This is a genomic window from Paenimyroides viscosum (genome assembly GCF_003858535.1).
Taxonomy (GTDB): Bacteria; Bacteroidota; Bacteroidia; order Flavobacteriales; family Flavobacteriaceae; genus Flavobacterium; species Flavobacterium viscosum.
The window spans coordinates 1-57,671 of the sequence record NZ_RQTJ01000011.1 but is presented as its reverse complement, the minus strand read 5'-3'; the positions used below and the strand labels follow the sequence as shown (position 1 = coordinate 57,671).

Sequence of the window (57,671 nt, the reverse complement as noted above, 5' to 3'; positions counted from 1 at the left end):
ACGAATTGTTCAACAACCATTTTCAATCGATAAATGCTGATTTTAAAGGATCTCGAATTGAAAAATTATTGATCGCTGCCCTTTCCCCTATTGTTGAAAAAAATCCGATTAAGCATGATTCAGTTTTAATTCTTTCAACAACCAAAGGAAACATCGCCGCATTAGCAAATAATGATTTAAACGGAGCTTTTATTGATCAATTGGCGAAAAATATCAACAATTATTTTGGCTTAAAAACCGAACCAATTGTCGTTTCAAATGCTTGTACATCGGGAGTTGTAGCGATTTCTTTAGCCAAACGATTCATAGAAATGGAACAATTTACCAATACGTATGTTGTAGCTGTTGATGAATTAACGCCGTTTGTAGTTTCGGGTTTTCAGTCGTTCCAGGCAATGAGCAACGAACCTTGCAAACCGTATGATGCTGATAGAACCGGAGTAAATCTGGGCGAAGCAACTGTTGCCGTTTTTGTATCGAACGAAAATCGAACGGAATCAATACAAATTTTGGGCGATGCCAATATCAACGATGCCAATCACATTTCAGGACCATCTCGTACTGGTGAAGGTTTGTTTTTAAGTATTGAAAAAGCACTAAACGAAGCCCAAATAGCATCAAACCAAATAGATTATATTTCGGCACACGGCACCGCTACCCTATTTAACGATGAAATGGAAGCTGTTGCTTTTAACCGATTAAACTTACAGAATGTTCCCACCAACAGCTTAAAAGGTTATTTTGGGCATACATTAGGAGCATCGGGTTTATTGGAAACCGTTATCACAATAGAAAGTTTAAAAAATAATGTGTTAATTCCTTCTTTTGGCTACCAACAGCAAGGAACAACGCAACAAATAAGCATCATTACCAAAAAAGAACAAAAAGCGCTTAAAACGGCTTTAAAAACAGCATCGGGTTTTGGCGGAAGTAATTCTGCAATGATTTTGGTTAAAAATTCAGTAGATGTACGCAATTAGTAAATTCATAAATATCAGTCAAGATGTTGTCAGTAAAAACGGCAAGCAGATCTTTTATAATCAGGAAGATACTTTTGCTGCGTTTATGAAAAACGTGTATAAAAGTTTGAACATATCGTACCCGAAATTTTATAAAATGGACGATTTGTGCAAACTGGCTTTTATTGCAAGTGAACTACTTTTGCAGAACGAAACAGAGAAAGACATCGCCTTGCTTTTCAGTAACAATGAAGCAAGTTTAGATACTGATTTAAAGCATCAGCAAAGTATCCAAAATCCGGAAGATTATTACCCAAGTCCGGCGGTTTTTGTGTACACGCTGCCAAATATTACCATTGGCGAAGTAAGTATTCGTCATCAGTTAAAAAGCGAAAGTGCGTTTTTTGTAGCAGAAAAGTATCAAACCGATTATCTGCACAAATACGCGGAATATCTCCTAAAAACCAATAAAGCGCAAAAGGTTTTGTGTGGTTGGATTCACTTTTTAAACGGAGATTACAAAGCCGATTTTTATCTGGTGGAAAAAATGGGTATTTTAGAGCATTCAAAAGAACAAATTAACGATATAACAAAATAAAATGGACGCATTAAAGCAAGAATTAAAAGAACGTATTATTAACGCATTGAATTTAGAAGACATTTCTATTGATGATATTCAGGACAACGATCCGCTTTTTGGCGACGGTTTAGGTTTAGATTCTATTGATGCATTGGAACTAATCGTGCTTTTAGACAAAGAATACGGTATAAAATTAGCCGATCCAAAGCAAGGAAAAGAAATTTTTCAGTCAGTTGAAACAATGGCTCAATTTGTAGCTGCAAACCGTACAAAATAATGCAGAAAAAAGTTGCAATTACAGGAATGGGCATTATATCTTCCATCGGTTTATCGGTCGAAGAAAATTTCCAGTCGTTAATTTCTAAAAAAAGCGGTATTTCAAATTTGGAGAATATCCAAACGCGTCATGCATCAGAAATTAAGGTCGGCGAAATTAAAATCACCAACCAAGAATTGCAACAATTATTGAATTTACCAGAGGAAAATACTTTTACACGTACTGGTTTACTTGGTGCGTATGCTGCCAAAAAATCGGTTGAAAGTGCTGGTATTACTAATATTAACGAGCTTCGAACGGGTTTGATTTCATCGACCAGTGTTGCCGGAATGGATTTTACCGAAAAGCATTATAAAAAGTACGAGGAACATCCGGAATATCAAAAGTATATTCAAAGTCACGATGCCGGCGATTCATCAAACAAAATCGCCCATTATTTAGGTTTAAAAGGATTTGTAACAACCATTTCAACCGCGTGTTCATCAGCTGCAAATGCCATAATGTTGGGTGCAAGCATGATTGAAAACGGATATTTAGACCGAGTAATTGTGGGTGGAACCGATGCTTTGAGCAAGTTTACCATTAATGGTTTTAAAACGTTGATGATTTTGTCTGATACCTACAACACGCCTTTTGACAATGACCGTAAAGGTTTGAATTTGGGCGAAGCTGCAGCTTATTTGGTGTTGGAATCTGATGAGGTTATTAAAAAGAGCAACAAAAAAGTTTTGGCTTACGTTACGGGTTATGGCAATGCAAATGATGCATTCCATCAAACAGCATCGTCAGAAAACGGTGAGGGAGCGTATTTGGCAATGAAACAAGCTTTTGAAAAGGCTTCTATCCTACCCGATCAAATCGATTACATCAACGTTCATGGAACCGCAACACCAAACAATGATTTATCTGAAGGTCGCGCAATGAGCAGAATTTTCAACAAAGTACCGAAATTTAGTTCAACCAAAGCATTTACAGGTCATACATTAGCTGCTGCTGCTGCAATTGAAGCAGTTTACAGCGTACTGGCGTTGCAAAACAACACCATCTTCCCTAACCTGAATTTTAAAACGCCTATGGAAGAATTAAATATTGTTCCAGAAACCGAAGTTGTTCAAACAGAAATTAATCATGTGCTTTCAAATTCTTTCGGATTTGGCGGAAATTGCTCTACTTTAATCTTTTCGAAATCATGAAAAACTGCTATATAAACGGTATCGGTAACGTAAGTATTCAATCGGTTGATTTTGATTTGTTCAAATCAGAAGCTGCTGGAATTCAGATATTAAACAAAGCGCAACAACCATCATACAAAGATTTAATTGCACCAGCAATGAGCCGACGAATGGCTAAAGGTGTAAAAATGGGAATTTACGCTGCGAATAACGCCTTGTTTAATGCAAAAATGGTTGATCCGCAAGCTGTGATTGTTGGAACTGGTTTGGGATGTATCGAAGATTCTGAAAAGTTTCTGGATGCCATTATAGAAAACGATGAGCAGTTTTTAACTCCAACCGCTTTTATACAGTCGACTCACAACACTGTTGCGGCACAAATTGCCTTGCATTTGCAATGTAAAGCCTACAATTTTACGTACGTTAACGGAGCAAATTCGTTTGAAAGTGCCTTATTTGATGCTTTTATGCAGTTAAAACATTTTAACAAGGAAAATATACTGATTGGTGGCGTTGATGAAATTGCACCGTACACTTTTTCTATGTACGAAATGATCGGAAAAGTGAAGCAAAGTGGGGAAGAAGTAAATTTTAAAAACCCACAAACAAAGGGAATTGCATTGGCAGAAGGAGCTACTTTTTTTGCTTTATCAAATAATAAAACTAACAATAGTTATGCTGAGGTTTTGGATGTGATGCTTTTTAATGCTTTTAAAGACGATGAAACTACCGAAATAAATACTTTTTTGAACAAAAATAATCTTTCTGTTACTGATTTAGATGTAGTGTTTTTTGGTGTAAATGCAGATGCTCATCAGCAAGAATTTTACAACAGAATAAATACTGTTTTCAATGAAATTCCACAGGGTTATTACCAGCATATTTCAGGGAGTTACGATACTGCATCGGCTTTCGGCTTAAAGGTTGCAGCAGAAATCATTCAAAAACAAGCGCTTCCAAAGTCTGTTCAATATAATAACATCGAACCAACTAAAATTGAAAAAGTGTTGATGATCAATCAATTCAATAATACCGATTTTAGTTTTGTTCTATTACAATCTTGTTGATGTTTGTCATTCCGACAGAGCAAGATCCCGATAGCTATCGGGAGAGCGACGAGGAATCTTTTGGAAAGATATTTCGACTACACTTCGTTTCGCTCAATATGACATAAAAAAATGATTTATGTATAAAACAGTTGGTACACATAATTATTATGTTTATATCTTAACTAATAAGAGTAAAACCGTTTTGTATATTGGTGTCACCAACAATTTAAAAGAGCGTCTGTATTGGCATAATAATCCCGAAGCGCATTCAAAAGCATTTACATCAAAATACAAATGTTTTTACTTAATTTATTATGAATGTTTTCAGAGTATAACAGATGCTATTGATAGAGAAAAGCAGTTAAAAGGTTGGAGAAGAGAAAAAAAAAGAAAAGCTAATAAGTACATTTAATTCTGCTTGGAAATTTTTAAATAACGAAGTATAATATAATTTTGAAAATGCTGTATGTTAAAGCATGCTTACATAAAATGGTTTTTTATTGTCCTTTTAATATTCTTGTGGTATGCTTATTTTTCGGGTAAACTGCCCTTGTTTTTAATTTTTATTGCGATAATTGCTTGGCTGGGAATCACAACTTGGGGATCGTTCGATATTAGATTAAATTACTTTATAAAAGCACATTCATCAAACAAAAAGATCAATCGAAATGTAGTTGCTTTAACGTTTGATGACGGTCCCACAGAAATTACGCCTGAAATTCTGAATCTGCTGGAAAAATACAATCAAAAAGCAACATTCTTCTGTATTGGAAAACAAATCGAAAAATATCCCGAAGCATCGAAAAGCATAGTAGAGCAGGGGCATATCATCGCAAATCATACCTATTCGCATACCAATAAAATGGGATTTCTATCGGAAAAGGAAGTTCATAACGAAATTGCTTCAACCGAAAAAATCATTCAGCAGATTACAGGGAAAATTCCTAATTTATTCAGACCGCCTTTCGGAGTCACAAACCCAAATATAGCGCGAGCTTGCAAAGAAAATAGGGTGGAGGTGATTGGTTGGAATGTTCGGTCGTTAGATACCGTAATTGAATCAGAAGATAAAATTTTAAGTCGAATTTTAGATCGATTTGAAAAAGGTTCTATAATTTTGCTTCACGATACATCAACCAAAACATTGAACGTATTGGAACGGTTGTTGATAATTATGGAAAAGAAACAAATACAATCGGTTACGGTTGACGAATTACTTAATATTAAAGCATACAAATAATGAAAAATATTTTTTTAGGAATTCTTTTTTTTACGTGTTCATTGGGGTTTTCGCAAACACAAATGACAGCGGGCGAAGTAACAACGTTTAAAAGAGAAATTGCAAATCAGGCGGATAAAACAACATCGATCACTGCCGATTTTGAAGAAACAAAACATGTTAGTGTATTGAAAAATGCATCGAAAGCATCTGGAATTTTCCGTTTTAAGGGCGAAAAATTGCTTTGGCAATACAATGCACCAAAAAAGAACGCGATGCTGTTTAACAAAGACAATTTAAAGATCAAAAACGAAAAAGGAAAAGTTACATCAATCGATCTAAATAAAAACAAGCGTTTTAAGCAGTTACAGCAATTAATGGTTGGCAGTTATACGGGAAATCTGTTTGATGAAAAATCGTTCAATATTACTTATTTTAAGAATGGAACTACCCGTTTTGCCGTGCTAAAACCAAAGAGTAAAGACATGAGCAAACATATTAAAGAGGTTACTTTAACGTTTTTAAACAATGAAGATACGGTTTCGGAAATTAAAATTGTAGAGAGCTCTAACGATTATTCGTTAATCAAACTTAAGAACAAAAAATTAAACACCGCATTAGGCGACAATGTTTTTCAATTATAACAAAAATCCGTTCAATTGAACGGATTTTTTTATGGGTTTGTCGAAAAAATTGAACCATTTGCAATTAAAGCTCTGCTTTTCATCTTCAAGATATCGCGTACCCATTCTGCAAAATCCTCAGGTTGTAACACACTGTCCGGATTTCCATCGGTTAAACCTCCGTCAATACTCATATCTGTAGCAATTGTACTTGGTGTCAGTGTAAATACGCGAATGTTGCTTTTGCGCCATTCAGCCATCATAGATTGCGATAAAGAAATGACCGCTGCTTTAGATGCCGCGTAGGCAGACATATTTGCACCACCTTTTAAACCAGCTGTAGAAGCCACATTAATTACATCGCCGCTGCCATTTTCCTTCATAAATGGGTAAACCGCCATAGCTGTGTAGTAAACCCCGAAAAGATTGGTTTGCATTACTTGTTCCCAATCTGTCGCAGGCATATCTTCTAATTTGCCAAACCAGCCAATTCCGGCATTATTTACCAAAATATCAACACCACCAAGAGTTGATACTAGATCTTTAATACCATTATCAACTTCCGTTTTATCAGCAACATTAAAAACTGAATATGCAGCTTTTACACCACTTTTTTGTAATTCGGCAACCGTATTTTTTAAATGGTCTTCGTTACGTCCGGTAATTCCTATGTTTACACCTTCTTGTGCAAGTAACAAGGCAACAGCTTTGCCCAAACCACGACCACCACCTGTAATTATTGCGTTTTTTCCTTTTAATGAACTCATATTTTTAAATCGAATTAAATTAATTAAGTACTACAAATTTCTGAAAATAATGTTTGAAATCATTTCTTTTAAAAGTTAAGAAAAACATATTGTTTGTAAGCCGCGTCTTTACCTTTTTTAAACAGATAAATAAAACAAGGGTTGGTAATACTTTAAAATAAATCCTTAATTTCGCTTTTTAAACAATTTGTATGTTAATACCTCATTTTTACAGCGTAAAAGAATTTAATTTTACAGACAACCAGTTAAAAGCGATTATTGAGTTAAATCCTGCACACGATGTGTTTAAAGGGCATTTTCCTAATAATCCGGTAACACCTGGTGTTTGTATGCTTCAAATTTTAAAGGAGTTGACACAACAGGCAACCAATACAAATTTGTTTATAAAAGAATGCAGCAACGTAAAATTTATGGCATTGATAAATCCTGAAGTGAATGCGGTTTTGGCAATTACAATTGACATCAATAAAGTAGAAGAAAACTTTAAAATAAAGGCTTCGGCTAGCTTTGATGAAACCGTTGCGCTTAAAGTAAATGCTTTGCTAACCCAGCAATTATAATGAATATCGTGCAAAATAATAAAACGTGGTGCGTAATTATTCCTACCTATAACAATGCAAAAACTTTAAAGCGTGTTGTAGACGGAGTTTTAAATTACACCAACCATATTTTTATTGTTAACGATGGAAGTACCGACGAAACTGCCGATATTCTAGAAAACTACAAGCAACTTTACATTTTAAATGTACCGCAAAACAAAGGCAAGGGAAACGCTTTGCAAATTGGGTTTAAAAAAGCATTGTCGTTAAATTACGATTATGCCCTAACGATTGATTCAGACGGACAACATTATCCTACGGATATTCCTGTTTTTTTAGAGGAATTAAATGCAACAACCGAACCGATTCTTTTGATTGGAAGCCGAAATATGACGCACGAAAGTGTCCCTAAAAAAAGTAGTTTTGGTAATCGATTTTCTAATTTTTGGTTTCAAATTGAAACAGGTATTAAGTTAACGGATACACAATCTGGTTATCGTTTGTATCCGTTGAAACATTTTCCAAAAAGATTTTTTACCAACAAATTCGAGTTTGAAATTGAAGTAATCGTGCGTACCGCATGGAAAAACATTTCTATAAAAAATGTGCCCATTCAGGTTCTGTACGATCCTAACGAGCGCATTTCACATTTTCGTCCGTTTCGCGATTTCACTCGCATAAGCATCCTAAATACGGTCTTGGTTTCTATTACGCTGTTGTACATTAAACCAAGAAACATCCTTTTAAAATTCAAAAAAAAAAGTTTTAAGACGTTTTTAAAAGAAGATATTTTACAGACAAATGCTTCAAACGAAGTAAAAGCACTATCGCTTGCATTGGGCGTTTTCATTGGAATTGTCCCTGTATGGGGATTTCAAACATTTTTGTCGATCTTTCTGGCAGCAATTTTCAAGTTAAACAAAACCATTTCGTTTGTAGGATCAAACATCAGTATTCCACCATTTATCCCGTTTATTGTGATTGCATCATTAAAAGTTGGCAGTTTTTTTGTTGGTGAAAGTGGCGAAATTCTGATAGATTTTGATAATATTTCGTTCCATTCCATAAAAAACCATTTATTGCAATATATTGTCGGAAGCACAATTTTGGCTACATTTATGGCTGTTTTATTAGGATTGATTTGTTACGTAACGCTTAATTTTTACAAAAGAAAAACGGCTGCATAATGTTTAACGGATTTTATTATTTGTTCCAAAAAATTCAGAAATATCCCAAAACAGCACTTTTAAGTTCGCTGTTATTTTTGGTATGTTCGGTTTTCATACTTCAAAAAATCACGTTTAACGAAGATATTACGCGGATTATTCCAAGTAATAAAACCAATAACAACACAGCACAGGTTATTAACGAAATGAATTTTACCGATAAAATTGCGGTAATATTTAAAAAGAAAAAAGGAGCAGGTAATGATGATTTAATTTCCGCTGCCGAAGCTTTTACTGATACGTTAACTGCTGTAAACGACTATTATTTGTCGGTTCAGGGAACGTTGAACGAAGATCTTTTTCAGGAATCATTTCGTTTTGTGTACGAAAATTTACCGATTTATCTGAACGAAGCCGATTATAAAACAATCGAATATAAACTGAATAACGACAGTCTTTCCAAGCAAATTCAACAGAATTACGAAACTTTATTAGGTGGAAATGCCTCGTTTATGAAGGATGTTGTGGTTGATGATCCTTTGCAATTATCGTTTTTGGCTTTAAAGAAACTACAGCAGTTTCAAGGAAACGGCGATTATAAGTTCCAAGACGGGTTTTTATTTACCCAAGACGAAGAAAAAATTGTGCTATTCATTAATCCGAAGTATGACGGAAGCGAAACGCAACACAATGCAGTTTTCGTAGAAAAGCTTAATGCTTTAAAAAAGCATATTGCAGATAAAAACCCAAGGGTTGAGGTACAATATTTTGGTTCTCCTTTTATTGCGGTTGCTAATGCGCAACAGATTAAAAGCGATATTTTAACAACTGTAGCCATCTCGGTTTCTGCTTTAATGTTGCTGCTAATTTTTTATTACAGAAACTGGTTAGTCCCAATAATTGTAATGGTTCCATCGGTTTTTGGCGGATTGTTCGGTTTGTTGTGCTTGTACTTTCTACGGACAGAAATTTCGGCGATTTCTTTATCTATCGCTGCTATTTTAATAGGAATTACCATTGATTATGCACTGCATTTTTTAACGCATTCCAAAAACACACAAAGCATGCAGGTGTTGTTTAAAGATGTTGCAAAACCTTTGTTAATGAGTAGTTCTACCACTGCGGTTGCTTTTTTATGTTTGCTTTTTGTACATTCTGATGCATTGATTGATCTGGGAATTTTCGCAAGTATATCTGTAGTTGCAACAGCCGTTTTTACATTGATTATTTTGCCGCATATTTATAAAGGCAAAACCTTAAAACACAGCCATGCGATTGATAAAATTGCGAAATATCCGTTCGAAAAAAACAAGGTTTTAATTGCTTTTACGTTGCTTTTGGTTTTAATGAGTGCATTTACATATCATAAAGTACAATTCGATGGCGATTTATCTAAAATTAATTTCATGCCTACGGAACAGGAACTGGCTGAAAAAGAATTGTATACAGATAATAAAATTGCCAAAAGTTTGTTTGTAGTTGCTTATAATGAAAACGAAGATAAAGTCTTAGAAGATAATCAACAGGTTTTCAATAAACTACAGTTAAATAATTATGTAAACAATGTGCAGTCGGTTAGTAGTTTGGTTCCATCGAAAACCGAACAATTAAAAGCTATTGATCGTTGGAAACAGTTTTGGAATCCTTCTAAAATCAATCAAACGGTACAACAAATCGAAACAAAAAGTGTAGCACAAGGTTTTAATGCACAAACACACGAAGCTTTTTATCAATTATTGAACAAAGACTTTTCGACGATAAATCTTGCATCGTTAAAGCAATTTAATCAACAACTGTACAACGAATTTGTTCATGGTAAAAATCGTTATTTATTATCAACCGTTGTAACAATCGATCCAAAAAACCGTGATGCATTTGTAAAGAATTTCGAAAAAGAAAATCAAGGTAAACAATTGCTTTTAATTGACCGACAAGCGTTAAACGAACAATATTTAGGTTTCTTGGTGAATGATTTTAATTCATTGGTTTCGTATTCGTTTATTGCGGTTTTTGTAATTCTGTTTGTATTCTATAGAAGAATCGAATTGGTCATAACAGCATCAATTCCCATTGCGTTGACAGGTTTCATCACCGCAGGTTTAATGGGGCTTTTAAACATTCCCTTTAATATTTTCAGCACCATAGTTTGTACGTTGGTTTTTGGTCACGGAATCGATTTTACCATTTTTATGACCAGTGCACTGCAAAAACAGTATACCGATGGTAAAGACGAAATGCCGTTATATCGAACGTCAATTATTCTGGCAGTTTTAACCACAATTCTGGCAATTGGGGCGTTAATATTTGCGCAACATCCTGCCTTAAAATCAATTGCATTAATTGCGTTAATCGGTGTAAGTGTGGCAGTTTTGGTAACATTTGTGTTGTATCCGCTGTTGTTTAAATTTCTGTTCTTCAATCGCGTTAAGAAAGGATTGTCTCCAACAACGTTTTTCCTTACCGTTCGATCTATTTTAATGTTTACCTATTATGTAATTGCCAGCTTAACCATATCGGTTTTCATGCGTGTATTTTTCTGGGTTTTGCCCATATCCAAAAACAAAAAATGGCACTTTTTCAGCAATGTAATGTCGGGTTACATGAAATCGGTTTTATACTTAAATCCTTACGTAAGCAAGAAAATATTCCATAAAGAACGTTTGCAAAAACAGTCGGTCATTATATCAAATCACACCTCGTTTTTAGATTCATTGACCATTGGAATGACGTATTCTAAAGTGGTTTACATTGTGAACGATTGGGTTTATAAATCGCCGGTTTTTGGCAGAGCGGTTAAGTTTTTAGGATTTTATCCGGCAACAAAAGGAGTAGAACAAGGATTGATTCCGTTGGAAGAGCGCATTGGAACCGACTTTTCTGTAATGGTTTTTCCGGAAGGAACACGCTCACGAACATCAGAAATTGGTCGTTTTCACAAAGGTGCTTTTTTTATGGCAGAAGAATTGAATTTGCCAATTCAACCGGTTTATATCCACGGAAATAACGATTTGTTGCCTAAAGGCGATTTTATTATTTATAAGGCGAATTGCCATGTGTATGTGGGCGATCCTATTGCGGTTAACGATGATTCTTTTGGAAAATCGTATGCAGATCGAACCAAGAAAATAAGCAGTTTCTTTAAGCAGGAATTCAATAAAATTCGATTGAATGCAGAAGATGCCGATTATTTTAAGCAGAAACTGTTCTTGAACTTTTTATATAAGGAACACGGAATTTTAAATACAGTTAAGAAAGATTTCAGTCAGAACAAATCAATCTATCATCAGTTGTTTTATTTAATTAGCGATAAAGCTGCGATTGCGCATGTTACCAACGATTTTGGTCAGCTTGATTTTCTTTTGGTGAACCAGTTTCCATCAAGAAAAGTGTATACTTATAATTTAAACCAAGAAAATAGATCAATTGCCAAAGCAAGTTACATCAACCAGAAATTTAAAATAAAATATGCCGACGATTTAGCGGAGATTTGGCAGAACAGCAACGTGTTGATTCTTTCTCATTTACAGCAATTTAACGATGATATTCCGCAGAACATTAAGCAAATTGTATTGGTTTGTTGTAAATTTAAACCAGATTTCAATGGTTTTACACAAACGCATGATGAATTAAAAATTCAAGTATTTCAACGTAATGAAACAAACTAAAACATACGATGTTGTTGTAATTGGCAGCGGTTTGGGCGGTCTGGTTTCGGCATTATTGCTGGCACAAGAAGGCAAAAAAGTCTGTGTTTTAGAAAAAAACAATCAGTACGGCGGCAATTTGCAGACGTTTGTGCGCGATAAAACTATTTTTGATACCGGCGTTCACTACATTGGCGCGTTGAAGAAAGACGAAAATTTAGGTCGATACTTTTCGTATCTGAATATTTTAAACGATTTAGATTTATCGCAATTAAATGAAAATCAGTTTGATGTTATTAGTTTTGGAAACGAAACCATTCAATATCCGCAGGCACAAGGTTATGATAATTTTGTAAAGCAATTACTGGTTTATTTTCCTAATGAAGAACAAGCACTAAAAAAGTATATTGAAACCATACAGTTTTATTGCGATCAGTTTCCTTTATACAACTTAAAAAGCGGAACGGGTTACAACGAAGAAATCATGCAGCATTCGGTTGAAATCGTAATGAATTCAATCACTTCAAACAAAAAATTGCAGGCAGTTTTATTGGGAAACAGTTTTTTGTACGCCATAAAATCAACCGAAACGCCATTTTACGTTCATGCCTTAACGGTAAATTCTTATATCCAAAGTTCGTGGCGATGTGTGAAAGGTGGCAGCCAAATTACAAAGGCGTTCATCAAACAATTGCGAAGTTTTAATGCCGACTTATTCAAACATCAAAAAGTAGAAAAGCTTAATTTTAAAGAGAATATTTTAGAAAGTTGTGAAACTGCTGATTGTATTTACACAGCCGATCAGTTTGTTTCTGATATCGATTTAAAGCAACTTTTTTCAATGTTTAACGAAGAAAATCAGCGAAAACCTTATATAAAACGAATCAATCAGTTAAAGAACGGACCATCGGTTTTTTCGGTTCATATCGTTTTAAAACCCAATGCCCTTCCTTATTTCAATCATAATATTTATCATTTTGAAAGTGAAGATAAAGTGTTTTCGTACGAAAATAATTGGATCGGAAACAAACCGCAATCTGCTGTAATTACTACCAATCTGCACAACAAAAACGAAGAATTTGCGCAAAGTATTTCGTTAATGACGTATATGGATTGTGCGCAGGTTGAAAAGTGGCAGCAGACAATTAATACGGTTAGAAACGAAAACGATCGTGGAAGAGATTACAATCAATTTAAAGATGAAATTGTAACCGAATTATTGCAGATTTTAGACAAATATTTTCCGAATATTTCGCAAAATATTGTTTCAACACACACGTCTTCACCACTTTCGTACCGTGATTATATCGGAACTTTAGACGGAACCATGTACGGTTTTGAAAAAGAAGCTTCACAACCTTTAAAAACCATGATTTCACCGAAAACGAAGATTGATAATTTGTTTTTAACCGGACAAAATGTGCGTTTGCACGGAATTTTAGGTGTAACTATTACTGGTTTTTTAACGGTTGCCGAAATGCTTGGGAAAGATTATTTTTTAGATAAAGTTTTTAAAAAAGTAGGGTATGAGTAAAAAGTTATTTTCGCTTGTGCTGCTGCTTTCTTTAATAAGTTGCGGAAGCATTAAAAATCTGAAAAAAGAATCTGATTTTTTTGAAACCGAATTTCAACAACAAAAGTTTTCAATAGAAAAAAGAGATGTTTTAAATAAATCGGTCAACGGAAACTGGCAATTAAGAATTTCAGGAAATCCGTATGAATTAGGTTATAAAAAAGGATTTTTAACGCAACAGTTGTATCAAAATCAAGAAAAAATATTCTTTGGAAAGGTTGCAGAAATGATTCCAAATCCATCCAAACAAAACAAATTGTTGTACTTTTTAAAATGGTACAACCGAAACATTCTCTCGGCGATTCCAACAGATTTAAAACAAGAATTGTACGCTTTATCTTTGTTCGGATCAGATGAATTTAACGACATTGGGACAAAATTCGAACGTAATTTACTGTTGCACAGTTCGCACGATATTGGTCATGCCATGCAAGATTTAATGCTGGTTGGCTGTTCATCGATTGCTTTGTGGAACAATTTTACCGAAGATGGAAATTTGCTTATTGGCAGAAATTTCGATTTTTATGTGAACGATGAATTTGCGCAAAACAAAATTGTAGAATTTATAAGTCCCAAAAACGGTTATAAATACGCATCGGTAACTTGGCCGGGAATGGTTGGCGTGGTTTCGGGAATGAACGAAAAAGGATTAACGATAACGCTGAACGCAGGAAAATCGGATATTCCAATGCGGGGAAAAACGCCGGTTTCTATTGTTGCGCGAAGTATTTTACAGCATGCCGAAACAATTGATGAAGCGGTTGAAATTGCCGAAAAGTTTGAAGTTTTTGTATCAGAATCTTTTTTAATCGGCAGTGCAAAAGACAATAAAGCGGTTGTGATTGAAATGAGTCCGAAACGAATGGATGTGTATGAAACCAACAACGGAAAGTTGATCTGCACCAATCATTTTCAATCAAACGGATATAAAACCGACAAGCGAAATAAAGAATATATCGAAGAATCTCACTCTTATTATCGATTGGAAAAATTAGACGAATCTTTTCAAACCGAAAAAAAATATAAGGTTATAGATGTTTTAAAGGTTTTGCGCGATATTTCGGGTTTGCAAAATGAAGATTTAGGTTTGGGAAACGAAAAAGCGTTGAACCAATTAATGGCGCATCACGGGGTAATTTTTAAACCAGCCGAATTAAAAATGTGGGTATCAAACAATCCGTATCAATTAGGTGCTTTTGATGCGTATGATTTAAATACGATTTTTAAATCGAAAGAGTTGAAACCCGTAAAATCACTTGAATTACCTAAAGATGATTTCTTAAAATCGAAAGATTACAAACAATACAAGAAGTTTAGAGAGCTGCATAAGACGATTGAAATAGCTACAAATTCAAAAAAAATCGTTTCAAATGTAATTTTAACGACATATAAAAAATCAAATCCCGAACTTTGGTTGGTTTATAAACAGTTAGGCGATTATTATTATAGTCAGAAACAATGGCAAATTGCAGCAGCTAATTATAAAACAGCGTTGCAAAAAGTAATAAGTTCTAAAGATCAGAAAAAAAGCATCGAACAAAAATTAAAGAAAACCCTCAAAAAGTTATGATTCCCGATATAGAAACCCAAAGCATAACCGATATTGAAAATTTTCAGAATGCACTTTTGCAAAAGCAAATCGCGTATTTATTAGAAAATTCACCGTTTTACCAACGAAGATTCAAAGCCGAAAATATTCAGATCGATACCATTAAAACCGTTGAAGATTTGCAAAAAATATCGGTAACTACAAAAGCCGATTTGCAAATGTATAATCAGGATTTTTTCTGTGTTGATAAAACCGAAATCCGCGATTATGCTACAACTTCGGGTACTTTGGGTGATCCCGTAACTTTTGGATTAACTGATAATGATTTGGAACGTTTGGCTTATAACGAAATGCTATCATTTCAAGGTGCCGGAGTTCAAAAAGGCGATTTGGTACAGCTTATGACCACTATGGATCGACGTTTTATGGCGGGTTTGGCATATTTTTTAGGCTTGCGAAAATTAGGTGCAGGAATTGTGCGTGTTGGGGCAGGTGTTCCGCCGTTGCAATGGGATTCTATTTTACGTTATCAGCCCAAATTTTTAATTGCCGTACCGTCGTTTCTTTTAAAGATGATCGAGTATGCCGAAGAAAATAACATCGATTATAAAAGCAGTTCCGTAAAAGGAGTAATCTGCATTGGCGAAGCTTTACGAACAACCGATTTACAACCCACACTTCTGGCACAGCGCATACAGGAAAAATGGAATATTAATCTTTTTTCTACATACGCATCAACAGAAATGAGCGCCGCTTTTACAGAATGCAATCAGTTTGCAGGCGGTCATCACCACCCCGAATTAATTATAAGCGAAATTGTCAATGAAAATAACGAACCTGTTGCTAATGGCGAATTGGGCGAACTGGTTGTAACAACGTTGGGAGTAGAAGCCATGCCTTTGCTGCGTTTTAAAACCGGCGATATGGTGCGTAAACATACAGAAAAATGCAAATGCGGGAGATCTACTTATCGTTTAGGTCCGGTAGAAGGCCGCAAACAACAAATGATAAAATACAAAGGCACAACACTTTATCCGCCTGCAATGCACGATGCTGTGGCTCATTTTAAAGAAATAAAATTGCATTTAATAGAGATATCTTCCAACGAAATAGGCACAGACGAAATTTTGATTCGTATTTTTTCTGAAGATACAACCGACGAATTTATTGGGAAATTAAAAGATTATTTTAGAGCAAGATTAAGGGTTACTCCACAAATTATTTTTGAAGATGAATTAACTTTGCAAAAGATTATTTACGACCCCTTAAGTAGAAAACCAATAACATTCATAGATAAACGCTAACAACTTTCTATCTTTGAAAAAAAAAACGAAAAAGATGAAAAAACCAGTACGTGTACGTTTTGCACCAAGCCCAACCGGACCTTTACATATCGGTGGTGTAAGAACGGCCTTATTTAATTACCTATTTGCAAAGAAAAACAACGGTGTTTTTTATTTAAGAATTGAAGATACCGACCAAAACCGTTTTGTTCCAGGTGCCGAAGAATACATTTTTAAAGCTTTAAAATGGTTAGGAATTGAACCTGATGAAACTATTGGTCTAAACGAAAAATTTGGACCATATCGTCAAAGCGATCGCAAACATCTTTATAAACAATACGCTTTAGATTTATTACACAACGGATTTGCTTATTATGCTTTTGATGCTGCCGAAGATTTAGACGCACTACGAAAAGAAGCTGAAGCCGAAGGAAGAACTTTTATATACAACCATACGGTTCGCGAAGTTTTAAATACATCGTTAAACATGACACACGATGAATTACAGGCACGATTGTTTAACAACGATCCGTATGTTATTCGATTTAAAATGCCTATCGATGAAAAACTTACGTTGAAAGATATGATTCGTGGCGAAGTTACGTTTGATACCGCTTTGTTAGATGATAAAGTATTGTATAAATCAGACGGAATGCCAACCTACCATTTAGCAAATATTGTAGATGATCATTTGCAGGAAACATCGCATGTAATTCGTGGTGAAGAATGGTTGCCGTCGTTACCGTTACATTATTTATTGTATCGATCTTTTGGATGGGATGCACCAGAATTTGCACATTTACCATTAATATTAAAACCGGTAGGTAACGGAAAATTATCAAAACGTGATGGGGATAAACTAGGTTTCCCAGTTTTTCCGTTAGATTGGAAATCAGAAACAGGCGAAACAGCAATGGGTTACCGCGAACAAGGTTTTTTTCCAGAAGCAGTTGTAAACTTTTTGGCTCTTTTAGGTTGGAACGATGGAACAGAAAAAGAATTATTCACTTTAAATGAATTAATAGAATCTTTCGATTTAGGCAGAGTAAACAAATCTGGAGCTAAATTTGATCCTGAAAAAAACAAATGGTTTAACCATCAAGTTTTAATTAATAAAGAGAATAGTGAGTTAGCAAGCTATTTACAAGCTGTTTTAAATTCAAAAGGTATTACTGCTGATAAAGCGGTTGTTGAAAAAGTAGCCGGATTAGTTAAAGATCGAGCGAATTTAACTACAGATTTATACACCTTAGCAGACTTTTTCTTTGTTGCACCAGAAAAGTACGATGAAAAAGCAGCTAAAAATTGGAAAGCTGATACATCTGGTTTAATGCAGCAAGTAATATCGATCATAGAAAATGTTAAAAATTTCGAGGCAAAAGAAATTGAAACCGATATAAAAAACTGGATACAGGTAAACGAATTAGGTATGGGTAAAATTATGCAACCTCTTCGTATTGCTATGGTAGGCGAAATGAAAGGTCCCGATTTATTCGAAATCATTAGTGTGCTAGGTAAAGCAGAAACTATTAAAAGATTACACAACGCAATAAATTTTTTCAAAAATATATAATTTTTTTCCAATATGTTTGGAGGTTAAAAATTAAGTTGTATATTTGAAATGTGATTAACAAATGCCCAAGTGTTAATTACAATGATATTTTTTTCATATCAACAACAACAATTTTTTTCTAAATTTTTCTAAATCCCATTCCCTAAAAATGGGATTTTTTTATTATCTTCGGTAAGTATTTACAAATCAATAATTTATGAAAAAATATCTTTTCCTTTCAATATTATTTGCTGGGTTATTCTTTACTTCATGCGGATCAGACGATACCAAAAAAGAAGATACAGAAGTAGTTACAAAACCTGGTAAATGGGAACCAACTACCATTCAATTGGTAAAAATTGTTCCTCTACAAACAATTGAGTATCCACATACCGCAAATTGTACCAAAGATTATTTAGAGCTTTCTGCTGGTAATAAAGCAATATTCTTTAGACACGAAGGCACCGATTGCAAAGTGACCGAATATACCGATGCTTTTCAACGAAGCGGAAACAACGTTTCATTAAATATGCTAGGGTATAAAATTAACGGAACCATTGCGGTTGAAACAGCAACTAACATGGAAATTCACAGTGATATTTCAGAATACATTCCTTTAATAAAAGAACAGTTTCCTGAATACGAACAATATTTAAGTTTATTAGAAGGTGGAACTGTAAAATTGTCGTTCAATAAAAAATAGCATATAAGCCTCTTTGAAAAAAGAGGTTTTTTTTATATCTTACCAAAAAACAATTTAAAATGGATTTAACACTTTACATTATTATTGCTATTATTTTATTAGTAATATTTTCATCTTTTTTTACCGTTAAACAGCAATCTGCCGTTATTGTAGAACGTTTTGGTAAATACCAATCTATTCGCAATTCAGGATTACAAATGAAAATTCCAATTGTGGATCGCATTGCAGGAAGATTAAACCTTCGTATTCAACAGTTAGATGTTATTATTGAAACAAAAACAAAAGATAACGTATTCGTTAAAATGAAAGTTTCTGTACAATTTAAAGTAGTACAAGAGCGTGTTTACGAAGCATTTTATAAATTAGAATATCCGCATGATCAGATTACTTCTTACGTTTTTGATGTGGTGCGTGCCGAAGTTCCAAAATTAAAATTAGACGATGTTTTTGAACGTAAAGACGATATCGCAATTGCCGTTAAACGTGAGTTGAACGATGCAATGGTTACTTACGGATATGACATTATTAATACACTGATTACTGATATTGACCCAGATATTCAGGTAAAGCATGCAATGAACCGTATTAATGCTGCAGACCGCGAAAAAACAGCTGCTGAGTATGAAGGAGAAGCAGAACGTATTAGAATTGTTGCTAAAGCTAAGGCAGAAGCAGAATCTAAACGTTTACAAGGTCAGGGTATTGCAGATCAGCGTAGAGAAATTGCTCGTGGTTTGGTAGAATCAGTTGATGTTTTAAACAGAGTAGGAATCAATTCGCAAGAAGCGTCGGCTTTAATTGTTGTTACACAACATTATGATACATTACAGTCAATTGGTGCAGAAAACAACTCAAACCTAATTTTATTGCCTAACTCACCACAAGCAGGTAGTGATATGCTAAACAACATGGTGGCTTCGTTCACGGCAAGTAATCAGGTAGGCGAGGCTATGAAAAACACCAAAGCTAAAGACAGTGATTATAATAAACCAAAAAGAAATCTTCCTCCACAAACCGATTTCCCTTCACAATATAATACAGAAGAACAGTAGTAAAAACAAAACACCAACTTAAAGTTGGTGTTTGTTTTTTTTTATGAATTTGTTGAATAAAAATTTAAATACAGTTGATAAAACTAAGGTTTTAATGCCTTTTGAATTTTTTACCGAACTACCAAAAGATGTTAAACCTTGCTGTAGTAAATTACTCGGTGAAAAAAGTTGGGTAATATCTTCGGCATTATTACCAATCTTCCTAATACTTATTTCGCGTTCAAGTCTAAGAATTTCTAATTCTTTATCAACCTCTTCGTATGATTTGTAACGTATTTTCATTTCATATAAATATTAGTCAAAAAAGATTCTAGAAAATTTCTTAAGAATAGGAATATCTATCATAACCTTGCGCATTGAATAAACAACAAGCGCAATAAAAATATAAAAACCACCTATAATTAAAAAACCGTAAGTGTTACTGTCTAAGGCTTTTCCTATGGCAAATGCTGCAGCAAACGATAAAAAAAACAACGATAAAACAGCAAATAGGCTTAAAGCGAAAATTTTAAAAATGAAGCCTGTAGCTTTAGATACTACTTTAAACCCCAACAGTGAATAATAATCAACATTGGTTTCTAAATAAGCTTTAGCTTCAGACTTCATTTCATGAAGATTGTTTTTTAGCTCTTCATTAAATGCCATAGACTATTTTAACTCAGATTTAATATTATCTGCAGCTTTGTTAGTCATATCTTTTGCTTTGTCAACTGCATTAGAAGCTTGTCCTTTTAATTCAGCCAATTTACGCTCTAAACTTGCAATAACATCTTCTTTTTTGTCATCAGCTTTATTAAGTAATGAATCAAAAGATGATTCGAAATTAGCTTTTTTAGAAGAAATTAAACTTTTAACCTGATTTTTTAATTCGTCCATTTTGCAGTTTAAATCATCAGTTCCAGACTTAAGTCCGTCCGAAATCTTTTTTCTAGTTTTCTCACCTTGTTCCGGCGCTAATAATACTCCTGCTACAGCACCTACTGCTGCACCTGCTAAAATAGCTACTAATGTGTTTCCTGTTTTTCCCATAACAAATTTTATTTAATAGTTTAATAAAAAATTAAAGTGTATTAAAAGTAACAAATTTATTTTGAAATGTTGTTAATAACCGGTTAAAATTTAATACGTAGGATCTTAATAAGCAAAAAAAAACTATTTATATTTGCTTTTCACTATTTTATACAAACCTTATGTTTAAAACTAAATTAGGAATTTTTACTTCGATATTTATTACTCTTGCAATTATAATAACTCTTTTATACGAATTTGATATTTTTTCAGTTTCGCCCGATCTTATGATAGGTCTTCGTTGGTCTACTGCGTTGGTATTTATTGTAAATGCATTTATAAGAAAAAACCTTACAACTTGGATTATTGTTTGTATGATTCTCGGAGTTTTTGTTGGTATTGATTTTCCGAATGCCGCAATGGCACTGCAACCTTTAAGTAAAGGATTCATTAAATTAGTTAAAACCATTGTAGCACCTATTATTTTTGCAACGTTGGTGTATGGTATCGCCGGACATTCAGATTTAAAACAGGTTGGACGTATGGCTTGGAAATCAATGCTGTATTTCTTTTGTGCTACCTCATGTGCTATTTTTATTGGTTTAGCAGTAATTAATATTACACAAGCAGGTGTTGGTATTGATATGCAAAACATGCCGCAAGAAGAGTTGCCAACGCCAAAAGCACCAGATCCGGCTTTACAAACTTTGCCAGAAAATGTGCAAGGTATTTATAAGTTTGCTCATTTTATTTATGATCTTTTTCCAGAAAACATCGTAAAATCAATGTATGAAAATCAAGTATTGCAAGTTGTGGTATTTTCGGTTTTATTCGGAATTGGTTTAGCGATGGTAGAAGAAAAGAAACGTAAACCAATGGTAGATTTTACCGAAAGCTTGTCTGAGGTTATGTTTAAATTTACAAATATTATTATGTATTTTGCACCAATTGGTGTGGGGGCAGCAATGGCTTATACGGTAGGACATTTAGGTGTTGATATCCTTAAAAATCTGTTTATGCTTTTAGGATCTCTATACATGGCGCTGGTATTTTTTATATTGCTGGTTTTTGTGCCGATTATGCTGTTCTTAAAAATACCTATTAAAAAGTTTATTGCAGCCGTAAAAGAACCGGTTTCTATTGCATTTGCAACTACAAGTTCCGATGCCGCTTTACCAAAAGCCATGAGTGCGATGGAAAAATTCGGAGTGCCACGTAAAATTGTATCGTTTGTAATTCCTACAGGTTACAGTTTTAATTTAGATGGAACGTCGCTTTATCTTTCGTTAGCATCGATATTTGTTGCGCAAGCAGCCGGAATGAATTTAGATATTGGTCAACAATTAGCTATTGCCTTTACCTTGATGATCACATCAAAAGGAGTAGCAGCCGTTCCGCGTGCATCGTTAATTGTATTGATTGCAACGGCAGAACAATTTGGATTGCCTGTATTTATTATTGCCGCTATTTTAGGTATCGATGAATTAATGGATATGGCACGAACATCGGTAAACGTTATTGGTAACTGTTTAGCTACAGTTGTAATTGCCAAATGGGAAGGCGAGTTTGATGATGAAGCTCCATATCGATTAACTGATGAAACTTTGGATGAGGTTTAGATTGAGAATTATATGAAAAACAATATATTCTGTCTATTACTTACAAGTTTTATATTCTTAAGTTGTAAGCAAGAATCCAAAGAAGGAATAAATAGTGAAACTACAAATACTTCAGAAGTAGTAGTCCAATCCAAAGTTAAAGGATGTGGTTATACTAGTTTGATTGAAATTGAAAAGAATTTTCTCCCGGCGGAAGATAGAGTAAATCAAATAGTTGAAAACATTGTATCTTATTCAGGTTTGCCTAATAATTTTAAGGTTTACAGAGCTGATTATATTAATAATGCTTTTGCAACAATTATAGATAATGAAAGGGTTATTGTTTATGACTCTAAATTATTTAATGATGTTGAATGGTACTCTGATACATTTTGGACATCTGTATCAATTTTAGCTCATGAAATAGGCCATCACTTAAGTGGGCATACAGAAGATAATTTAGGTTCTGTTCCATTAAAAGAATTAGAAGCTGATAAGTTTAGTGGTTATGTTTTATACAAAATGGGAGCAACTAAAGAACAAGCTTTAAAAGCTATGAAATTAATTGGTTCTGTTAATGATACCCAAACACATCCGTCCCAAACGAAAAGATTACAGGCAATTGAGGAAGGATGGGATAATTCAAACAATCAGCGTTACAAATCGGCATTGCCACCTGCACCTAACTATCTAACTAGCGATTTCTACGTTTTTAAGAAAGAGATGGTAATTAATAACGATCTTTTAGAATTAAACCCTTCGTGGTTTGAAGATAATGGAGATTTGTATGGAGTAATAACTGAAACAGATAATGACTTTAGGGGCTTTTCAGTAAGAATTATTAATAGTTCTGAACAATTTAAAAAATATTTTAGAAATATTGAAGATGAAGATTGGGGATTAAGTATTGAATCACCTCATTTTGGATCAAATACAGAGATGTGTCATGCTTGCGCATCTAATTTGAAATATCTATTACAACCTGGTAGACGAATTAAATTTAAAATGGTTGAATCTTTGCCTGATCATGGTACATCACTAAATGGTGTTTGGTTTTTGACATATCTAGAAGTTTTGCCAGCAAATTATTTTGATAAACTACCCAAATAAATTAATAAAACTGTATTTAAAATGTCCTGATGTTGATTTAATAGAATTGATTATGAAAGATAATGTTAGAAACAAACAAAATGAAATTGAGCTAATTAAGAGCTATTCAGAATTAATAGCTACTGAAGTGAAAAAAATAAAAAAAGAACAGAATAAATTTAAAAAGGATATTGATTACGATTTGATAAAAATCTACAAAAAAAACATTATAGAGTTTTGGAAGAAATTAGGTAATGATCTTAACGATGTCAATTCATCAATACATAATTATGAGCAAGGAACAGAAATTCATGATGCGGAAGGTATTGTAAAAGATTTGAATAATATTCTAGAAAAAAATGGTTTAATTGAAGATTATAAAATATCTTTTTATTAGGCACTATAATAAATAATACAACAAACGGGAGGTATATTTCACCTGCAATAGTGCGGATTTGCAATGCATACTTTTACACCCAGTTCTCTTTTGGATTTAAATAAGTAGAAAGTACTGCGTAGATATGTACTTCTTTTTTAGTTTCATTTATCTTAAAATGAATCATATATTTAAAGTCTTTTAAAGGCAAGCAGTGAATATCATTATATCGAATTTGAAAATGTGGATTTTGCTGTAAAGTCTTTAAAGTTTCCCTGTATTGCTTCAAAAAAATATCACCGTTATCTTTTCTCTTACTGTTTAGGTAATCTTTGGCTTCTTTCAAATCGTGTTTTACGTTTGGGTCGGCAATAATGGTGTATTTCATCATTATTCGTTCTCTAACTCGTCTAACATATCAAATGCATCAACTGGCTTTTTTGCTTCTTTAATACGTTTTAAAACCAGATCTTTCTGCCATTGCGGAATATCTTCTGATTCTTGTTTGTGTTTAAAGGTTAAAAAATCAATATAACGTTCTACTTCCTCCAAAAATTTTTCTGGAAGTTGCTTTAGTTTATAGTTAACTTGTTTAAGTGAATTGCTATCCATGATTTAATATATTCATAATCAAAGTTACAATAATAAAAGATATTTGAAAAGTAAGTATATTGTTTCTTTTTGGAATTGATTCTTGTAATTACTTGAACATCATATCCGATAGCGTAGATTTTCAATCCGTGCTTTATAACTGTTTTTTTTATGCTGCAAGGTTTTTCAAACCTTATAGCTCTTAATTTTTGATAATTTATACCTACAAGGTCAAATAAAGACCTTGCAGGATAGATTATAAGCGAATTAACAATAGAATTACAAACAAAAAACCCCAACATATAGCTGGGATTTTAATTTATAAACTAAAAAACTTATTCTTTACTTTCAACTTTAGCCCACGTATCGCGTAAGCCAACCGTTTTATTAAATACCATTTTTTCTGCGGTAGAATCTTTATCTGTTGCGAAATAACCCAAACGTTGAAATTGGAATTTATCGCCGCTTACAGCCGTTTTTAAGCTTGGTTCAACATAACCAGTAATTACTTTTAACGAATCAGGGTTAATGTATTCCTTAAAATCAACTTCTTTGTTACCATCAGGGTTTTCGTGTGTAAACAAGCGGTCGTAAATACGTACTTCGGCTTCAACAGCATGCGGAATTGAAACCCAATGAATGGTTCCTTTTACTTTGCGTTTTGAAGCTTCTGTTCCGCTTCCCGATTTAGAATCAGCATCATACGTTACATGAATTTCGGTAATGTTTCCGTTTTCGTCTTTTACAACACTTTCACCTTTAATAATGTAGGCATTCTTTAAACGAACTTCTTTCCCTAATGTTAATCGGAAAAATTTGTTGTTTGCTTCTTCCAGAAAATCTTCACGTTCAATATATAATTCTTTAGAAAAAGGGACTTTTCTAAACGTTAGCTCTTCTGCTTCCGGATTATTTTCTGCAACTAACCATTCTTCCTGACCTTCCGGATAATTGGTGATAATCATTTTCACCGGATCTAAAACAGCCATTACACGATCGGTAATCTTGTTTAAATCTTCGCGAACACAAAATTCCAACAACGAAACATCAATTAAATTGGTACGTTTTGCAATACCGATAGTATCGGCAAAATTGCGGATAGCAGTTGGTGTGTAACCTCTTCGACGCATACCCGAAATGGTGCTCATACGCGGATCGTCCCAAGCGGTAACGTGACCTTCGTTTACCAATTGAAGCAATTTTCGTTTTGATACAACAGTGTGCGATAAATTTCTACGAGCAAATTCGCGCTGTTTTGGTCGAACTTTCTCGTTATCGTAAATCTGATCTAAAAACCAATCATACAATTCGCGGTGCGGTAAAAATTCTAATGTACAGAATGAATGTGATATTTGTTCGATATAATCGCTTTCACCATGAGCCCAGTCGTACATAGGATAAATTTTCCAATTTACGCCGGTTCTGTGGTGCGATGCATTAATGATTCGATACATAATTGGGTCGCGCATTAACATATTGTTCGATGCCATATCAATTTTAGCACGTAAAATATATTCGCCTTCTTCAAACTCGCCGTTTTTCATTCGTTCAAATAAATCTAAATTTTCTTCAACTGAACGGTCGCGGTTTGGTGAATTTACTCCAGGTTGCGTTGGTGTACCTTTTTGTTTTGCAATTTCATCTGCCGATAAATTATCAACATAGGCTTTCCCTTTCTTAATTAAAAGAATAGCCCAATCATACAATTCCTGAAAATAATCAGACGCATAAACTTCCTGATCCCATTTAAAACCCAACCACTCTACATCATTTTTAATGGCATCAACAAATTCTTGTTCTTCTTTAGCAGGGTTGGTATCGTCAAAACGTAAATTTACCGGTGCGTTATAATCTAATCCTAAACCAAAGTTTAAACAGATCGATGATGCGTGCCCAATATGCAGATATCCGTTAGGTTCGGGCGGAAAACGAAAGCGTAATTTATCTTGTGACAAACCATTTTTTAAATCCTCTTCAATGATTTGTTCTATAAAATTCAATGATTTTTCTTTTGTTGACATATTCTTGAATTAAGATTACAAATTTATCAAAAAATGTTTGATTTTTAAGCGGTAATGATATGTTATAAAAAAGGTTTAATTTTACGATATAAATTTTAAGAAATGGGAATTATTCGCTTAACAAACATACGGGTTTTTACAAATCACGGTTGCTTGATTGAAGAAGCTAAAATAGGGTCGGAATATAGAGTTGATTTACAAATTAAAGCCGATTTGCGAAAATCTGCAGATACAGATGAATTGGCAGATACCGTTGATTATGTACATTTAAACAGAATTGTTGTTGAAGAAATGGCGATACGATCTAAATTATTAGAACACGTTGCCAAGCGTATTGTAGTACGTATTTTTAATGAACTACCTATGGTTTCAAGTATTTTGTTAGAAGTATCGAAAATAAATCCGCCAATTGGTGGTGATGTACAGCAAGTTACTATTGTTATGGAAGAATTCAGAGCATAATTTTAAGTTTTGGGTTTTGATATTTGATTTTTTGTAGTAGATTTGCAATCACATTACAAATGGCATCTTGTCCGAGTGGCTAGGAAGCGGTCTGCAAAACCGTCTACAGCGGTTCGAATCCGCTAGATGCCTCTAAAACCTCCAACTATTGGAGGTTTTTTTTGTTTTACTACATTTTTCGTTTTTCAAATTACTATATTTAGCTTTAATTGATATCTGAAACTTTTTACTTAAAGATAATACTATTGAAATCGTCAGTTCGTAGCGTAATGAAATGAAGCGTATTGAGAAGTTTTAAAAGTTCTCGACAGGCTCGAACAGACGAATCTGATAATTTCTATTTTGGTATAAGTTTGATAGTAATTTTATTTAAAATTCATACTATGAAAAAAATTGCATTATTCTTTTTGTTGATGGTTATTGTAGCTTGTTCATCGGAATCGTTATCGGTTAAACAAGCTACAAACTTAATTAAAACGCATACAGAGAAATATCCTTATTTCGAAAAAACAACTTTACAGTTAGGTGAACAAAAATACAGTGTTCGGAAAGATTCTGCAGAAATAACTGTGCTAAGAAATCTGGCATCGCAAGATTTAATCAGTTTAAAAACCATCAGTTCACGTAAAAAATTACTTTCTAAAGATTCTGTTTTAGTGGTGAATATCGGTTTAACCACCAAAGCTGCCGATTTTGTTATTGATCAAAAAAAGAACAAAGCACAGGTTAAAACTTATCTTTTTACAATTCAGGAAAATTCCGATGTTCAGTTGGAACTAAACAGTAAAACAAAAGCAACGGCATCTGCAAAGCTTATTAAAACCACCACGCCTTTTGCCGGTTTAAGTAAAGATAAAAACTTGAATTCGACCTTTATTACTCAAAAATTTGTCTTGAAATACAACAAAGAAACCGGTTGGTTTGTAGCCAGATAGTTAAATCAATTTTGATAAAAGCATAAATATTACTATCAATTTTTCGCTTTTCGTCAGTTGCCAAAGATTATAAAGAAAGAAGACGTATTTTTTTGATAAAAAAATATATATTTGGTATTGATAGAAAAAAAATCGAACCTATGTCGAATATTTGGATAAAAAAACCATTAAGTGCCTACGAGGCAGATATTAAAAAAAGTGGATTAAAAAAAATATTAGGTAAATGGAGCTTAACCGCTATTGGTGTTGGTGCCATTATTGGTGGCGGAATCTTTGTACTTACAGGTACTGGTGCGTATTATAATGCGGGTCCGGCATTGGCATTGTCTTTCGTAATTGCCGGTATTGCCTGTATTTTCGCTGCGTTGTGTTATGCCGAATTTGCTTCGATACTTCCTGTAGAAGGTTCTGCCTATGCGTATGCTTATGGAACCGTAGGTGAAATTTTTGCATGGGGATTGGGTTGGTGTTTAATATTAGAATACGCCATGGCAAGTATGGCAGTCTCTGTAAGTTGGTCGGGTTATTTTACCAAATTTTTAAAGATGTTCGGTATTTATCTGCCCGATTACCTTACGTCCGATCCTGTAAGTTACACAGGTGAAGGGTTTTCAATTAATTTACCTGCGTTTATTATTGTACTGTTAATAACAGCCTTACTTACAAAAGGAACAAAAGAAGCTGCTAAAACAAACAACTTTATCGTTATTTTAAAAACAGCAGCGGTTGTTTTTGTGGTTATTGTGGGGGCATTTTATATAGTCCCAGAAAATTGGATGCCTTTTATACCAGAGCAAACAATGATTGAACAAACAAATGGCGAAATGGCTCCGGCTTATGGTTTTCAAGGAATCATATCAGGTGCGGCAGCTATTTTCTTTGCTTATATAGGTTTTGATGCCGTTTCTACACAAGCTGGCGAAGCTATTAACCCTAAAAAAGATGTTCCGTTTGCCATTATTACTTCTTTATTGATCTGTACTGCCTTATACATTATGGTTTCATTGGTGTTAACAGGTATGATGCATTACTCTGATTTTAATCCGTTAGGAAAATATCCTGAAGCAATAAAAGCACCGGTGGCGTATGCGTTTGAAATTGCCGGCAAACATTGGGCAAGTAATATTGTTACCATTGCGGCTACGGTTGGATTAATTTCGGTTGTTATGGTAATGATGATGGGGCAATCGCGTATTTTTATGGGAATGGCTAAAGACGGATTAATCCCGAAGTTTTTTGGCGAATTGCATCCAACAACAAAGACTCCGTATAAGGGAATTATTTTATTAGGATTAATTGTAGCAACCGTTTCTGCTTTAACACCTATTTCAACATTGGCACACATGACCAGTTTTGGTACGTTGTTTGCCTTTACAATGGTATGTATTGCCGTGTGGATCATGCGAAAAAGACAACCTAATATTGAACGTCCATTTAAAGTACCTGCTTATAAGCTAATAGTAATTTTAGGGGTTTTAACCAATATAGGTTTAATTATAACGTTAGATAAATTAGCATTACTGCTATCTGGTTGCTGGCTTGTTCTGGGAATAATCGTTTATTTTGCGTACAGTAAAAGAAATAGTAAATTGAATAACCCATAAAACTAAAAAATCAGCTTTAAAGCTGATTTTTTAGTTTTAGAATGTTAATGAAAAACCTGCGCCGTTATCATTAACAATAAGATTTAACTGTGTAGTAGATAGGCTGGTAGTATTTTGTCCATTCTCTGTTTCAATACCTTTTTTGATATTTTTACCAAAAGATAAATACAGAGGAATGGAAGCTCCTATAACTCCTAATCCGGCTCCTGCAATTACCCAACCATCTTTTCTTTTTGATTTATAATTAGGATCGCTGCTTTTAACACTAACAGCTGATGCTACTCCATAACCAATACCAAACCCGCCAATATACCCCAAAATATCACCGAAGGTTTTATTAGTACGGGCACGTTTAATATAGCTTATCGCCTCAGGGTTAGAAAAAACTTGTTTGTATTCGCTTAATCTGTAATCTTTGTTTTCTTTAATAAAAAAACGCTGCGAATTTTTACCTAATGTAATTTCGTTCGATAAAATCTCTGTTTGTTGGGCAAACACAATATTACCTAACAATAAAAGTAAAAGTGTTGTTTTTTTCATGTGTTAATGTTTTTATTAGTTTTAATAATTTCGGCAAAAATAAAAAAATAAGAACAATTACTTTATTTAAGGTGTATTAATTTTTAGTACATAGATCTCGCTACGCAAAGACTCCCAACTTTGCGTAAATCATTTTCTTTTATGATCCTAAGTTGAAAACTTCGGAGAGCGGGGGACAGTAAATTGAATAACCCATAAAACTAAAAAATCCATCTTAAAACAAGATGGATTTTTGCTATTAACAAACCTTTTTTACGTTGGTGTGTTGTTACCATTTGCAGACAATGTACTGTTTTTTGCGGCTTTTACAATTTCGTTTAAATCGTAATATAGCTTAGACCATTCGGGCATGTCTTTCATAGCAGTAATTAGGCTAAAATAAGATCGCAGTCTTTGTTCTAATTCTTTTCGGGTAGACGATGCGCTGGCAATAGTTCTAAGATCTGCATTCGCTTCGGCTTGTTCAGCAAAAACAGTTTCAAAAGCTTGGTGTTTTGTTTTTAAATCGTTAAAAGCCGTAGTAATGGTTAAATTTTCAATGCGTTGGGTGTTTTCAGGCTTTTCTAACTCTTCAATAAGCTTTTTTAATTGTGCGGTCTGGGCAGAATAACTTAACGTATCTAAATTCAATCCAAACTGTTTAAAAATAATGTATAAAGCTTCAGCATCTGTATGGTTCGCTGCAAAAGGCAACTTGCGGTATCCGTTTAAAAATGCCTTTATACTACTAAAGGCAGCATCACGTTCTTTATCGGCAGCAGCTACTTCTTTACCTTTACCGCTGTAGGTAAGTTTTGTATATACGGCATCGTAGGTTGAATAACTTGTTGCAAGTGCCGTTAACAAAGGGTGACCTTCAATAATGGTATAATTGCCACTTTGCGATGAATTAATAATACGCTGTGCTAAAGTTGCCAGGTTTTTTGTAGATAAAGCTGTTAACGTAATTTTCATAATAGGTAGTTTTTAATTATAATTAATTTACAATAAGTGGTTTATAAATTTAATAGATAGGGCAGCAGATTTATATTCTCACGAATACCGTGGAAAGATAAACTGTACGTATGTGTAGTTAACCGAGTAATCGGGAAAGGCAAAGCCAACTTGTTAGTAATGCCCCGATTACTTGGGAAAACTAAAAGCTGTTCGTTTGTAATCTCCTGATTAATCGGGAAAGCAAAACCAAACATATTTGCAATAAACCTATTGTACTATATGTATTAACGTTTAATATATTACCCCTATTAATATTAAAATTATTCCTAAAACGGCTAATATATAAGGTAGGTACTTTTTCATTTTTATATTTTTTGGGAACAAACAACTTACCCTAGTTATTTACCTAAATACTGTTCTAACTTTTGTTGATGAATAGCGCCTGTCCAACGATCAATTAATTTTCCCGATTTGTCAAACAATAAAAAAGTGGGAGTAACATTTTCCTGGTATTGAATATAAGTATCGGTTCTCGTGAAATCTTCGGCATAAACTATCGACCAATTATTAGTGCTATACGCACCAAATTGTTGGTAAGTAGCTACATCAGGACTTTGCAATACACTAACAACTTGTAATTTTTCTGTGTTTTTTGTTAGTTCTTGTGTAATTTCGAACGCTTGCCTACTACTTGGACAGCTTACCGATGACAAATCAACCAAAACATATTCTTTATCTTTATTAAAATAATCGCTTAATTTTTCTGCTTTTAAATCTTTGTCTAACAAATTAATATCAATAAAGGCATCTCCTTTTGTTAAGCGCTGGCTTTGTGATGCTAATAAATATTTCTTGCCTAATGCTGTTTGTTTTTGTTCGGTGGTCATTTTATTATACACTGCTTTGTAAAAAGTTTTATCGAATGCAGTGGTATTGTATGGTAACAACGTCCACGTGTAGGCGTTATCAAAATTATTTAAGATAAAATCAGCTTCTACTTGTTTTAACTCTTTGGTTAATTGGTTTGCCAACCCATTTGTACCAACATATTTTTCTTGTACCTCGATTTTTAGCCATTCGGCAGTTTGTTGTAAAGCAGTTATTTCCTGTTTTAAAGCTTCTCCCTTTTTGTGAATTGGCATTTGCAGTTCGTCTAATTGTGCTTTTATATTATGATGCTTAGAACCGTTAACCTTAACTTGATACGGAAAATCATCTTTAGCAGCTGTAATCTCTATGGTTTCATTAGCTACAAATAACATGGTGTAATATGGTTGGTTGTTTTCTACTACATATATAGCATATGTATCAGGAGTTTCGGAAACTTCGGCTGTAAGTTCTACTTTGCCTTGTGCTAATGTTTGGTAGGCAATAGGTGTTTGCCCACTAAGTAAATATACTACAGCAGTATCTGTAAACCCCGTAAGGTTTGCCGTTATTTTTATTTCGCCTGCAAAGACTTGTAAAGTTGTGGTTAGCAATAGTGCTAATGTTGTTAATTTTTTCATTTCGGATGTTTTTTATTTAAACCCTAACAGCATTTAAAACGCTGTTAGGGTATTTTAAGTTTGCTTTGTGAGTATAATTTAAAACTTTTTATTCTTCAAAATATAGAATATTCTATAATAAAACATAAAGAATTATAATAACTAATGTTAAAAGGAAGATATAAAAATTAAGCTCATATACATTGTTGTTTATTGAATTACTAACTCTAGTAAACATTAAATAACCAACATATATAACCGCAACATCACCTATAACACCAAGTAATTTATTGTATTTTTTCATAATTTATCTAATATTATTACCCGTGCTCGCTAGCATCTTGTGGTTTATTGACTTGTTCTCGGAGAATTTTAGTTTTCTATGAGCAATTATTATACTACTTAATTGTTCTCTAATATTTTATTACTTCCACACAAATACTTTCATGTGGAAGTTGTTTTTAAGTAATTTTAATAAAATATTTTCTGCCAAAAGTTGAGGTATAAACGAACAGAGAAAGAACTACTATGTAAAACCACATTAACACAGAATCGTATAAATTGCTTTTAAGAATCATACTTAAGATGTGTAAAATAATAATTATCAATGCTAGAGAAATTGTTGTTTGAATTGTGTAGAAATTTCTTAACGTTAAAGGTTCTGTAATATTATTGATATAAAATTGCCTTGTTTTTGTAAAATAATTTTTAACATAAAAAGACGTTGTATCATCTTTTATTTTTAAGATGTTAACCTTTTCTGTTAATAAAAATTTCTCTTTCTTATCAGTAATCAAATAATGGTTCAAAATTACTTCTTCCGAAACTTTTATTACAATTTCCATAATAATTTTATTGAGTTATTCTATAATATGTAATGGCAGAAGCAGCTCCTCCAGCCAATACCCCAAGAGGACCTAGTCCAGCAGTTATTGCAGCGGTCAAAGTATCTGTAAATAGCATATCTATAGTAGGATCCTTAGGTTTTGTTTTAGTAGACCATAAAGTATTCGAATTATGAAGAACACTTTTAAAGACCTCGTTTCTGTAGATTTCTTCACTTGTAAATTCATTAGCATTCTCTTCTTCAAACCTTTGAAAATTCATTACTAGATCAGAATATGAATAATCAAAACTAAATTTTTCTTCTGCGAATTTAATAAAAGAGTTGTTTGTTGTACTTGGTGAAATATAAGCTTTTAGCTTATTTTCAAAATGATGCTCAATAGTATAATCTCCATAATTAGTATAATCGGCAAAAAATGATTGTAAATCACTTTCCTTTACATCGGCAAAATGTTGTGGATAGTTTTCTTTTGCAACTATAAGCATATTTCCTAAATACTCTTTTATAGTTAAATTTTTAACATTTATATTATTCTCTTCAAAATATTTTTCTGTTAGTAAAATACATTGATTATGTAAATAACCTACTTCATCGGGAGCAATTTTTACAGATTTACTTGCTACTGATATATTAGACCTAGCATTGTTTAATTGACTATCACCGCTTACTTCGTCGTTGTTACAAGCCCATAATCCTGATGCTAATATAGCCGTTCCTAAAATACCTAAGGTAATTTTTCTTACTTTTTTTGTAATATTCATTTTGTTAAATTTTAATTTGTTCTACTTAGTTTTGTTGTACGTTTAAATCGATATAAAAAGTTTCATCGTCTACCTGAACAACTGACGCCGTTTGTTTAGTTACAACAGTTTCTGTTTCAAATCCTAAAAATTGCTACTATAAAAACTATTTTATATAGTAGCAAATCTTCATCAGCTTAGATACAAGTCTTTAAAATATCTTATATTTAGCAAAGGAAACCACATTTGATTTTTGGTTATGACCCCTTTTTTATATAACTTATTGGCGTCAACAATTTGCCTGTAAATGATATATAATACCATTAATATTAAAAACGTCTTTCCATCATAAAAAGCTCCCCATATTAATAAAGGAATCGGTGATAAAATTTTTATATAATATTTAACCATAATTAAATTATATTAATAATTAATGTTGTAACAAACAATTGTAAATACCACTGCTGTTTGTGGAATAAAAGCAGTTGTAACGAAAGCAGCAACTGAAGCCCACCCATTATTAGTATAAACATCTTGTATACAATCTATAACATCTTGACCACAGTCACCGATCTTTTTTCTTGGTTTTTTATTTGTAACTTCGGTAGATTGTGATTCCAAATTAAAATCTAAACTTAAAAAGCTCGAAAAATCCGTCTCCATTAAATCTAATCTTCTTAAATGTGGAATACTTTCATCTGTTTTTACAACAAATTCATCAATCACAACACCATTTTTTTTCACAAGAAACATCCCGTGCTTAATGAGATCATCCGCATTTTCTCCAATTGTATGAGCCTTTAAAACCTCTACATTACCTTCTTTATATATTTCTGTTAACTCATTTATATCAAAAGTAACTTTCTGTCTAACATTTAAATCAATATAAAACATTTCTTCGTTTGCTTGAACAACTTTTGCTTTTTGTTTAGTTACAACAGTTTCTGTTTCAAAACCTAATTCATTTGATAATTCGTTTTTTAAACTGCTGTGTTAAAAAAATAGTTTTACAGGTATGCCGCTGTAATCGGCTGTTTATAATTTGTTTCCCCCGCTAGTGCAAGCATATTGCTCTTGCTTACTAAATAAGTAATTTAAGTTAGGTACAAGCGTGACGCTTTCGCCAGCAGGGGGGAAAGATAGAAATCAAAAAAATCCTGCTTTTTAAAATACAGGTTTTTTGATAATTTCAAAATTTATTAATTGTTTTTCATCAATTTAAAATCATTTATATAATATCGAAATTCATAATATAAATGAGTTATAAAGTTGAAAAACATGAGATATATAAACGAACTTTCAACAAAATATATAAAAGAAAACACATACATTGAATATATATAATAAAGAACTAATTTTTCTTTACCTATCTTCTTTACTATACTAAAAGTTATATATGTTAGTAAAACATAACAAATCATTATTTCTGGCGTACTTATTTGATAATTATTAGCAAATTGGACAGGATATAATATATATGCTAATAATAATACAGCGATAATAATGCTTTTATATTTTAATTTAACACCCATATTTTTTCAAACAAACTAAAGCTTTATTAGCAGCTTTATAAAAGCCAAGTGTACCTCCTATCCAAGCACCAAAAAGACCACCAATTGAACCTCCAGCAACTGCCCCCATAAGAGTATCTACTATCATATCTGATCTGCCTTCATCAGCACAAGCACGACAATTTTTTTCTTTATCGGAAAAAACAACTCGTCCTGATTCCTCTGCTTGATTAATAGCATCTTGAACAATTAATTTTAATTCCTTAGCTTCTATTGACTCTAAAACTGGATATTTTGAAAGTAAATTAGTAGTAGCTCTTCCTAACGTTTCATTTGTTAAAGTTATTTCTTCTACATCAATACCAGTAATTGAAGATAAATAAGCATTATTTAATGAATCCTCTTTAAGTATATTATCTTCATTAAAGTTTTCCACAAAGTGTTCTCTTTGATCTTTATTAAAGTTAATAACATTTTCTGATACTTTTATTAAAGTGATAAAACTTTCATCTTCAGCCAAAAGAGAAGAGAGATTTTCTCTTTTTAAAGTGTTTACACTATTATCAGATTTAACTTCAGTTGCTTCAGTATCACTATCTGAATTACAACTAATAATTAAAGGTAAGGATATAAAAACTATCCCGATAAAAATAATTAATTTTTTCATTTTAAATAAAATTTAGCAGTTTTGTTTTTATTGTTTTATAAACTGCGGTTAAAAATTGGTTTTACAGGTAACCCGCTGTAATCGGTTGTTTATAATTTGTTTGTTAAAACCGGCATTCGCGACTGCCGGTTCTCCGAAACAAATAGGTAAATAGTTCTTTTTCAGTTTTTTATTTTTTGTAATCTTAATGTATGTCTTGATTTATTGTCTTTAGTTTATCTTGAGCTTTTCGAAAGGTTACGTTTCTCGACAAGCTTCGGTTCTCGACTTCGCTCGAACTGACGATCTTTTGACTTTATGACATTCAACTTTAAGACTTTACTATTTCACTGATAGTTCTATTGCCCCGGCATACAATACTGCTTGGGTAAAACTGTATTGTGCGCCATAAGCAAAGGCAATGGTTTTATTTCTGTTCCATAAATCATCATCATTCCCATTATTGTCTAATGTAAACAGGGTTTCTATTAAATTACGTTCGCTTTCGTTGGTAATAAGCTCTACCATATCACTGTTAAACCGGTTGCCTATTATTGCGTAAATTGCCTCTTTGATTTGTTTGGTATAAACAAGCTTTTCAATGTAATCGGCATCTACCTGTTGTAATACCAACAATTGTTCGATGTCTATGATTTCGTATTTATATGTTTCTTGTGGTACGTAATTAAGCATTTGCCGGTTTACGTGCTGTTCAAACAGCAGCAGGTTTTCCTGATGCGTTTGTTGGTTGTTATATGCAAAGCTGTTTAAAATACTTTGATAGGTTTGGTAATCGTTTGCTTTAACACCCTTTGCCTGATGCAAAGTATTGCTTTGTTTGTTTGTTTCTGTTGCGAAAACTTCGTCTTCTGTTTCGCACGAGCTGCATAAAGCAGTAATTGCTACAGCATATAAAAAAAATCGTTTCATAATTTTCGGAGTTTTTTAATAACGCTGCCCGGGTAGCTTTTGTTTCGGTTACAAATATGAAACGATTTTAAAACAACAAGCGAACAAATTATCCGGATTTAAAGGGTTGGATAATTTGCTCCCTTTTTTTGACAATTTATTCCCTCTTTGGATTATTTATCCGTATTTAAAACTTTATTTTTTTAATTTATTGTTTTTAAAATCAGTGTGTTGTGAAGTAAAAGGCTGCTGTTGGCTATTTTTTTGTATTTTTGTGAGATTAGAAAAAAATTTATGCATGTTTTTTAAAAAGTTGGACAATTTATTCCCTGTATTGGATAATATATTCCTTTGTTGGATTATTTTTCTGTTACCGTTTTGTTCATTTGGGCAAACAACGGCAGATTCTTATAAAAAGCTTTGGGAAGTGATTCAAAACGATACGGTTTCAAATGAAAAAAAGCTACAATATTTAGATGTATATTATCAAAAAGCGCGGAATGAAAATAATAAATTGGAACAATATCGTGCGTTAGAAAAAAAATCGTTTATAATTCCGTATGCTGATGCTGCTTTGTTGCTCCACCAAATGCACCCTTTGGTACAAAACAGTACCAACGACAGTATAAAAGGACGTTACTTAAACAGAAGTGCTGTGTTTTATTATAATAAGCGTGATTTTAAAAATGCATTGTACTACGCCATAGAATCGGAAGCGTTTAACGAAGAAATAAATAACCAGTATAACCTAAATGCTGTACGTATAGATATTGGCAATATTTATTACTATACCCGACATTATGCTAAAGCGGTTACCTATTTTACACAAGCAAAAGACTATTACCAATCTAAAAAAGACTACAACCACCAACGTGGTTATATAAGTAGTCTTTATAGCTTAAGTAGAACCTATTGGCAGTTAAAAGATATAGATAAACTTGCTGCTACTATTAAAGAAAGCCAGCGGGCAGTTGGATTGTTGAAACCTAAAGACCAACAATTAGAAACTGCTTATTTAGAATATGTAAAAGGCGGCTTGGCTTTTTTACAGAAAGATTATGCTACGGCACAAAACTTTTTTACCAAAGCACTACCAGCCATAGAGCAAAACGGTGATTTTACCAATAAGCATGTTATTTATCTGTATTTGGGTAAAATTTTGTGGGAACAAAACCAAAAAGCCGAAGCTATGGCGTATTTTACAAAAATAGATACGCTTTTTAAAGAAAAAAAGTTTTTAAATTATGAGTTACGTGAAGCGTACGATTATTTAATTGCCTATTACAATGAAACCAACCAACCGCAACTACAATTAAATGCTACTAATAGCCTTATGGCTTTGAACCGGCAGTTTGAAAAAGAACAGCAAAGCATTACAAGCATTTTACACCAAGATTTAGAAAGTAAAAAAATAACGTCGCAATGGCAAAAATTAGTAAGTAAATACAATTTGTGGATCAGTGTTTTAGGAGGTGTTTTAGTGCTTACAGCGGGTTACTTATTTTGGAAAAGAAGTAAAAAGAATAAAGACAAAATAAGTGAAAACAATAAAAGCCAAGTAATCCAAAGAACAGAAGTAAATACAATTGAAAATAAGGAAGTAGCTGATAAGGATGAGGTGGAAATTGAAAAATCATTAGAAACAGTTGATGCTATTGAAAACACCGAAACAACAAGTATTGAGGTTGCAGAAACAGAAAGCGTTGTTGAAAACGAAACAGAAATAACCGAAATAAAGCAACAGGCAAAAAACACGACTGTATTATCGGCAACAGACCAACGGTTATTAGACGGTTTAAATAGTTTTGAGCAGGAAAAAGGTTTTTTAGGTTCAGTAAATTTAGATGATCTAGCGAAACAATTAAATACTACCCGCAGTACGCTTTCCCCTTTTTTAAGCCAATATAAAAACGGGTTTAGTACTTATATTAATAGTTTACGCATACAACAAGCGGTTACAGATTTAAAAGCAGATAAAGAACTACGAAAAAAAACCATTAAAGAACTGGCGGTTATCTATGGCGATTTGCATCCCAAAACGTTTGCTAGTTTGTTTAAGGTGATTACAGGTGAAACTCCCACATTGTTTATTGAAAATTTAGATAAAGAAGAAGAGTAGTATTTTTTGCTGTCTGGAACTTTGTGCCAAGAACATTGATAAATTACAATATTGAATTAAATTTCGCTCTTATACTGCGTGTCATTTCGTGCTTGACACGGAATCGCATCATCATCTAATCTTGTGAGATGCTGACCCGAGCTTGCGAATAGAACGAAGTTAAACAAGTTCAGCATGACGCCGGATGTGGAGTAAGTTCACAGCTGCTCAAAGTCAGGAGACTTTGAGCAAATTATTTAATTATTGGAATTATTATAATTCCAAAATTCACTTTCTTTATGCTCCGAAGTTGTAAACTTCGGAGAGCGGGATACATAGCTATGTAGTTTCGCCGTTGGCGGAAACTATATAAAGCTTTAAATATATATTATTCTATTGTACTATGTGGTAAAAGTAAGAAAGTGTCATTTTGAGCGAAATGAAGTGAAGTCGAAAAATCTTATAGTATTAGAGATCTCTCCTTAGTAGAAATGACAACTAAACTCAATTTTCCTTAATTGCATTTACGAAAAACCAACTCAAAGTGACGGAAAAAAAAATCAGCTTTTAAAGCTGATTTTTAGTTTTTAGTACCTTGCCAAGTTCCATTATAATTTTGAATCTTATTATTCCACGTTCCCGATCCTGTTTTTTCGGTTAACGTTCCTGTCATGGTTCCTACTACATTGGTACCACTCATAAATTCGGCGTTAATGGTTCCGTTTTCAGCAACCTCACCTGTTAGCTTAAACGTGTTACTTCCCGATACAAGAGTACCTTCTGCGTTACCACTACTGTCAAAAGTTGCAGTCCATGTACCTTCACCATCACCTGAATAAGTTCCAACCCATGTTCCTTTAAATTTTTCTAATTTGTTTTCTGGGTGTACATGATTATCGTCGTTAGAATCACAAGAAATAGAACCAAATGCCAATGCACTAAAAATGCAGATCGTTAAAAAATGTTTTTTCATAATTGTATATTTTATATCAGTATAGACGTAAATATATACAAAAAGGTTGTAATGATTCTTTAATATTTATTTAGAAAGATCAAATAAAAGTAGAGAAGTGGTTTTTGATGTTGGAATTAAAGCATCAGAAGCAGGAAAATTAATTTTGTTTTTGATAAAATCGGGTTCATTTTTAATAAATGATTTAGACATGATAACGGCTCCAAAAACAATTAAAATAATACTACTTACTTTTTTAACTTTTAAAATGTTTTTGGGTGTAAGTTTGCTTTGTAATTGTTTGGCTAAAAGCATTTTAATTATGTCTGTTGCAAGATATGCGCCAATAACAAAAGCAAAGAAATTAATCATTCTGCTGTGATTCATTTCTAATTGCGGACCAATTGTTATTATAATTGCCAACCAAAAACCTAAAACACCAACATTGATAAAGTTTAATAAAAAGCCTTTTGCAAATAACGAAAAGTAGTTGTTTTTGTAGTTAGCGGTTTCAATATGAATTTCTGCTTTTTTAAGTTTTTGTAAACGAATAAACGAAATGGTTCCGTAGGTAATCATAATCATTCCACCAAAAAGAAAAAGTGCGGGATCGTCCTTAATGCTGCTAATTAACTGAAAACTACTAAAATAGGCTATTAGAATAAAACAAATATCTGCTATAATAACACCAGCATCAAAAGTTAAGGCAGCTTTAAACCCTTTGGTAATACTGGTTTCTATTAAAATAAAAAAAACCGGCCCAATCATGAAACTGAGAAAAAAACCAAGCGATATTCCTGTGAAAAATAAATCCATTTTGTATAAAAAAAATGCCAACTGTAATTGGCATTTTAATTGAATGTTACTACAAATTTACGATAAAATTATTTAATATCATTATTGGAACGTTTACACCAAATAGAATTTATCAGATTTTCGTCAGTTCGAGTTTGTCGAGAACTTATAGTTCACAAACTTCTCGATACGATTTCCCTTCATTTCATTACGAAAAATCTACTCGAAGTAACGGCTTATGTATTAATAAATCAAGTGTATTTTGGCACAGCCTATCTAATAATCAATTTATTTAATATATTCTATTGTGCCGCCCAAGGTTATTTTTTCTTTAACATCTTTGGGTTTTCCGTGAATTTTAATGCTTCCGCCAGCCAATACCTGTGCTTCCAGATAATCGGTTGCAGTTGCTTTAACAACACTGCCCGAATTTACCTTAATAATATTGCGCAAAGTAGTTAGTTCGTTGGCAGTTATTTGTCCGCCTGACGATGCCGAAAGCTTAACCGATTTAGAAGCCGATCCGTTTAAATACAGCTTTGCACCGGTGTTTGAATTGGCTGTCAACGTTTCTGTTTTCAGGTTTAGTTTTATGGTAGAGCCTAAATTGGCGTTTAATTCTATTTTGGTTTGATCTATAACGGTATCGCTAAAAATGTATGAACCACCTTGCGCGTCAATTTCTTTTAAGTTGTTGAAATGAACCTGAATAGTGACAGAATATTCACTTTCTGAAACCAGTTCTTTCAAGGTGTTTTTTAAAACCAACCGACCGTTTTTATTGATGATATTCACTGCATCAACCTGACTTTCCTTTACAACAATTTTATTTTCTGTTGATGGAATTAGTTCAATTTTAATGCGGTTACTTGCTTTCAACGAAGTGAAATCGCCAACATTTTTATCAATTTGGGCACTTGCCACCGTTTGTAATCCTATAAGTAAGGCTGCTGAAAAAAAATACTTTTTCATTATTCATTTACTTTTTTAATAAACGTAAAATCTAACTGTTTTTTAACCAAATCGGCATTTTTAACTTTCACAATAATTTCATCACCCAACTGTAACAAGTTTTTAGTAACCTCGCCAACTAAAGCGTATTGTTTTTCGTCAAAAGTATAATAATCGTCTTTAATTTCCCGAATGCGTACCATTCCTTCACATTTGTTTTCAACGATTTCCACGTAAATTCCCCATTCGGTTACGCCAGAAATTACACCTACAAACTCCTCGTCTTTATGATCCTGCATAAACTTAACCTGCATGTATTTTATGCTGTCGCGTTCTGCATTTGCAGCTAAATTTTCCATTTGCGATGTATGCACACATTTAGCTTCATAGACTTCTTCATCAACCGATTTTCCTCCATCTAAATAATATTGTAGTAAACGATGTGCCATAACATCGGGGTAACGACGAATTGGCGAGGTAAAATGCGAATAATAATCAAACGCCAAGCCGTAATGACCAATGTTTTCGGTAGAATACGCTGCTTTGCTCATACTGCGAATTGCCAGTGTATCAACCAGATTTTGTTCTTTTTTACCTTGAACATCACTTAACAATTTATTAAGCGATTTAGAAATATCACCTTTTGATTTAAAATTTAAACCATAACCAAATTTTGAAATAACCGTTTGCAGATTGAATAATTTATCTTGATCTGGTTCGTCATGCACGCGGTAAATAAAGGTTTTCTTTTGCTTGCCAATAAATTCTGAAACCTTGCGGTTTGCCAGCAACATAAACTCTTCAATTAAATGGTTGGCATCTTTAGATACTTTGAAATAAACACCTGTTGGCTCATCGTTCTCATCTAAATGGAATTTTACTTCTACTTTATCAAACGAAATTGCGCCATTAGCCATACGTTTTGCACGTAATGTTTTAGCTAACTCATCCATTGTTAAAACAGCATCAACAATAGGTTGGTCAATTAATTGCTTTTCATTTGTTAGCGATATTTCGGCAGGAATTTCATTTGCTTTCGTTTCAATGATAACCTGTGCTTCTTCGTAAGCCATTCGTTTATCTGAATAGGTTACGGTTCTTCCAAACCAAGAATTTACGATTTCGGCTTTTTTATTTAGTTCGAAAACTGCAGAAAATGTATATTTTTCTTCGTTTGGGCGTAACGAACACGCAAAGTTCGATAATACTTCAGGAAGCATCGGCACCACACGATCAACTAAATAAATAGATGTTGCGCGATTGTACGCTTCTTCGTCTAAAACGGTTCCTTCTTGTAAATAATGAGAAACATCGGCAATGTGGATACCAATTTCGTAATTTCCGTTTTCTAAAACCTGAAAAGATAAGGCATCATCAAAATCTTTTGCATCGCGCGGATCAATCGTAAACGTTAGTACATCACGCATATCGCGGCGTTTTGCAATCTCTTCTTCGGTGATCGATGTATCTAATTTCTGCGCAAACGCTTCAACTTCCACAGGAAAATCAGTCGGTAAACCATATTCTGCCAAAATTGCGTGCATTTCGGTATTGTGTTCGCCTGGTTTTCCTAAAACTTTAATTACTTGTCCGTACGGATTGTTCGCCTTTTCTGGCCAATCGGTCATTTTAACCAATACCACATCGCCGTTTTCGGCATCGCCAAATTTTTCCTTCGGAATAAATAAATCCACGTACATTTTAGGGTTTGCCGTAACAACAAAAGCAAATGTGCCGTTGATTTGAATTACACCGACAAATTCATCACGTTTGCGTTCTAATATCTCAATAACTTCAGCTTCGGGCTTTTTACCTTTGCGTTTGTTGTAAACGTAGGCTTTCACCTTATCGCCATGAAGCGCTTTGTTTAAATTGTTGGTTGGAATAAACGGATCTTCGTCAAATTCAGGACTAATAAAATAGGCCGCTTTGCGAGCAGTCATGTCAATTGTTCCTTCAAAATAGCTCGATTGTTCCAAAATACGAAACTTTCCACGATCTACTTCTTCAATTTTTTGGGTAGAAACCAGGTATTTTAATTCTTTAATAATCTCGTTTCTTCCTTTAGTATCGGTAACTTCCAAAACAGCTGCTATTTGCTTGTAGTTAAAAACTTTAGCGCTGTTTTGTGATAGTAATTTTAAAATTTGTCCGGAATAATCTTTGCCCGGTTTTTTATGGAATCTTCTTATTTTCTTTGTCATATATAAATTTGTTTAAGCAAATTGCTCAAATACTTATTAAAGGTATGAAAATATTAAAGTGTAAATGTAAATTTTGTCTTAAATATTGTTTATTAATCTTTGAATGATTTTTTAATAATTCAATAATTCAAAATAATTACCTTTGTGGAAACAATACAACGAAACGATATGAAAATTGCAATAGGAAATGATCACGCAGGTCCGGAATATAAAAAAGCCATTGTGCAAATGCTTCAGGACAAAGGAATTGAAGTGGTAAATTACGGAACCGATACTTTTGATTCTGTTGATTATCCTGATTTTGGTCACAAAGTCGCTCAAGATGTAGAAGACAATAAAGTTGATTTTGGAATTGTAATCTGCGGATCGGGTAACGGAATTGCCATGAGTGCAAACAAACATCAGGGTGTTCGTTGTGCTTTGTGTTGGACAAAAGAAATTGCCGTTTTGGCACGCCAGCATAATAACGCAAACGTAATTTCTATTCCTGCGCGCTTTACGGCTATTCCGCAAGTTTTAGAAATGATTGATGCTTTTTTAACTACCGAATTTGAAGGCGGACGTCACGCAACCCGTGTAAATAAAATTGCTTGTAGTTAAGAATATATTTTTAAGTTATATAAACCACAGATTCACAGATGATTTTATTTGTGCATTTGTGGTTTTTTTATATAAAAAACCTCTTCTTATAAACAGCAAAAAAGAATACAATCTGTAAAATTAAAATACCGTAAAACCACAATTTAAAAGACAGCTTTTTTGTTTTGTGTCGATACTTTTGCATACCCAAATAAGCACCCAAAGTTCCGCCAAAAGCAGCAATGGTTAATAGGTTTTTTTCAGAAATACGCTGTTTGCCCTTAATTGCACGCTGTTTATCTAAATGATACAGGCTAAAGGCAATGTAATTAACAATAATTAAGTATATAAATATAATTTTCCCCATTTTTACACACCTAACACAATTGCCGGATCAATATCTAATTTTACGCTTATTTCACGAGCTACATTTAAAGGCGGTTCACTTTTTCCGTTAAGATATTCACTAATACGAGATGTACTTACACCCAATAATTCAGACAGCCGTTTTTGATTTAAACCTTTTTCGTACATTCTTAATTTAATTACATCAACCAAAGCAGGTTGTGTTAAAGGCTCGTTTAGTTCTTCGTAATCAGCTATTAAATCCGAAAGTAAGTCTAATTCAATGAAATTAGGATCATCTGGTAAAGTTTCATTACCAACCGTTTTTAATAATTCTTCTATACGCAGGCAAACAGCCTTATATTCTTTATGTGTTTCAATTGTTCTCATAATTAAATGTTTAAACAGTTTGTTTTGTCATACGCAGCATGTGTTCCAATAAAACGTATGTATACTTTTTTCGATGCAAAAATTACAATAGCAGCCAATCGGTAATCATTTCCTTTAATATTAAAAACAAATCTATTGTTACCAATATAATCTGCAGTTGCAAAGGTTTGTTTTAATTCATTTAAATTATTCCAATCGCTTCTTTTGGTCTTAAAATACCAATCGCGTAAGGCAACATCGGCATCGGCGTGCTTCTCAATAAACATTTTGATTTTAGAAAATGTTACTATACGCATAGTTGTTTTAATTAAGATACAAAGATATTAATTTTGAATAACAATATAATATTTTGAAAAACAAAATTTTATTTATTAAAATAAATTCATGTAAAGCAGTATTTTTGCAGTTCAAAATTCATACAATGAACACTATTCAATATATAAAGGAAAAAGTTGCCGTTTCCGACAAATCCATCCAAAGCACTTTAGAATTATTAGCGCAAGACTGTACTATTCCGTTTATCGCAAGGTATAGAAAAGATGCTACGGGAAATTTAGATGAAGTTCAAATCGAACAAATTTCAAAACTTTCCAATCAGTTTGAAGCGCTTGTTAAAAGAAAGGAATCTGTTTTGGCATCGATTGATGAACAAGGATTATTGACCGATTTTTTGAAAGATAAAATTCAGAATTCTTTTGATTTGATCGAAATTGAAGATTTGTATCTTCCCTTTAAAAAGAAACGAAAAACCAAAGCCGATACTGCTCGCGAAGCTGGATTAGAACCTTTGGCAAAGATGATTATGTCGCAAAATGTTGACGATTTAGAATATACTGCCGAAAGATATTTAAACAGTAAAGTTTTTTCTAGCGAAGATGCTTTACAGGGAGCACGCGATATTATTGCCGAATGGATCAACGAAAATATTTTTGTTCGAAAAGCACTTCGACGCAAGTTTCAGCGCAGTGCAGAAATTTCGGCCAAAGTTGTAAAAACAAAGAAAGACGAAGATGCTGCCAAGAAATTTGAACAGTATTTTGATTGGAACGAACCATTATTTAAAGCACCTGCCCACCGATTGTTAGCAATGTTGCGTGCCAATAACGAAGGTTTTGTAAAGTTAAATATAAGTATTGATAAAACCGAAGCTATTACATTTATAGAAGAAACTGTAATTAAAAATAAAAAGCACGAAACAGCTGTCGAAATTTCTAAAGCAGTTGCCGATTCGTATAAACGTTTGTTAGAACCGGCGTTGTCTAACGAAGTATTGCAGGAATACAAACTAAAAGCCGATTTACAGTCAATCGGAGTTTTTTCAGAGAATTTATCGCAGTTGTTATTGTCTGCTCCATTGGGCGAAAAAAGAGTTATGGGAATCGATCCCGGATTTAAAACCGGCTGTAAAGTTGTTTGTATCGATGAAAACGGAAATCTGCTGTACAACGAAACTATTTTTCCGCACGCTCCACAAAAAGATATTGCCATGGCAACTAAAAAAATCCGCTCTATGGCAAATTCCTATAAAATTGATGCCATTGCCATTGGTAACGGAACAGCAAGTCGTGAAACGGAGTTTTTCATAAAAAAAGTCGCTTTTGATAAACCTTTGCAGGTTTTTGTGGTAAGTGAAGCAGGCGCATCGGTTTATTCGGCATCGAAAATTGCTCGAGAAGAATTTCCTACTTACGATGTTACTGTTCGCGGAGCTGTTTCAATTGGTAGAAGGTTACAAGACCCGTTGGCAGAGCTGGTTAAAATCGATCCAAAGTCAATTGGTGTTGGGCAGTATCAGCATGATGTGGATCAAACCTTATTGAAAGAAGAATTAGATCAAGTGGTAATTCGCAGTGTAAATAAAATTGGAATCAACTTAAACACGGCAAGTAAATCGTTGTTGAGCTATGTTTCTGGAATCGGTGAAAAACTGGCTGACAAAATTGTAGCATACCGAGCAGAAAACGGAGCTTTTACCAATAGAAAAGAATTGAAAAGCGTACCACGTTTGGGCGAAAAAGCGTATCAGCAGGCAGCAGCTTTTGTACGAATTGTAAACGGCGATTTTGTGTTAGATAATTCTGCAGTGCATCCTGAGGCTTATGTTTTAGTCGAAAAAATGGCAAAAGAGTTAAAAATCAGTACGAACGAATTGATCGGAAATAAATCAGCAATCGAAAAAATAGATCCTTCAAAATACATTTCAGAACAATTTGGAATACATTATATAACTGATTTGCTGAAAGAGTTGGAAAAACCGGGATTAGATCCGCGTAAAAAAGCAAAAGTATTGGAATTTGATGCTTCGTTAAAATCAATAAACGATGTTGAGGTAGGCAAAGTTTACAACGGCATCATTAACAACATTACTAATTTTGGTTGTTTTGTTGATATCGGTATTAAAGAAAGCGGCTTGGTGCATATATCGCAGTTAAAGGCAGGTTTTGTGGCCGATGTAAATGAAGTGGTTAAACTGCACGAACATGTTCAGGTAAAAGTGTTAGATGTGGATCAGCAAAAAAAACGTTTACAACTCACTATGATTTTAGATAATTAGTAATTACACACCAAAATAGTGGAATTAATACTCAATTCGGGTACGTTTTCTCTCGGTAAATTGAGTAATTGGTATTATAACTTTTTTGCTGATAAAAATGATTTATTGCTCAACGTGTTGATTTATGAGGGTTTGTGATAGATTTGCTGAAAATAAAATATGCATTCTGTTTTTTGGTCTTTCATTTGCTTTATACATTATGAAAAAGAAAATTACATTAAAAAAAAGAAATTGTTATGAAAAAGACCAATCATTTAAATTTAAAATGAACGGAATTAAAAAAAAGTAGTGTTTTTATTATGTTTTATAAGGGATACCCGCTTGATACTTTTCAAGCGGGTATTTAATTTAAATTGTTTGCAAGTTAAGTTCTACGTTCGTTATTTGAAGCTTGTCAAGAACTTATTAAATAAAAAAAAGATGCATTTAGCATCTTTTAAGTTTTATTCAGATTTAGAATCTGTATTGTCTTTATTCGGATTTGAAGTTGCTCCACTGTTATCTTTCGTAGCATCTTTAAATTCTTTAATACCAGAACCTAATCCTTTCATTAATTCAGGTATTTTTTTTCCACCAAATAACAATAGTAAAAGTACTACTATTACCAATATTTCGGGCATTCCTATTCTTCCCATTTTATTTAATTATTTTTTAGATTGATCTTTGTTGTCTTCTTCTTCTTCTTTTGTAGCATCTTTAAATTCTTTAATGCCAGATCCTAACCCACGCATTAATTCAGGTATTTTTTTACCCCCAAACATCAATAAAATCACCGCAACAATAACTAATATCTGCCACGGACTCACCATTCCTAAAAATACTGCTATAGAATTCATTATCTTTAATTATAAATAATATTAAGCAAAGATATAACATTTTAAACCGTTCTTATTTTTTTATTTTGTAATTTTTAACACTAGAAAATGTTAATATTAAAATAATTAAACTTTTTAGTGCTTTGTTACTTTATTAAAATAAGATGTTCGATTTTTGTATTATTAAATTAAAAATATGTCTGTTAAGTCGTTTTTTGCAAAGATATTCGCCAATGTTGTGGTTATGCAGCAACAAAAATGGATGATCAATCCGGTTGTAACTCAAGAAAATTTGTTTCATTCATTAGTTCAGCAAGCAAAACAAACACAGTTTGGTAAAGATCATTTGTTTTTGGCAATAAAATCGCATACCGATTTTGTAAAATATGTTCCTGTGCGCGATTACGAAGCTTTAAAACCGTATGTAGATAAAGTAGTTGCCGGTGAAAAAGATGTTTTATGGAAAGGCAAACCACTGTATTTTGCTAAAACTTCGGGCACTACATCGGGTGCAAAATATATTCCTATTACAAAAGAATCAATGCCTTATCATGTTCAAGGCGCAAGAAATGCTATTTTATTTTACATTCAAGAAACAGGTAATGCCGATTTTGTTGATGGAAAAATGATTTTTTTACAAGGAAGTCCAGAAATGGATGTAAAAAACGGAGTGAAAGTCGGTAGGTTATCAGGTATCGCAGCACATTATGTTCCTAAATATCTGCAAAAAAACCGTTTGCCAAGTTGGGAAACTAATTGTATCGATGATTGGGAAACAAAAGTTGATGCCGTTGTACAGGAAACAAAAGATCAGAATATGTCGGTTATCTCGGGAATTCCTTCGTGGGTACAAATGTATTTTGATCGATTAATTCAGGTTTCCGGACAAAAAGTAGGCGATTTGTTTAAAAACTTCAATCTGTTTATTTACGGCGGAGTGAATTACGAACCTTATCGCAAAAAGTTTGAACAGTTAATTGGCAGAAAAGTAGATAGTATTGAATTGTATCCCGCATCCGAAGGTTTTTTCGCTTATCAGGATTCACAGAAAGCAAAAGGAATGTTACTGCTTTTAAATGCTGGTATTTTTTATGAGTTTATTAAAGCAGATGAATTTTTTACCGAAAACCCTAAACGATACACAATAGGAGAGGTAGCTTTAAACGTTAATTATGTAATGATTATTAGCACCAATGCAGGTTTATGGGCGTATAACATTGGCGATACTGTAATGTTTACAAGTTTAAAGCCATACAGAATTGTTGTAACAGGGCGTATTAAACATTACATTTCGGCTTTTGGTGAACACGTGATTGGTAAAGAAGTTGAAGAAGCAATGCAACAAGCTTTGAATGAAACCGATGCAATGGTTACAGAATTTACGGTTGCGCCACAAATTAATCCCGACAACGGATTGCCTTATCACGAATGGTTGGTAGAATTTGAAAAAGAACCGACCAATCTGGAAGATTTTGCTTTAAAGATCGATGCTGCATTAAGAAATCAAAATGTTTATTATGATGATTTAATTGTTGGCAGTATTTTACGTACTTTAGTAATTACCAAAGTTCCGGCTGGTGGTTTTAACGAATATATGAAATCGCAGGGGAAATTGGGCGGGCAAAATAAGTTACCGCGTTTAGCGAACGATCGTAAAATTGCCGATTTTATACATGAACTAAAATAGCCTATGAAAAAGTTGCTGTTTCTTTTATTAATAACTCCAATAGGTGTTTTTGCACAGATTAGCGGAACGGTGGTAAATAGTGAAAACAAACCATTGCCGCTCACAAATATTTGGGTTTTAGATGGAAGCGACGGCGCTACAACCGATTCGTTAGGTATGTTTTATATATCATCTGCTTTGGCTACAGATACCTTGGTTTTTAACGCATCGGGACATAAAATATTTAGAGAAGAAGCATCAAAAACCACAAATGTTATTTTAGAAGCTTACGAAATTCCGCAACCAGCGTTAATTAGGCTTCCCGAAAAGTATTTACATCATACCATTGGCGATGCGCATTTCGAGAATATGTATTTTGCGCCGGGAAATGTTCCATATATGTATGGTAAGTATTTTGAAAACAGTACAGAAATTAAAGACGTACAATATATTGATAGAGTAATTGTATACACCAAAAGCGCCGTTGCTGCAGCCACAATTAAAATTCGCTTTTTACGAATGAACGAATACGGTTGCCCAAGCGATGATTTGCTAATTGAACCAATTATAACTACCGTAAACCGAGGTAATAAAAAAAACGTTATCAAAGTTTTGCACCACAATGTGATACTACCTAAAAACGGAATTTTTGTTGCTGTGGAATGGCTACTAACCGAAAATAATCAGTTTCGTCCGGCAAATTTTGTAAAAGGAGATCAATTGTTTGAAGATTTCCGTTATCAGCCCGATGTTATGAACAATAAAGTAGAAAAAACATCATCGTTCAGATACATGCACGGCGAATGGTTTCCAAACGATCGGTTTCAGCCAAGAAACCCAAATGCGCCAAGAGAAATAGTAGATCCGGCAATAGGATTGATTTTATCAAATTAAATAATGACAGAAATAAAATACATAACAAGAACACGAGCACAAGAATCATCGGCAGCGGTAGAACGTTTGTACATTACCATGCGCCATTTGTTTAACCGCGGTTTTTACAAACCTATGGGGGTTTCGGGCGAAACCTTGCGCGAAGCTTTATTACTTTTACGCCCCGAAATTTACGGATCGATCGCCGATGAAAAAGTAGAATTAAGCGGTTTGCTTTATGTAATTGAACGTTTGCCTATTGGTATTGAAGAATGCAGATACATCAACCTAACATCAGACGAAGGTTATTCGCAATCGCATTTTGAAGCAATTGTGCCGCCAAAACGTCGCCGTAATTGTTACCGTATTGATTACGAACAAATGAATATTGAAATCACACGCGGACGATCAGATATTTACGATGTTTTAACGCATTTAACCTTTATGTTTGTGGAATCACATAAAATTAAAGACCGTATTTTAATTGACGATGACGACAATGTATCGCGTGATTGGCTAAAGTTGGAACATGCCGTTTTAACACAAGAACCTTTATCGTTAACAGAACGAGAAATTGCCATATCGCACACCACAATTATTTTAGGTCGAACTTTTGCAGAAATTAACGATATTTACGGCGCGTTTGCTACCGAAGAAAATCCAGATCGTTTTTTACACGTAATTTATTGGTTGGGAAAAATTGCTTTGGAAGAAGTTTTGGAAAACAACAAAAGAACCATTACTTTTAGTCCGATTTTGCGCGAACGTTTAGGTCATCATATTTACGGCGAAATTTGGGCAACCAAAATAAAAACCGAATTACAGCGCTTACAGTTATTAAACCGTCCGTTGCACATTATAAGCGCAAACATGCACAGTGTAATGAATTCTATTTTTGCTGCCGATGTTTTAAAATCGAAATTAAGAGGTAAGAGTAAAACCGAAATTTTTGAAGAGTTAAGCAAAACCGAAAACAGCGATTTACGTGCTTTAGTTGCAGAACGTGCAACGAATGAAGGAATGCTTTTTTTACCAGATACATCGGGAACAAATATAGACGTTCAAATTTTTGATACTGCTAAAATAAAGTTCGAAAACAGCGCGTTTAACAAATATACAGTTCCTGAAAAAACCCAAGATAAACCAGTACTTATTGTAATGGATTATGCTTTTGGTGAACAAGCTTATGAAACGATTGACGAATTGTTGAAACCTTTTCATAAAGATTTTTACTTAAACGTAGAATCGGTTTCAGTGATGGGTAAAGCAGGAATTTTAGTTGGCGATAAAGGCGATATTATGATACCTACGGCGCATATAAACGAAGGCACAGGTGATAATTATCCGTTTGAAAACGAATTAACTGTTGATATGTTTCAAGGAAACGATATTCCTGTTTTTGGCGGATCTATGATAACCGTTTTAGGAACATCTTTACAAAACAAAGATTTATTAAAGTTCTTTCACGATTCTACCTGGCGTGTAATTGGGTTAGAAATGGAAGGCGCACATTATCAAAAAGCCATACAATCGGCATCAAAAATACGAAAAAGCATTAACCCAAACATAAAAGTAAGGTATGCTTATTACGCATCAGATAATCCGTTAGAAACCGGAAGTACACTGGCTTCGGGCGGTTTAGGAGCATCGGGCGTAAAACCAACATACTTAATAACCATAAAAATACTAGAACAAATTTTTAACTGTTAATATGCAAGAAAAACCATTAAACCAAAATCTAGAAACCCCAAATGAAGTCGACGTTAAATTTATGAAGCAACGCGTACAGGGTACTTATAACAATTTTATTTTAGCTATTTATCGTTTGTTTCGTTTCATTGTACGCAAATGGTATGTTATTTTAGCACTTTTAGTGGTTGGAATTGCTTTGGGAATGTATGTTGATTCTACTAAAACAAGTAGGTTAAGGCATGAGTTAATTGTTGTTCCTAATTTTGGAAGTATAGATTACTTAAACCAAAAAATTAAAGATTACGATCGTTTAGCGCTTAATAAAGAATTAATTGCCATGAATGCAGGCAATGAAGTTTATAAAGTTAAAATAGAACCTATTTACGATGCGTATAATTATATATTAACAGATCCTATGCATTTTAATGCATTTAAGGTTTTAAGCGAGCGCGGGATTGATATTGAAAAATATTCTAAAAGTAAACTAGCATCTAAGAATTATAAATTTCATCTTTTAACTGTTTATACAGACGGTTTAGGTAAAACAGATTTAAGTATTGATAAAATATTAGAAGAGTTAAACAGCGACACTTATTTTAATCAACGTAAAGAAATAGAAAAGAAAAATACGTTAGCAAAACGTGCCGAAATAGAAAAATCTATTGAACATATTAATGGTTTGTTTCAACGTTTGGGAAGTGAAAATAAGGTGAACGATATTACCATGAACGCTTATCCTGAATTAGCCGATCTTTTAACAGCTAAAGAAGGTTTGTTAAAACAACTAAACGCGGTAGATGTTCAGTTAATTGAGCAGGATAAAGTGGTATATCTTGCAACAAAATTTACAAATATTCCGGTAAGTCCATTGTTGCCGTATTCATATACGATACCATTTCTTTTTATAGTTGGTTTTATTACCATTGCTTATTTACGATCTAAAATAAAAAGTTTAAAAAACTAGACTTTTTTGGGTAATCAATCATCAATAAAGAACATTTTAATACATGGTGCCGGACAATTTGTGAATTTGCTGGCGCCTTTTTTAGTTGCGTTTTATGTAATTCCCATTTGCGGAGTTGATAAATGGGGAATTATTGCTTTAGTAACAACCGTTTATATTTTATTGGGATTGATTGTTGAGTTTGGCGCAAATTTAATTGGTGTAAAAGAATTAAGTATCAATAGATTACAAACAGCATATTTGAAAAGCTATATTGGTTTAAATTACAATTACCGACTTATTTGCTGTGTTGTTTTAACGGTTTTGCTTATTGCAGTATTTTTTGTTTTAAAGGTAGATAAATCATATTATTGGGGATTAACTTGGATTGTAGCTGCATATTATAACCCAATTTGGGTATATCAAGCACAAGAATCTTTTAAAAAAATTAATAATATAATCTTTTGGTCTAAGCTGCTTTATGTTTTAGGAATTTACTTCTTAATTAATAAACCAGAAGATTATATTTATGTAGTAGGTATTTTAGGATTAGCAAATAGTTTAATTTACGCTTGGTTTTATTACAAAATACCTAAAAATAATAAATTATCATCTAAAAAAGCCATTGTTTTTATTCAACAAAATAAATCAATAGTAGCATCTAATTTTGCTATAAGTCTTTACACACAAGCGCCTGTTTTTATTATTAATTCTATTTTAGGAAATACCTATGCAGGTATTTATAAAATTATAGATTTATTTTTAGTAGCATTTAGAAGTTATTTAGGTGTTTTCTTTAATGTAACCTATCCAACGTATTGCAACTTGCTTGTTACACGTTTTAATGAAGCTAAAAAGTATTTATTAAAAATGACAGCTTTTAATTTGTTATTTTTGTTGATATCATGCGTAATTGTGATACTAATTATGCCTTATTTAATCGATTGTTTTAATGTTACTACCCATGTAAAAGAAGGGCTAAAATTAGCAAGTTTGTTGCTTTTTTTGCCAATAATTATTGCATTAAATATCCCTTTTTATCAAACATTATTATTTAAAAGTAAACATAAAAACATTTTAATAATTTCAGTTACAGCTTTATTTATTACCTTATTTTTAGGATTTATATTAACTAAAATTTATGGTTTATACGGAATTATTCTAACTTTATACTTAACAGAAATTTTTGTTACACTTTGTATGTATATCATTGGAAAAAGAGAATTAAATACATGAAAAACTACACGTACATTATTCTTTTAAACCATAACGGAAGCCAAGATACTTGTGCTTGTATTCTTTCGTTGCAAAAAATGAATAACACAGATTTTAAAATTATTGTGGTAGATAATTCTATTGGTAATAAAGAGTTTAATGTTCTTTGCGATTTTGTAAAAAATCAGCACATACCATTTATAAGTTTAAATCAGCACGAGGATAAAAAAGTCAATAACGAGCAAATCATCTTAATAAAAGCCAAAGAAAATAAAGGTTTTGCACACGGTAATAATATTGCATTACAATTTGCGTTAAAACAAAATAACGCAAATTATTTCTGGATTTTAAACAACGATACCATTGTTGATTCAGAAGCGTTGAACGAATTAAAAGCATATTACAATACGCACCCCAAAACCATTTTAGGAAGCAAATTATTGTATTATAATAACAACGAAACGATACAAGCTGTTGGTGGTACTTTTAATAAAGTCTTTTATATTTGTGAACATGTTGGCGAAGGAAAAAATAGAGATGTTTTAAAGAAGGATCTTCCAATGATAGATTATCCAATTGGCGCTTCAATGTTTGTATCGAAACATTTTATTGAAGAAGTTGGATTTCTTAGTGAAGACTTTTTCTTATATTATGAAGAATTAGATTGGGTTTGTAGAGCAAATTTAAAAGGCTATAAAGCTGATTGGTGCGAAAAAAGCATCGTTTACCATAAAGAAGGTGCAACTATAGGTTCATCTTACAAAAAAAAGAAAAGTATTTTTTCTGAAATTCAACTGTTTATCAGCAGAAAAAAATTCATAAAAAAGTATTATACTTTGGGTTTTAAATTTTATTTTTCAAGCTTATTATTAATAGCGAATAGATTACGTAAAGGACAGTTTGCTTTGGCAAATAAATTAGTAAAAATTACATTTAATGACGTTAAATAAACAGGTAATAATATATTTAATAGTAATTTTCGCCGCTATTTATCAAGATTTTCCTTTGCATAATTTGGTAGGCGAAATTGGCAAATCTCCTGTTATACTTCTAACGCCGTTTATGCTTGTTTATATACTATCAAACAAAACAATAAAGTTTAGTAATTATAGTATAGACTTTTTAAAATACCTGCTGTACACCATTTTAATTTCGGCAGTTTTTTTGGTAATATCTTATGTGCATTACGAAACTCTTGTGGTGCTTGATGAAAACATTATTATTAAAACACTTAAAATGAGTGTTTATCCCATTGTTATTTTTATATTGTATCAGTTTTTTTACTCTTATTTAAGTAACAATTTTAATAAGTTAAAAAATCTATTTTCGGCTGTATCTTTAACACAGTTGTTTATTACTGCTTTTTTAACTGTAGAAATATATTTTCTAAAAACAGCCGATGTTTTCTTACCTTTTTTACATACTTTATCTAAAAAATATTGGCGCGTACGGTTGCTAACACCAGAAGAAAGCTGGACAGGTACCATATTAATAACGTTTATTTTTCTCCCTATTTTTTTAGTTCATTATTTAAAAATTAAAGGTTTTTGGAAATGGATTGTTTATTTACAAAGTATTTATTTATTCTTGGCTTACTCTTTTGTAAGTGAATCTAAAGGTTTTTTATTGTTGGTTTTATTATCAATTTTACCTTTAACACTATCATATCTTAAAAAAAATAAATATTTAAGAAACGCTTTTGTTGTAGCTATTGTATTGCTTCTTGTTGTTGGTGGTTATTTAGGTTTTGTTTTGCGCGAAATTATTATAGAACAAATAACAACGAGCGGAAGTTTTGGAACACGTTTTTCATCAGTATTAGCGTCTTTAACTGTTTTCGTTTTATGTCCCTTAGGCGTTGGTTGGAGTGGCTTTGTAACATATTATCCACAGGTTTTAGAATACATTTTAGAATCAAGTTTGGTAGATCAATTTAATTTGCAGGAAATACGCGGTTATTTGTCAACAACCAAAGCGCTATCTACAAAAAGTGCTTTTTTAGACGAGTTAATGTTTGGCGGAATTTTCTTCATTATCTTTTTTTATCGTTTTTACATAAAAAGATATCTAACATTAAGCAAAATAACAGATTTAGATTTTTATTTTTTACGAATTCCGTTAGCGTTTGCAGTTATGGCAGGAATTGTTTATATTACCTATCATGTAAAATATGATGTGTGGATTTTCTTGGCAATAGCCGATGTTTTTGAAAAGAAATATAATTTAAAGAAGAATGAAGATAGCAGTTGTTAGCGGATTTATTCCTTCGCCTCCTATTTTTGGCGGAGCTATCGATGTTTGGGAACGTATAAAGGGGTTAACTTCATTAGGGCATGAAGTTGATTTGGTGGTTACTGAAAAAGTAAATCCTACGCAGAAACAAATTGATGAAATTGCATTGCATACACGTCATTTTTTCTTTACTCGCCGTAAAAATCAGTTGCAACAGCTTTTTAGTAACTTGCCTTTGCAGTTTTTAAGCCGGAAAGGATTGGCTTCGATCAATATTAATCAAACCTACGATTTGGTTATTTTAGAAAGCGAATTTTGTTGGGCAATCACCCTTAACAAATCAATCAGTTATAAAAATAT

Annotated in this window: 58 protein-coding genes and 1 tRNA gene (1 of these 59 running past the window's edge); 35 read left to right on the top strand and 24 right to left on the bottom strand. The window is 33.0% G+C overall.

Translation table 11 applies throughout. The annotated features are described in order from the left end of the window. The 8 genes from EG242_RS06980 to EG242_RS06945 form a co-directional block, all read left to right on the top strand. Positions 1-980, top strand: the 3' portion of a protein-coding gene (locus EG242_RS06980; protein ID WP_124899184.1) for a beta-ketoacyl synthase N-terminal-like domain-containing protein. The gene continues 178 nt to the left of window position 1, outside the view; the window shows 980 of its 1,158 coding nt (coding positions 179-1,158); its start codon lies beyond the left edge, outside the window; it ends in the stop codon at positions 978-980. Continuing rightward, positions 967-1,557, top strand: coding sequence for a 3-oxoacyl-ACP synthase (locus tag EG242_RS06975; protein ID WP_124899183.1), 591 nt, complete (start codon positions 967-969; stop codon positions 1,555-1,557). The genes EG242_RS06980 and EG242_RS06975 overlap by 14 nt, the downstream gene beginning before the upstream one ends. 1 nt (position 1,558) lies before the next feature. Then, a complete protein-coding gene (locus EG242_RS06970; RefSeq protein ID WP_091518179.1) occupies positions 1,559-1,816 on the top strand; it encodes a phosphopantetheine-binding protein in 258 nt (85 codons plus the stop codon). Beyond that, complete coding sequence (locus EG242_RS06965) at positions 1,816-3,009, top strand: beta-ketoacyl-[acyl-carrier-protein] synthase family protein (RefSeq protein ID WP_124899182.1); 1,194 nt, start codon at positions 1,816-1,818, stop codon at positions 3,007-3,009. The genes EG242_RS06970 and EG242_RS06965 overlap by 1 nt, the downstream gene beginning before the upstream one ends. Next, positions 3,006-4,055 carry a beta-ketoacyl synthase chain length factor gene (locus EG242_RS06960; RefSeq protein WP_124899181.1) on the top strand — a complete coding sequence of 350 codons (1,050 nt, stop codon included), beginning with the start codon at positions 3,006-3,008 and terminating at the stop codon, positions 4,053-4,055. The genes EG242_RS06965 and EG242_RS06960 overlap by 4 nt, the downstream gene beginning before the upstream one ends. A gap of 118 nt (positions 4,056-4,173) precedes the next feature. Then, positions 4,174-4,449, top strand: a complete 276-nt coding sequence (locus EG242_RS06955) for a GIY-YIG nuclease family protein (RefSeq protein WP_317124938.1) — start codon at positions 4,174-4,176, stop codon at positions 4,447-4,449. A 54-nt stretch (positions 4,450-4,503) separates the two neighbouring features. Continuing rightward, complete coding sequence (locus EG242_RS06950) at positions 4,504-5,277, top strand: polysaccharide deacetylase family protein (RefSeq protein WP_124899180.1); 774 nt, start codon at positions 4,504-4,506, stop codon at positions 5,275-5,277. Continuing rightward, positions 5,277-5,900 (top strand): LolA family protein, encoded by a 624-nt coding sequence (locus tag EG242_RS06945; RefSeq protein ID WP_124899179.1) that lies wholly within the window; start codon positions 5,277-5,279, stop codon positions 5,898-5,900. The genes EG242_RS06950 and EG242_RS06945 overlap by 1 nt, the downstream gene beginning before the upstream one ends. Positions 5,901-5,929: 29 nt before the next feature. Here the strand turns inward: EG242_RS06945 and EG242_RS06940 are convergent, their stop codons facing one another. After that, the gene (locus EG242_RS06940) at positions 5,930-6,646 is read right to left on the bottom strand and encodes a 3-ketoacyl-ACP reductase (RefSeq protein ID WP_124899178.1); all 717 of its coding nucleotides are present in this window, start codon (positions 6,644-6,646) and stop codon (positions 5,930-5,932) included. A gap of 191 nt (positions 6,647-6,837) precedes the next feature. Between EG242_RS06940 and EG242_RS06935 the strand changes: the two genes are divergently transcribed. The 9 genes from EG242_RS06935 to EG242_RS06895 all read left to right on the top strand — a co-directional run bounded on the left by EG242_RS06935 (position 6,838) and on the right by EG242_RS06895 (position 19,707). Continuing rightward, positions 6,838-7,206: a hotdog family protein gene (locus EG242_RS06935; RefSeq protein WP_124899177.1), complete on the top strand. Its 369-nt coding sequence runs from the start codon at positions 6,838-6,840 to the stop codon at positions 7,204-7,206. Beyond that, a complete protein-coding gene (locus tag EG242_RS06930; protein WP_124899176.1) occupies positions 7,206-8,372 on the top strand; it encodes a DUF2062 domain-containing protein in 1,167 nt (388 codons plus the stop codon). The genes EG242_RS06935 and EG242_RS06930 overlap by 1 nt, the downstream gene beginning before the upstream one ends. Beyond that, positions 8,372-12,016, top strand: a complete 3,645-nt coding sequence (locus EG242_RS06925; protein WP_124899175.1) for a 1-acyl-sn-glycerol-3-phosphate acyltransferase — start codon at positions 8,372-8,374, stop codon at positions 12,014-12,016. Before EG242_RS06930 ends, EG242_RS06925 begins: the two co-directional genes overlap by 1 nt. After that, the gene (locus EG242_RS06920) at positions 12,003-13,529 is read left to right on the top strand and encodes a phytoene desaturase family protein (RefSeq protein ID WP_124899174.1); all 1,527 of its coding nucleotides are present in this window, start codon (positions 12,003-12,005) and stop codon (positions 13,527-13,529) included. The genes EG242_RS06925 and EG242_RS06920 overlap by 14 nt, the downstream gene beginning before the upstream one ends. Beyond that, positions 13,522-15,138 (top strand): C45 family autoproteolytic acyltransferase/hydolase, encoded by a 1,617-nt coding sequence (locus tag EG242_RS06915; RefSeq protein ID WP_124899173.1) that lies wholly within the window; start codon positions 13,522-13,524, stop codon positions 15,136-15,138. The genes EG242_RS06920 and EG242_RS06915 overlap by 8 nt, the downstream gene beginning before the upstream one ends. After that, positions 15,135-16,421: a phenylacetate--CoA ligase family protein gene (locus EG242_RS06910; protein WP_124899172.1), complete on the top strand. Its 1,287-nt coding sequence runs from the start codon at positions 15,135-15,137 to the stop codon at positions 16,419-16,421. Before EG242_RS06915 ends, EG242_RS06910 begins: the two co-directional genes overlap by 4 nt. A gap of 34 nt (positions 16,422-16,455) precedes the next feature. Then, complete coding sequence (gltX, locus tag EG242_RS06905) at positions 16,456-17,973, top strand: glutamate--tRNA ligase (RefSeq protein ID WP_124899171.1); 1,518 nt, start codon at positions 16,456-16,458, stop codon at positions 17,971-17,973. A gap of 196 nt (positions 17,974-18,169) precedes the next feature. Next, positions 18,170-18,655 (top strand): hypothetical protein, encoded by a 486-nt coding sequence (locus EG242_RS06900; protein WP_124899170.1) that lies wholly within the window; start codon positions 18,170-18,172, stop codon positions 18,653-18,655. Between the two features lie 59 nt (positions 18,656-18,714). Continuing rightward, positions 18,715-19,707, top strand: coding sequence for an SPFH domain-containing protein (locus EG242_RS06895; RefSeq protein ID WP_235831884.1), 993 nt, complete (start codon positions 18,715-18,717; stop codon positions 19,705-19,707). A gap of 18 nt (positions 19,708-19,725) precedes the next feature. Here the strand turns inward: EG242_RS06895 and EG242_RS06890 are convergent, their stop codons facing one another. Genes EG242_RS06890 through EG242_RS06880 form a run of 3 tightly spaced genes read right to left on the bottom strand, consistent with a single transcriptional unit; the run spans position 19,726 to position 20,736 of the window. After that, entirely contained in the window at positions 19,726-19,989 is a 264-nt protein-coding gene (locus EG242_RS06890) for a DUF6327 family protein (protein ID WP_124899169.1), read from the bottom strand. A gap of 12 nt (positions 19,990-20,001) precedes the next feature. Next, positions 20,002-20,352 (bottom strand): hypothetical protein, encoded by a 351-nt coding sequence (locus EG242_RS06885; protein ID WP_124899168.1) that lies wholly within the window; start codon positions 20,350-20,352, stop codon positions 20,002-20,004. Between the two features lie 3 nt (positions 20,353-20,355). Beyond that, positions 20,356-20,736 (bottom strand): YtxH domain-containing protein, encoded by a 381-nt coding sequence (locus EG242_RS06880; RefSeq protein ID WP_124899167.1) that lies wholly within the window; start codon positions 20,734-20,736, stop codon positions 20,356-20,358. A gap of 161 nt (positions 20,737-20,897) precedes the next feature. On the opposite strand from EG242_RS06880, the gene EG242_RS06875 reads away from it, so the two are divergent. Genes EG242_RS06875 through EG242_RS06865 form a run of 3 tightly spaced genes read left to right on the top strand, consistent with a single transcriptional unit; the run spans position 20,898 to position 23,799 of the window. Continuing rightward, a complete protein-coding gene (locus EG242_RS06875) occupies positions 20,898-22,334 on the top strand; it encodes a dicarboxylate/amino acid:cation symporter (protein WP_124899166.1) in 1,437 nt (478 codons plus the stop codon). Between the two features lie 12 nt (positions 22,335-22,346). Next, complete coding sequence (locus EG242_RS06870; RefSeq protein ID WP_124899165.1) at positions 22,347-23,423, top strand: M48 family metalloprotease; 1,077 nt, start codon at positions 22,347-22,349, stop codon at positions 23,421-23,423. Positions 23,424-23,475: 52 nt separating this feature from the next. Next, on the top strand, positions 23,476-23,799 hold the full coding sequence (locus tag EG242_RS06865; RefSeq protein ID WP_124899164.1) for a hypothetical protein: 324 nt from the start codon (positions 23,476-23,478) through the stop codon (positions 23,797-23,799). Positions 23,800-23,872: 73 nt separating this feature from the next. Here EG242_RS06865 and EG242_RS06860 read toward each other — a convergent pair whose 3' ends face one another. The 3 genes from EG242_RS06860 to EG242_RS06850 all read right to left on the bottom strand — a co-directional run bounded on the left by EG242_RS06860 (position 23,873) and on the right by EG242_RS06850 (position 26,390). After that, a complete protein-coding gene (locus EG242_RS06860) occupies positions 23,873-24,169 on the bottom strand; it encodes a type II toxin-antitoxin system RelE/ParE family toxin (protein ID WP_124899163.1) in 297 nt (98 codons plus the stop codon). Continuing rightward, positions 24,169-24,390 (bottom strand): hypothetical protein, encoded by a 222-nt coding sequence (locus EG242_RS06855; protein WP_124899162.1) that lies wholly within the window; start codon positions 24,388-24,390, stop codon positions 24,169-24,171. Before EG242_RS06855 ends, EG242_RS06860 begins: the two co-directional genes overlap by 1 nt. Positions 24,391-24,704: 314 nt before the next feature. Then, positions 24,705-26,390 (bottom strand): glutamine--tRNA ligase/YqeY domain fusion protein, encoded by a 1,686-nt coding sequence (locus tag EG242_RS06850; protein WP_124899161.1) that lies wholly within the window; start codon positions 26,388-26,390, stop codon positions 24,705-24,707. A 102-nt stretch (positions 26,391-26,492) separates the two neighbouring features. On the opposite strand from EG242_RS06850, the gene folB reads away from it, so the two are divergent. From folB to EG242_RS06830, 4 genes are all read left to right on the top strand, one after another. Then, positions 26,493-26,852 (top strand): dihydroneopterin aldolase, encoded by a 360-nt coding sequence (gene folB / locus EG242_RS06845; RefSeq protein ID WP_124899160.1) that lies wholly within the window; start codon positions 26,493-26,495, stop codon positions 26,850-26,852. Between the two features lie 61 nt (positions 26,853-26,913). Continuing rightward, a tRNA-Cys gene (locus EG242_RS06840) sits at positions 26,914-26,984 on the top strand. A 251-nt stretch (positions 26,985-27,235) separates the two neighbouring features. Then, positions 27,236-27,787 (top strand): hypothetical protein, encoded by a 552-nt coding sequence (locus tag EG242_RS06835; RefSeq protein ID WP_124899159.1) that lies wholly within the window; start codon positions 27,236-27,238, stop codon positions 27,785-27,787. Between the two features lie 140 nt (positions 27,788-27,927). Beyond that, positions 27,928-29,391 (top strand): APC family permease, encoded by a 1,464-nt coding sequence (locus EG242_RS06830; RefSeq protein WP_124899158.1) that lies wholly within the window; start codon positions 27,928-27,930, stop codon positions 29,389-29,391. A 36-nt stretch (positions 29,392-29,427) separates the two neighbouring features. On the opposite strand, the gene EG242_RS06825 is transcribed toward EG242_RS06830, so the two are convergent. From EG242_RS06825 to EG242_RS06790, 8 genes are all read right to left on the bottom strand, one after another. Further along, positions 29,428-29,931, bottom strand: a complete 504-nt coding sequence (locus EG242_RS06825; protein WP_124899157.1) for a hypothetical protein — start codon at positions 29,929-29,931, stop codon at positions 29,428-29,430. Positions 29,932-30,183: 252 nt separating this feature from the next. Beyond that, positions 30,184-30,885 carry a DUF6261 family protein gene (locus EG242_RS06820; protein WP_124899156.1) on the bottom strand — a complete coding sequence of 234 codons (702 nt, stop codon included), beginning with the start codon at positions 30,883-30,885 and terminating at the stop codon, positions 30,184-30,186. Positions 30,886-31,265: 380 nt separating this feature from the next. After that, positions 31,266-32,375 carry a thioredoxin fold domain-containing protein gene (locus tag EG242_RS06815; protein WP_124899155.1) on the bottom strand — a complete coding sequence of 370 codons (1,110 nt, stop codon included), beginning with the start codon at positions 32,373-32,375 and terminating at the stop codon, positions 31,266-31,268. A gap of 440 nt (positions 32,376-32,815) precedes the next feature. Next, on the bottom strand, positions 32,816-33,199 hold the full coding sequence (locus EG242_RS06810; protein WP_124899154.1) for a hypothetical protein: 384 nt from the start codon (positions 33,197-33,199) through the stop codon (positions 32,816-32,818). A 7-nt stretch (positions 33,200-33,206) separates the two neighbouring features. Further along, positions 33,207-33,962 carry a hypothetical protein gene (locus EG242_RS06805; protein WP_124899153.1) on the bottom strand — a complete coding sequence of 252 codons (756 nt, stop codon included), beginning with the start codon at positions 33,960-33,962 and terminating at the stop codon, positions 33,207-33,209. 402 nt (positions 33,963-34,364) lie between these two features. After that, the gene (locus EG242_RS06800) at positions 34,365-34,835 is read right to left on the bottom strand and encodes a hypothetical protein (RefSeq protein ID WP_124899152.1); all 471 of its coding nucleotides are present in this window, start codon (positions 34,833-34,835) and stop codon (positions 34,365-34,367) included. Between the two features lie 627 nt (positions 34,836-35,462). Further along, a complete protein-coding gene (locus EG242_RS06795; protein ID WP_124899151.1) occupies positions 35,463-36,119 on the bottom strand; it encodes a hypothetical protein in 657 nt (218 codons plus the stop codon). Between the two features lie 321 nt (positions 36,120-36,440). After that, positions 36,441-37,028 carry a hypothetical protein gene (locus tag EG242_RS06790; protein WP_124899150.1) on the bottom strand — a complete coding sequence of 196 codons (588 nt, stop codon included), beginning with the start codon at positions 37,026-37,028 and terminating at the stop codon, positions 36,441-36,443. A gap of 277 nt (positions 37,029-37,305) precedes the next feature. On the opposite strand from EG242_RS06790, the gene EG242_RS06785 reads away from it, so the two are divergent. Continuing rightward, positions 37,306-39,126, top strand: a complete 1,821-nt coding sequence (locus tag EG242_RS06785) for a helix-turn-helix domain-containing protein (RefSeq protein WP_124899149.1) — start codon at positions 37,306-37,308, stop codon at positions 39,124-39,126. A gap of 559 nt (positions 39,127-39,685) precedes the next feature. Here EG242_RS06785 and EG242_RS06780 read toward each other — a convergent pair. From EG242_RS06780 to rnr, 4 genes are all read right to left on the bottom strand, one after another. Further along, positions 39,686-40,078, bottom strand: a complete 393-nt coding sequence (locus EG242_RS06780; RefSeq protein WP_124899148.1) for a hypothetical protein — start codon at positions 40,076-40,078, stop codon at positions 39,686-39,688. 66 nt (positions 40,079-40,144) lie between these two features. Continuing rightward, positions 40,145-40,873 (bottom strand): LysE family translocator, encoded by a 729-nt coding sequence (locus tag EG242_RS06775; protein ID WP_124899147.1) that lies wholly within the window; start codon positions 40,871-40,873, stop codon positions 40,145-40,147. A 267-nt stretch (positions 40,874-41,140) separates the two neighbouring features. Further along, positions 41,141-41,824 (bottom strand): GIN domain-containing protein, encoded by a 684-nt coding sequence (locus EG242_RS06770; RefSeq protein WP_124899146.1) that lies wholly within the window; start codon positions 41,822-41,824, stop codon positions 41,141-41,143. Further along, complete coding sequence (gene rnr, locus EG242_RS06765; RefSeq protein WP_124899145.1) at positions 41,824-44,007, bottom strand: ribonuclease R; 2,184 nt, start codon at positions 44,005-44,007, stop codon at positions 41,824-41,826. Before rnr ends, EG242_RS06770 begins: the two co-directional genes overlap by 1 nt. Positions 44,008-44,175: 168 nt before the next feature. Between rnr and rpiB the strand changes: the two genes are divergently transcribed. Next, positions 44,176-44,607 carry a ribose 5-phosphate isomerase B gene (gene rpiB / locus EG242_RS06760; protein WP_124899144.1) on the top strand — a complete coding sequence of 144 codons (432 nt, stop codon included), beginning with the start codon at positions 44,176-44,178 and terminating at the stop codon, positions 44,605-44,607. Between the two features lie 67 nt (positions 44,608-44,674). Here rpiB and EG242_RS06755 read toward each other — a convergent pair whose 3' ends face one another. Genes EG242_RS06755 through EG242_RS06745 form a run of 3 tightly spaced genes read right to left on the bottom strand, consistent with a single transcriptional unit; the run spans position 44,675 to position 45,617 of the window. Next, on the bottom strand, positions 44,675-44,953 hold the full coding sequence (locus tag EG242_RS06755; protein WP_124899143.1) for a DUF1294 domain-containing protein: 279 nt from the start codon (positions 44,951-44,953) through the stop codon (positions 44,675-44,677). Between the two features lie 2 nt (positions 44,954-44,955). Further along, positions 44,956-45,321, bottom strand: a complete 366-nt coding sequence (locus tag EG242_RS06750; RefSeq protein ID WP_124899142.1) for a helix-turn-helix domain-containing protein — start codon at positions 45,319-45,321, stop codon at positions 44,956-44,958. A 2-nt stretch (positions 45,322-45,323) separates the two neighbouring features. Next, on the bottom strand, positions 45,324-45,617 hold the full coding sequence (locus tag EG242_RS06745) for a type II toxin-antitoxin system HigB family toxin (RefSeq protein WP_124899141.1): 294 nt from the start codon (positions 45,615-45,617) through the stop codon (positions 45,324-45,326). Between the two features lie 125 nt (positions 45,618-45,742). Here EG242_RS06745 and EG242_RS06740 point away from each other — a divergent pair, with 125 nt between their 5' ends. Next, the gene (locus EG242_RS06740) at positions 45,743-47,875 is read left to right on the top strand and encodes a Tex family protein (RefSeq protein WP_124899140.1); all 2,133 of its coding nucleotides are present in this window, start codon (positions 45,743-45,745) and stop codon (positions 47,873-47,875) included. Positions 47,876-48,318: 443 nt separating this feature from the next. Here EG242_RS06740 and EG242_RS06735 read toward each other — a convergent pair whose 3' ends face one another. Both EG242_RS06735 and EG242_RS06730 read right to left on the bottom strand, forming a co-directional pair. Next, positions 48,319-48,510, bottom strand: a complete 192-nt coding sequence (locus EG242_RS06735) for a twin-arginine translocase TatA/TatE family subunit (RefSeq protein WP_124899139.1) — start codon at positions 48,508-48,510, stop codon at positions 48,319-48,321. 9 nt (positions 48,511-48,519) lie between these two features. Continuing rightward, the gene (locus EG242_RS06730) at positions 48,520-48,711 is read right to left on the bottom strand and encodes a twin-arginine translocase TatA/TatE family subunit (RefSeq protein WP_124899138.1); all 192 of its coding nucleotides are present in this window, start codon (positions 48,709-48,711) and stop codon (positions 48,520-48,522) included. A 175-nt stretch (positions 48,712-48,886) separates the two neighbouring features. Here EG242_RS06730 and EG242_RS06725 point away from each other — a divergent pair, with 175 nt between their 5' ends. The 8 genes from EG242_RS06725 to EG242_RS06690 form a co-directional block, all read left to right on the top strand. Beyond that, the gene (locus EG242_RS06725) at positions 48,887-50,377 is read left to right on the top strand and encodes a GH3 family domain-containing protein (RefSeq protein WP_124899137.1); all 1,491 of its coding nucleotides are present in this window, start codon (positions 48,887-48,889) and stop codon (positions 50,375-50,377) included. A gap of 3 nt (positions 50,378-50,380) precedes the next feature. After that, entirely contained in the window at positions 50,381-51,250 is an 870-nt protein-coding gene (locus tag EG242_RS06720; RefSeq protein ID WP_124899136.1) for a peptidase associated/transthyretin-like domain-containing protein, read from the top strand. Positions 51,251-51,253: 3 nt separating this feature from the next. After that, positions 51,254-52,939: a DUF6909 family protein gene (locus EG242_RS06715; RefSeq protein WP_124899135.1), complete on the top strand. Its 1,686-nt coding sequence runs from the start codon at positions 51,254-51,256 to the stop codon at positions 52,937-52,939. A gap of 1 nt (position 52,940) precedes the next feature. Then, positions 52,941-53,885, top strand: coding sequence for a hypothetical protein (locus tag EG242_RS06710; RefSeq protein ID WP_124899134.1), 945 nt, complete (start codon positions 52,941-52,943; stop codon positions 53,883-53,885). A gap of 6 nt (positions 53,886-53,891) precedes the next feature. Then, positions 53,892-55,100, top strand: a complete 1,209-nt coding sequence (locus EG242_RS06705; protein ID WP_124899133.1) for an oligosaccharide flippase family protein — start codon at positions 53,892-53,894, stop codon at positions 55,098-55,100. After that, entirely contained in the window at positions 55,097-56,029 is a 933-nt protein-coding gene (locus EG242_RS06700) for a glycosyltransferase family 2 protein (protein ID WP_124899132.1), read from the top strand. Before EG242_RS06705 ends, EG242_RS06700 begins: the two co-directional genes overlap by 4 nt. Further along, complete coding sequence (locus EG242_RS06695; RefSeq protein WP_124899131.1) at positions 56,016-57,332, top strand: hypothetical protein; 1,317 nt, start codon at positions 56,016-56,018, stop codon at positions 57,330-57,332. Before EG242_RS06700 ends, EG242_RS06695 begins: the two co-directional genes overlap by 14 nt. Beyond that, positions 57,313-57,671: glycosyltransferase family 4 protein (locus EG242_RS06690; protein ID WP_148090573.1), on the top strand; the 359-nt coding region annotated here is incomplete at its 3' end. The genes EG242_RS06695 and EG242_RS06690, both read left to right, overlap by 20 nt.

What these genes read in the sequence shown, in the direction of transcription:
- EG242_RS06865 (WP_124899164.1), top strand. Translation starts at nt 23,476, where the DNA reads ATGAAAGATAATGTTAGAAACAAACAAAATGAAATTGAGCTAATTAAG.
- EG242_RS06935 (WP_124899177.1), top strand. Translation starts at nt 6,838, where the DNA reads ATGTTAATACCTCATTTTTACAGCGTAAAAGAATTTAATTTTACAGAC.
- EG242_RS06900 (WP_124899170.1), top strand. Translation starts at nt 18,170, where the DNA reads ATGAAAAAATATCTTTTCCTTTCAATATTATTTGCTGGGTTATTCTTT.
- EG242_RS06730 (WP_124899138.1), bottom strand. Translation starts at nt 48,711, where the DNA reads ATGAATTCTATAGCAGTATTTTTAGGAATGGTGAGTCCGTGGCAGATA.
- EG242_RS06955 (WP_317124938.1), top strand. Translation starts at nt 4,174, where the DNA reads ATGTATAAAACAGTTGGTACACATAATTATTATGTTTATATCTTAACT.
- EG242_RS06870 (WP_124899165.1), top strand. Translation starts at nt 22,347, where the DNA reads ATGAAAAACAATATATTCTGTCTATTACTTACAAGTTTTATATTCTTA.
- EG242_RS06925 (WP_124899175.1), top strand. Translation starts at nt 8,372, where the DNA reads ATGTTTAACGGATTTTATTATTTGTTCCAAAAAATTCAGAAATATCCC.
- EG242_RS06810 (WP_124899154.1), bottom strand. Translation starts at nt 33,199, where the DNA reads ATGGAAATTGTAATAAAAGTTTCGGAAGAAGTAATTTTGAACCATTAT.
- EG242_RS06805 (WP_124899153.1), bottom strand. Translation starts at nt 33,962, where the DNA reads ATGAATATTACAAAAAAAGTAAGAAAAATTACCTTAGGTATTTTAGGA.
- EG242_RS06825 (WP_124899157.1), bottom strand. Translation starts at nt 29,931, where the DNA reads ATGAAAAAAACAACACTTTTACTTTTATTGTTAGGTAATATTGTGTTT.
- EG242_RS06700 (WP_124899132.1), top strand. Translation starts at nt 55,097, where the DNA reads ATGAAAAACTACACGTACATTATTCTTTTAAACCATAACGGAAGCCAA.
- EG242_RS06945 (WP_124899179.1), top strand. Translation starts at nt 5,277, where the DNA reads ATGAAAAATATTTTTTTAGGAATTCTTTTTTTTACGTGTTCATTGGGG.
- EG242_RS06780 (WP_124899148.1), bottom strand. Translation starts at nt 40,078, where the DNA reads ATGAAAAAACATTTTTTAACGATCTGCATTTTTAGTGCATTGGCATTT.
- EG242_RS06830 (WP_124899158.1), top strand. Translation starts at nt 27,928, where the DNA reads ATGTCGAATATTTGGATAAAAAAACCATTAAGTGCCTACGAGGCAGAT.
- EG242_RS06790 (WP_124899150.1), bottom strand. Translation starts at nt 37,028, where the DNA reads ATGAAACGATTTTTTTTATATGCTGTAGCAATTACTGCTTTATGCAGC.
- gltX (WP_124899171.1), top strand. Translation starts at nt 16,456, where the DNA reads ATGAAAAAACCAGTACGTGTACGTTTTGCACCAAGCCCAACCGGACCT.
- EG242_RS06880 (WP_124899167.1), bottom strand. Translation starts at nt 20,736, where the DNA reads ATGGGAAAAACAGGAAACACATTAGTAGCTATTTTAGCAGGTGCAGCA.
- EG242_RS06795 (WP_124899151.1), bottom strand. Translation starts at nt 36,119, where the DNA reads ATGAAAAAATTAATTATTTTTATCGGGATAGTTTTTATATCCTTACCT.
- EG242_RS06785 (WP_124899149.1), top strand. Translation starts at nt 37,306, where the DNA reads ATGTTTTTTAAAAAGTTGGACAATTTATTCCCTGTATTGGATAATATA.
- EG242_RS06815 (WP_124899155.1), bottom strand. Translation starts at nt 32,375, where the DNA reads ATGAAAAAATTAACAACATTAGCACTATTGCTAACCACAACTTTACAA.
- EG242_RS06710 (WP_124899134.1), top strand. Translation starts at nt 52,941, where the DNA reads ATGCAAGAAAAACCATTAAACCAAAATCTAGAAACCCCAAATGAAGTC.
- EG242_RS06835 (WP_124899159.1), top strand. Translation starts at nt 27,236, where the DNA reads ATGAAAAAAATTGCATTATTCTTTTTGTTGATGGTTATTGTAGCTTGT.
- EG242_RS06695 (WP_124899131.1), top strand. Translation starts at nt 56,016, where the DNA reads ATGACGTTAAATAAACAGGTAATAATATATTTAATAGTAATTTTCGCC.
- EG242_RS06975 (WP_124899183.1), top strand. Translation starts at nt 967, where the DNA reads ATGTACGCAATTAGTAAATTCATAAATATCAGTCAAGATGTTGTCAGT.
- EG242_RS06965 (WP_124899182.1), top strand. Translation starts at nt 1,816, where the DNA reads ATGCAGAAAAAAGTTGCAATTACAGGAATGGGCATTATATCTTCCATC.
- EG242_RS06860 (WP_124899163.1), bottom strand. Translation starts at nt 24,169, where the DNA reads ATGATGAAATACACCATTATTGCCGACCCAAACGTAAAACACGATTTG.
- EG242_RS06740 (WP_124899140.1), top strand. Translation starts at nt 45,743, where the DNA reads ATGAACACTATTCAATATATAAAGGAAAAAGTTGCCGTTTCCGACAAA.
- EG242_RS06770 (WP_124899146.1), bottom strand. Translation starts at nt 41,824, where the DNA reads ATGAAAAAGTATTTTTTTTCAGCAGCCTTACTTATAGGATTACAAACG.
- EG242_RS06940 (WP_124899178.1), bottom strand. Translation starts at nt 6,646, where the DNA reads ATGAGTTCATTAAAAGGAAAAAACGCAATAATTACAGGTGGTGGTCGT.
- EG242_RS06735 (WP_124899139.1), bottom strand. Translation starts at nt 48,510, where the DNA reads ATGGGAAGAATAGGAATGCCCGAAATATTGGTAATAGTAGTACTTTTA.
- EG242_RS06885 (WP_124899168.1), bottom strand. Translation starts at nt 20,352, where the DNA reads ATGGCATTTAATGAAGAGCTAAAAAACAATCTTCATGAAATGAAGTCT.
- EG242_RS06855 (WP_124899162.1), bottom strand. Translation starts at nt 24,390, where the DNA reads ATGGATAGCAATTCACTTAAACAAGTTAACTATAAACTAAAGCAACTT.
- EG242_RS06750 (WP_124899142.1), bottom strand. Translation starts at nt 45,321, where the DNA reads ATGAGAACAATTGAAACACATAAAGAATATAAGGCTGTTTGCCTGCGT.
- rnr (WP_124899145.1), bottom strand. Translation starts at nt 44,007, where the DNA reads ATGACAAAGAAAATAAGAAGATTCCATAAAAAACCGGGCAAAGATTAT.
- EG242_RS06720 (WP_124899136.1), top strand. Translation starts at nt 50,381, where the DNA reads ATGAAAAAGTTGCTGTTTCTTTTATTAATAACTCCAATAGGTGTTTTT.
- folB (WP_124899160.1), top strand. Translation starts at nt 26,493, where the DNA reads ATGGGAATTATTCGCTTAACAAACATACGGGTTTTTACAAATCACGGT.
- EG242_RS06895 (WP_235831884.1), top strand. Translation starts at nt 18,715, where the DNA reads ATGGATTTAACACTTTACATTATTATTGCTATTATTTTATTAGTAATA.
- EG242_RS06745 (WP_124899141.1), bottom strand. Translation starts at nt 45,617, where the DNA reads ATGCGTATAGTAACATTTTCTAAAATCAAAATGTTTATTGAGAAGCAC.
- rpiB (WP_124899144.1), top strand. Translation starts at nt 44,176, where the DNA reads ATGAAAATTGCAATAGGAAATGATCACGCAGGTCCGGAATATAAAAAA.
- EG242_RS06850 (WP_124899161.1), bottom strand. Translation starts at nt 26,390, where the DNA reads ATGTCAACAAAAGAAAAATCATTGAATTTTATAGAACAAATCATTGAA.
- EG242_RS06960 (WP_124899181.1), top strand. Translation starts at nt 3,006, where the DNA reads ATGAAAAACTGCTATATAAACGGTATCGGTAACGTAAGTATTCAATCG.
- EG242_RS06755 (WP_124899143.1), bottom strand. Translation starts at nt 44,953, where the DNA reads ATGGGGAAAATTATATTTATATACTTAATTATTGTTAATTACATTGCC.
- EG242_RS06970 (WP_091518179.1), top strand. Translation starts at nt 1,559, where the DNA reads ATGGACGCATTAAAGCAAGAATTAAAAGAACGTATTATTAACGCATTG.
- EG242_RS06775 (WP_124899147.1), bottom strand. Translation starts at nt 40,873, where the DNA reads ATGGATTTATTTTTCACAGGAATATCGCTTGGTTTTTTTCTCAGTTTC.
- EG242_RS06875 (WP_124899166.1), top strand. Translation starts at nt 20,898, where the DNA reads ATGTTTAAAACTAAATTAGGAATTTTTACTTCGATATTTATTACTCTT.
- EG242_RS06715 (WP_124899135.1), top strand. Translation starts at nt 51,254, where the DNA reads ATGACAGAAATAAAATACATAACAAGAACACGAGCACAAGAATCATCG.
- EG242_RS06950 (WP_124899180.1), top strand. Translation starts at nt 4,504, where the DNA reads ATGTTAAAGCATGCTTACATAAAATGGTTTTTTATTGTCCTTTTAATA.
- EG242_RS06820 (WP_124899156.1), bottom strand. Translation starts at nt 30,885, where the DNA reads ATGAAAATTACGTTAACAGCTTTATCTACAAAAAACCTGGCAACTTTA.
- EG242_RS06920 (WP_124899174.1), top strand. Translation starts at nt 12,003, where the DNA reads ATGAAACAAACTAAAACATACGATGTTGTTGTAATTGGCAGCGGTTTG.
- EG242_RS06915 (WP_124899173.1), top strand. Translation starts at nt 13,522, where the DNA reads ATGAGTAAAAAGTTATTTTCGCTTGTGCTGCTGCTTTCTTTAATAAGT.
- EG242_RS06910 (WP_124899172.1), top strand. Translation starts at nt 15,135, where the DNA reads ATGATTCCCGATATAGAAACCCAAAGCATAACCGATATTGAAAATTTT.
- EG242_RS06930 (WP_124899176.1), top strand. Translation starts at nt 7,206, where the DNA reads ATGAATATCGTGCAAAATAATAAAACGTGGTGCGTAATTATTCCTACC.
- EG242_RS06800 (WP_124899152.1), bottom strand. Translation starts at nt 34,835, where the DNA reads ATGTTTTATATTGATTTAAATGTTAGACAGAAAGTTACTTTTGATATA.
- EG242_RS06725 (WP_124899137.1), top strand. Translation starts at nt 48,887, where the DNA reads ATGTCTGTTAAGTCGTTTTTTGCAAAGATATTCGCCAATGTTGTGGTT.
- EG242_RS06890 (WP_124899169.1), bottom strand. Translation starts at nt 19,989, where the DNA reads ATGAAAATACGTTACAAATCATACGAAGAGGTTGATAAAGAATTAGAA.